General features: G+C 60.4%; 56 protein-coding genes and 1 tRNA gene (2 of these 57 cut by a window edge). 31 read left to right on the plus strand and 26 right to left on the minus strand.

Annotated elements, in window-relative coordinates; translation table 11 throughout:
- The 4 genes from metG to MCB86_RS10150 all read left to right on the plus strand — a co-directional run.
- A protein-coding gene (gene metG, locus MCB86_RS10135; protein WP_045161040.1) for a methionine--tRNA ligase crosses the window boundary here: on the plus strand, positions 1–1,017 show its final stretch. It extends 1,026 nt beyond the left edge of the window; only the last 1,017 of its 2,043 coding nucleotides appear in the window; its start codon lies beyond the left edge, outside the window; its stop codon occupies positions 1,015–1,017.
- Positions 1,018–1,116: 99 nt separating this feature from the next.
- Positions 1,117–1,326 (plus strand): cysteine-rich CWC family protein, encoded by a 210-nt coding sequence (locus tag MCB86_RS10140; protein ID WP_239610793.1) that lies wholly within the window; start codon positions 1,117–1,119, stop codon positions 1,324–1,326.
- Positions 1,326–2,018, plus strand: coding sequence for a pseudouridine synthase (locus MCB86_RS10145; protein ID WP_239610794.1), 693 nt, complete (start codon positions 1,326–1,328; stop codon positions 2,016–2,018). The genes MCB86_RS10140 and MCB86_RS10145 overlap by 1 nt, the downstream gene beginning before the upstream one ends.
- Before the next feature lie 70 nt (positions 2,019–2,088).
- Positions 2,089–2,162: transfer RNA gene (locus tag MCB86_RS10150), tRNA-Gly, on the plus strand.
- Positions 2,163–2,351: 189 nt separating this feature from the next.
- On the opposite strand, the gene MCB86_RS10155 is transcribed toward MCB86_RS10150, so the two are convergent.
- Positions 2,352–3,953, minus strand: coding sequence for an MFS transporter (locus MCB86_RS10155; RefSeq protein WP_239610795.1), 1,602 nt, complete (start codon positions 3,951–3,953; stop codon positions 2,352–2,354).
- Between the two features lie 106 nt (positions 3,954–4,059).
- Between MCB86_RS10155 and MCB86_RS10160 the strand changes: the two genes are divergently transcribed.
- Both MCB86_RS10160 and MCB86_RS10165 read left to right on the plus strand, forming a co-directional pair.
- Positions 4,060–4,851, plus strand: a complete 792-nt coding sequence (locus MCB86_RS10160) for a helix-turn-helix transcriptional regulator (RefSeq protein ID WP_045161036.1) — start codon at positions 4,060–4,062, stop codon at positions 4,849–4,851.
- A 376-nt stretch (positions 4,852–5,227) separates the two neighbouring features.
- Positions 5,228–6,271, plus strand: a complete 1,044-nt coding sequence (locus MCB86_RS10165) for a hypothetical protein (RefSeq protein WP_239610796.1) — start codon at positions 5,228–5,230, stop codon at positions 6,269–6,271.
- Positions 6,272–6,494: 223 nt separating this feature from the next.
- Here MCB86_RS10165 and MCB86_RS10170 read toward each other — a convergent pair whose 3' ends face one another.
- The 3 genes from MCB86_RS10170 to putP (MCB86_RS10180) all read right to left on the minus strand — a co-directional run bounded on the left by MCB86_RS10170 (position 6,495) and on the right by putP (MCB86_RS10180) (position 10,057).
- On the minus strand, positions 6,495–7,901 hold the full coding sequence (locus MCB86_RS10170) for an alpha/beta hydrolase (RefSeq protein ID WP_239610797.1): 1,407 nt from the start codon (positions 7,899–7,901) through the stop codon (positions 6,495–6,497).
- A 335-nt stretch (positions 7,902–8,236) separates the two neighbouring features.
- Positions 8,237–8,389: a hypothetical protein gene (locus tag MCB86_RS10175; RefSeq protein ID WP_230623572.1), complete on the minus strand. Its 153-nt coding sequence runs from the start codon at positions 8,387–8,389 to the stop codon at positions 8,237–8,239.
- Positions 8,390–8,572: 183 nt separating this feature from the next.
- The gene (putP, locus tag MCB86_RS10180) at positions 8,573–10,057 is read right to left on the minus strand and encodes a sodium/proline symporter PutP (RefSeq protein WP_239610798.1); all 1,485 of its coding nucleotides are present in this window, start codon (positions 10,055–10,057) and stop codon (positions 8,573–8,575) included.
- A 386-nt stretch (positions 10,058–10,443) separates the two neighbouring features.
- On the opposite strand from putP (MCB86_RS10180), the gene MCB86_RS10185 reads away from it, so the two are divergent.
- On the plus strand, positions 10,444–10,668 hold the full coding sequence (locus tag MCB86_RS10185; RefSeq protein WP_239610799.1) for a DUF3203 family protein: 225 nt from the start codon (positions 10,444–10,446) through the stop codon (positions 10,666–10,668).
- Between the two features lie 84 nt (positions 10,669–10,752).
- On the opposite strand, the gene putP (MCB86_RS10190) is transcribed toward MCB86_RS10185, so the two are convergent.
- The 3 genes from putP (MCB86_RS10190) to MCB86_RS10200 all read right to left on the minus strand — a co-directional run bounded on the left by putP (MCB86_RS10190) (position 10,753) and on the right by MCB86_RS10200 (position 16,625).
- On the minus strand, positions 10,753–12,237 hold the full coding sequence (gene putP, locus MCB86_RS10190) for a sodium/proline symporter PutP (protein ID WP_239610800.1): 1,485 nt from the start codon (positions 12,235–12,237) through the stop codon (positions 10,753–10,755).
- A 205-nt stretch (positions 12,238–12,442) separates the two neighbouring features.
- The gene (gene putA / locus MCB86_RS10195; protein WP_045161030.1) at positions 12,443–15,604 is read right to left on the minus strand and encodes a bifunctional proline dehydrogenase/L-glutamate gamma-semialdehyde dehydrogenase PutA; all 3,162 of its coding nucleotides are present in this window, start codon (positions 15,602–15,604) and stop codon (positions 12,443–12,445) included.
- A 265-nt stretch (positions 15,605–15,869) separates the two neighbouring features.
- Positions 15,870–16,625, minus strand: coding sequence for an AraC family transcriptional regulator (locus MCB86_RS10200; RefSeq protein WP_045161029.1), 756 nt, complete (start codon positions 16,623–16,625; stop codon positions 15,870–15,872).
- Between the two features lie 141 nt (positions 16,626–16,766).
- On the opposite strand from MCB86_RS10200, the gene lon reads away from it, so the two are divergent.
- The 4 genes from lon to cmoB all read left to right on the plus strand — a co-directional run bounded on the left by lon (position 16,767) and on the right by cmoB (position 21,513).
- Positions 16,767–19,148 (plus strand): endopeptidase La, encoded by a 2,382-nt coding sequence (gene lon / locus MCB86_RS10205; RefSeq protein WP_045161028.1) that lies wholly within the window; start codon positions 16,767–16,769, stop codon positions 19,146–19,148.
- A 160-nt stretch (positions 19,149–19,308) separates the two neighbouring features.
- A complete protein-coding gene (locus tag MCB86_RS10210; RefSeq protein ID WP_045161026.1) occupies positions 19,309–19,704 on the plus strand; it encodes a protease inhibitor I42 family protein in 396 nt (131 codons plus the stop codon).
- Positions 19,705–19,813: 109 nt separating this feature from the next.
- Positions 19,814–20,554 carry a carboxy-S-adenosyl-L-methionine synthase CmoA gene (gene cmoA / locus MCB86_RS10215; protein ID WP_196298640.1) on the plus strand — a complete coding sequence of 247 codons (741 nt, stop codon included), beginning with the start codon at positions 19,814–19,816 and terminating at the stop codon, positions 20,552–20,554.
- Positions 20,551–21,513 (plus strand): tRNA 5-methoxyuridine(34)/uridine 5-oxyacetic acid(34) synthase CmoB, encoded by a 963-nt coding sequence (cmoB, locus tag MCB86_RS10220; RefSeq protein ID WP_239610801.1) that lies wholly within the window; start codon positions 20,551–20,553, stop codon positions 21,511–21,513. The genes cmoA and cmoB overlap by 4 nt, the downstream gene beginning before the upstream one ends.
- A gap of 42 nt (positions 21,514–21,555) precedes the next feature.
- Here cmoB and MCB86_RS10225 read toward each other — a convergent pair whose 3' ends face one another.
- Positions 21,556–21,837 (minus strand): hypothetical protein, encoded by a 282-nt coding sequence (locus MCB86_RS10225; RefSeq protein WP_080890550.1) that lies wholly within the window; start codon positions 21,835–21,837, stop codon positions 21,556–21,558.
- Positions 21,838–21,996: 159 nt separating this feature from the next.
- Between MCB86_RS10225 and MCB86_RS10230 the strand changes: the two genes are divergently transcribed.
- Both MCB86_RS10230 and MCB86_RS10235 read left to right on the plus strand, forming a co-directional pair.
- Complete coding sequence (locus tag MCB86_RS10230; protein WP_239611580.1) at positions 21,997–22,890, plus strand: LysR substrate-binding domain-containing protein; 894 nt, start codon at positions 21,997–21,999, stop codon at positions 22,888–22,890.
- Between the two features lie 41 nt (positions 22,891–22,931).
- Positions 22,932–23,138, plus strand: coding sequence for a DUF2905 domain-containing protein (locus tag MCB86_RS10235; protein WP_239610802.1), 207 nt, complete (start codon positions 22,932–22,934; stop codon positions 23,136–23,138).
- A gap of 32 nt (positions 23,139–23,170) precedes the next feature.
- On the opposite strand, the gene pdxJ is transcribed toward MCB86_RS10235, so the two are convergent.
- The 12 genes from pdxJ to rpoE all read right to left on the minus strand — a co-directional run bounded on the left by pdxJ (position 23,171) and on the right by rpoE (position 33,665).
- Positions 23,171–23,917, minus strand: coding sequence for a pyridoxine 5'-phosphate synthase (pdxJ, locus tag MCB86_RS10240; RefSeq protein ID WP_045161020.1), 747 nt, complete (start codon positions 23,915–23,917; stop codon positions 23,171–23,173).
- Complete coding sequence (gene recO / locus MCB86_RS10245) at positions 23,910–24,602, minus strand: DNA repair protein RecO (RefSeq protein ID WP_045161019.1); 693 nt, start codon at positions 24,600–24,602, stop codon at positions 23,910–23,912. Before recO ends, pdxJ begins: the two co-directional genes overlap by 8 nt.
- 98 nt (positions 24,603–24,700) lie before the next feature.
- A complete protein-coding gene (gene era, locus MCB86_RS10250) occupies positions 24,701–25,612 on the minus strand; it encodes a GTPase Era (RefSeq protein WP_045161018.1) in 912 nt (303 codons plus the stop codon).
- Entirely contained in the window at positions 25,605–26,294 is a 690-nt protein-coding gene (rnc, locus tag MCB86_RS10255; RefSeq protein ID WP_045161017.1) for a ribonuclease III, read from the minus strand. The genes era and rnc overlap by 8 nt, the downstream gene beginning before the upstream one ends.
- The gene (locus MCB86_RS10260) at positions 26,291–26,668 is read right to left on the minus strand and encodes a DUF4845 domain-containing protein (RefSeq protein WP_045161016.1); all 378 of its coding nucleotides are present in this window, start codon (positions 26,666–26,668) and stop codon (positions 26,291–26,293) included. The genes rnc and MCB86_RS10260 overlap by 4 nt, the downstream gene beginning before the upstream one ends.
- Before the next feature lie 86 nt (positions 26,669–26,754).
- Positions 26,755–27,612: a signal peptidase I gene (gene lepB, locus MCB86_RS10265; RefSeq protein ID WP_045161015.1), complete on the minus strand. Its 858-nt coding sequence runs from the start codon at positions 27,610–27,612 to the stop codon at positions 26,755–26,757.
- Between the two features lie 2 nt (positions 27,613–27,614).
- Complete coding sequence (gene lepA / locus MCB86_RS10270) at positions 27,615–29,414, minus strand: translation elongation factor 4 (RefSeq protein ID WP_239610803.1); 1,800 nt, start codon at positions 29,412–29,414, stop codon at positions 27,615–27,617.
- A 192-nt stretch (positions 29,415–29,606) separates the two neighbouring features.
- The gene (locus tag MCB86_RS10275; protein ID WP_045161013.1) at positions 29,607–31,013 is read right to left on the minus strand and encodes a DegQ family serine endoprotease; all 1,407 of its coding nucleotides are present in this window, start codon (positions 31,011–31,013) and stop codon (positions 29,607–29,609) included.
- Entirely contained in the window at positions 30,997–31,503 is a 507-nt protein-coding gene (locus MCB86_RS10280; protein ID WP_045161012.1) for a SoxR reducing system RseC family protein, read from the minus strand. The genes MCB86_RS10275 and MCB86_RS10280 overlap by 17 nt, the downstream gene beginning before the upstream one ends.
- Complete coding sequence (locus tag MCB86_RS10285; RefSeq protein ID WP_239610804.1) at positions 31,500–32,444, minus strand: MucB/RseB C-terminal domain-containing protein; 945 nt, start codon at positions 32,442–32,444, stop codon at positions 31,500–31,502. The genes MCB86_RS10280 and MCB86_RS10285 overlap by 4 nt, the downstream gene beginning before the upstream one ends.
- 8 nt (positions 32,445–32,452) lie before the next feature.
- Positions 32,453–33,052: an RseA family anti-sigma factor gene (locus tag MCB86_RS10290; protein WP_239610805.1), complete on the minus strand. Its 600-nt coding sequence runs from the start codon at positions 33,050–33,052 to the stop codon at positions 32,453–32,455.
- Between the two features lie 31 nt (positions 33,053–33,083).
- Positions 33,084–33,665 (minus strand): RNA polymerase sigma factor RpoE, encoded by a 582-nt coding sequence (gene rpoE / locus MCB86_RS10295; protein ID WP_019342233.1) that lies wholly within the window; start codon positions 33,663–33,665, stop codon positions 33,084–33,086.
- A 352-nt stretch (positions 33,666–34,017) separates the two neighbouring features.
- Between rpoE and nadB the strand changes: the two genes are divergently transcribed.
- The gene (gene nadB, locus MCB86_RS10300; RefSeq protein WP_045161009.1) at positions 34,018–35,631 is read left to right on the plus strand and encodes an L-aspartate oxidase; all 1,614 of its coding nucleotides are present in this window, start codon (positions 34,018–34,020) and stop codon (positions 35,629–35,631) included.
- Here the strand turns inward: nadB and MCB86_RS10305 are convergent.
- Positions 35,600–36,055 carry a protein YgfX gene (locus MCB86_RS10305; RefSeq protein ID WP_045161008.1) on the minus strand — a complete coding sequence of 152 codons (456 nt, stop codon included), beginning with the start codon at positions 36,053–36,055 and terminating at the stop codon, positions 35,600–35,602. The genes nadB and MCB86_RS10305 overlap by 32 nt on opposite strands.
- Positions 36,039–36,293 (minus strand): succinate dehydrogenase assembly factor 2, encoded by a 255-nt coding sequence (locus tag MCB86_RS10310; RefSeq protein WP_045161007.1) that lies wholly within the window; start codon positions 36,291–36,293, stop codon positions 36,039–36,041. The genes MCB86_RS10305 and MCB86_RS10310 overlap by 17 nt, the downstream gene beginning before the upstream one ends.
- Positions 36,294–36,449: 156 nt before the next feature.
- Here MCB86_RS10310 and MCB86_RS10315 point away from each other — a divergent pair, with 156 nt between their 5' ends.
- The 3 genes from MCB86_RS10315 (at position 36,450) to MCB86_RS10325 (ending at position 38,981) form a co-directional block, all read left to right on the plus strand.
- The gene (locus MCB86_RS10315; protein ID WP_239610806.1) at positions 36,450–37,397 is read left to right on the plus strand and encodes a folate-binding protein; all 948 of its coding nucleotides are present in this window, start codon (positions 36,450–36,452) and stop codon (positions 37,395–37,397) included.
- Between the two features lie 38 nt (positions 37,398–37,435).
- Positions 37,436–38,272 carry an HDOD domain-containing protein gene (locus MCB86_RS10320; protein ID WP_239610807.1) on the plus strand — a complete coding sequence of 279 codons (837 nt, stop codon included), beginning with the start codon at positions 37,436–37,438 and terminating at the stop codon, positions 38,270–38,272.
- 190 nt (positions 38,273–38,462) lie between these two features.
- A complete protein-coding gene (locus MCB86_RS10325) occupies positions 38,463–38,981 on the plus strand; it encodes a DUF4142 domain-containing protein (RefSeq protein ID WP_045161004.1) in 519 nt (172 codons plus the stop codon).
- A gap of 39 nt (positions 38,982–39,020) precedes the next feature.
- On the opposite strand, the gene ung is transcribed toward MCB86_RS10325, so the two are convergent.
- Positions 39,021–39,716 (minus strand): uracil-DNA glycosylase, encoded by a 696-nt coding sequence (ung, locus tag MCB86_RS10330; protein WP_239610808.1) that lies wholly within the window; start codon positions 39,714–39,716, stop codon positions 39,021–39,023.
- Positions 39,717–39,963: 247 nt separating this feature from the next.
- Between ung and MCB86_RS10335 the strand changes: the two genes are divergently transcribed.
- The 10 genes from MCB86_RS10335 (at position 39,964) to MCB86_RS10380 (ending at position 50,252) form a co-directional block, all read left to right on the plus strand.
- Positions 39,964–41,208, plus strand: coding sequence for an ABC transporter substrate-binding protein (locus MCB86_RS10335; protein WP_045161002.1), 1,245 nt, complete (start codon positions 39,964–39,966; stop codon positions 41,206–41,208).
- Positions 41,209–41,468: 260 nt separating this feature from the next.
- Entirely contained in the window at positions 41,469–42,290 is an 822-nt protein-coding gene (locus MCB86_RS10340; protein ID WP_239610809.1) for an enoyl-CoA hydratase, read from the plus strand.
- 788 nt (positions 42,291–43,078) lie between these two features.
- Entirely contained in the window at positions 43,079–43,663 is a 585-nt protein-coding gene (rsxA, locus tag MCB86_RS10345) for an electron transport complex subunit RsxA (protein ID WP_045161000.1), read from the plus strand.
- Positions 43,660–44,235, plus strand: a complete 576-nt coding sequence (gene rsxB / locus MCB86_RS10350; RefSeq protein WP_045160999.1) for an electron transport complex subunit RsxB — start codon at positions 43,660–43,662, stop codon at positions 44,233–44,235. The genes rsxA and rsxB overlap by 4 nt, the downstream gene beginning before the upstream one ends.
- Positions 44,232–46,739, plus strand: coding sequence for an electron transport complex subunit RsxC (gene rsxC, locus MCB86_RS10355; RefSeq protein ID WP_239610810.1), 2,508 nt, complete (start codon positions 44,232–44,234; stop codon positions 46,737–46,739). The genes rsxB and rsxC overlap by 4 nt, the downstream gene beginning before the upstream one ends.
- A 55-nt stretch (positions 46,740–46,794) precedes the next feature.
- Entirely contained in the window at positions 46,795–47,823 is a 1,029-nt protein-coding gene (locus tag MCB86_RS10360; protein WP_045160997.1) for an RnfABCDGE type electron transport complex subunit D, read from the plus strand.
- Between the two features lies 1 nt (position 47,824).
- Complete coding sequence (rsxG, locus tag MCB86_RS10365; RefSeq protein ID WP_045160996.1) at positions 47,825–48,595, plus strand: electron transport complex subunit RsxG; 771 nt, start codon at positions 47,825–47,827, stop codon at positions 48,593–48,595.
- On the plus strand, positions 48,592–49,305 hold the full coding sequence (locus MCB86_RS10370) for an electron transport complex subunit E (protein WP_045160995.1): 714 nt from the start codon (positions 48,592–48,594) through the stop codon (positions 49,303–49,305). Before rsxG ends, MCB86_RS10370 begins: the two co-directional genes overlap by 4 nt.
- A gap of 19 nt (positions 49,306–49,324) precedes the next feature.
- Positions 49,325–49,963 carry an endonuclease III gene (nth, locus tag MCB86_RS10375; RefSeq protein WP_045160994.1) on the plus strand — a complete coding sequence of 213 codons (639 nt, stop codon included), beginning with the start codon at positions 49,325–49,327 and terminating at the stop codon, positions 49,961–49,963.
- Between the two features lie 109 nt (positions 49,964–50,072).
- Positions 50,073–50,252 carry a hypothetical protein gene (locus MCB86_RS10380; RefSeq protein ID WP_045160993.1) on the plus strand — a complete coding sequence of 60 codons (180 nt, stop codon included), beginning with the start codon at positions 50,073–50,075 and terminating at the stop codon, positions 50,250–50,252.
- Between the two features lie 45 nt (positions 50,253–50,297).
- Here the strand turns inward: MCB86_RS10380 and gloA are convergent, their stop codons facing one another.
- The 3 genes from gloA to MCB86_RS10395 all read right to left on the minus strand — a co-directional run bounded on the left by gloA (position 50,298) and on the right by MCB86_RS10395 (position 52,975).
- Positions 50,298–50,690: a lactoylglutathione lyase gene (gloA, locus tag MCB86_RS10385; protein ID WP_239610811.1), complete on the minus strand. Its 393-nt coding sequence runs from the start codon at positions 50,688–50,690 to the stop codon at positions 50,298–50,300.
- Between the two features lie 87 nt (positions 50,691–50,777).
- A complete protein-coding gene (locus MCB86_RS10390) occupies positions 50,778–51,995 on the minus strand; it encodes an argininosuccinate synthase (protein WP_045160991.1) in 1,218 nt (405 codons plus the stop codon).
- A gap of 86 nt (positions 51,996–52,081) precedes the next feature.
- On the minus strand, positions 52,082–52,975 hold the full coding sequence (locus tag MCB86_RS10395) for an OmpA family protein (protein ID WP_045160990.1): 894 nt from the start codon (positions 52,973–52,975) through the stop codon (positions 52,082–52,084).
- A 362-nt stretch (positions 52,976–53,337) separates the two neighbouring features.
- On the opposite strand from MCB86_RS10395, the gene MCB86_RS10400 reads away from it, so the two are divergent.
- The 4 genes in view from MCB86_RS10400 to MCB86_RS10415 are tightly spaced (each overlapping or abutting the next) and all read left to right on the plus strand, a layout consistent with a single transcriptional unit that may run on beyond the window.
- Complete coding sequence (locus MCB86_RS10400; protein ID WP_080890557.1) at positions 53,338–53,952, plus strand: paraquat-inducible protein A; 615 nt, start codon at positions 53,338–53,340, stop codon at positions 53,950–53,952.
- Positions 53,949–54,566, plus strand: a complete 618-nt coding sequence (locus tag MCB86_RS10405; protein ID WP_045160989.1) for a paraquat-inducible protein A — start codon at positions 53,949–53,951, stop codon at positions 54,564–54,566. The genes MCB86_RS10400 and MCB86_RS10405 overlap by 4 nt, the downstream gene beginning before the upstream one ends.
- The gene (locus tag MCB86_RS10410; RefSeq protein ID WP_045160988.1) at positions 54,556–56,232 is read left to right on the plus strand and encodes an MlaD family protein; all 1,677 of its coding nucleotides are present in this window, start codon (positions 54,556–54,558) and stop codon (positions 56,230–56,232) included. Before MCB86_RS10405 ends, MCB86_RS10410 begins: the two co-directional genes overlap by 11 nt.
- A protein-coding gene (locus tag MCB86_RS10415) for a PqiC family protein (protein WP_045160987.1) crosses the window boundary here: on the plus strand, positions 56,229–56,708 show its 5' portion. Its footprint extends 135 nt past the window's final position; the window shows 480 of its 615 coding nt (coding positions 1–480); the start codon lies at positions 56,229–56,231; the stop codon falls past the right edge of the window. Before MCB86_RS10410 ends, MCB86_RS10415 begins: the two co-directional genes overlap by 4 nt.

A 56,708-nucleotide genomic window follows, 5' to 3' on the forward strand; every position in this document is an offset into this window, starting at 1 on the left:
CGCACCTACCTCGAACACCTGAACCCCGAGTATCTGCGCTACTACTACGCCGCCAAGCTCGGCCGTGGTGTGGACGATCTCGACCTCAACCTCGAAGACTTCGTGCAGAAGGTCAATTCCGATCTGGTCGGCAAGGTGGTCAACATCGCCAGCCGCTGCGCCGGCTTCGTCCACAAGGGCAACGCGGGACTGCTGGTAGCGGACAACGCCGCTCCCGAACTGACCGATGCCTTCCGCGCGGCCGCCCCGTCGATCGCCGAAGCTTACGAAAGCCGAGACTTCGCCCGAGCGATGCGCGAGATCATGGGCCTAGCCGATCGCGCCAACGCCTGGATTGCCGACAAGGCGCCTTGGGCGCTGAACAAGCAGGAAGGCAAACAGGCTGAAGTCCAGGCGATCTGCGCCACGGGTGTCAATCTGTTCCGCCAGCTGGTGATCTTCCTCAAGCCGGTGCTGCCGAATCTGGCAGCGGACGCCGAGCGTTTCCTCAATGTCGAGCCGCTGACCTGGAACGACCACGCCGAGCTTCTGAGCAACCACCAGCTGAACGCCTTCACGCCACTGCTGACCCGTATCGAGCCCGCGAAAATCGAAGCCATGATCGAATCATCCAAGGAAGACCTCGCCTCCACCGAAGCCGCCGCCCAATCCATAGGCAACGGCGAGCTGGTCAAGGAGCCGCTGGCAGCTGAGATCGCCTTCGACGCCTTTGCGGCAGTCGACCTGCGCATCGCCCTGATAGAGAAATGCGAATTCGTCCAAGGCGCAGACAAGCTGCTGCGCCTGACGCTGGATATCGGCGACGCCAAGCGCAACGTGTTCTCCGGCATCAAGAGCGCCTACCCGGACCCGAGCCAGCTGGAAGGCCGACTGACCCTCTACGTCGCCAACCTCGCGGCGCGCAAAATGAAATTCGGCGTGTCCGAAGGCATGGTGCTCGCAGCGGGCCCAGGCGGCGAAGAAATCTATCTACTCAGCCCGGACAGCGGCGCCAAACCAGGGCAGCGCGTCAAGTAACGAGGTGACAGTGCGGGAGCCGTGCGCAACGCCGGTCTCCCGCTTCGAGCCCCGAATGGCCGCTCCACCATCATGCGCAGCCACTGTCTGGAGGCGGTTATGACTCACACGCTCGATTCCAGTAAATGCCCGGTCTGCGGCGAACCCAATCAATGCAGCCTCAGCAACCCGGCTACCGCAACGCAGCCTTGCTGGTGCTTCAGCGCTGAAATCGCGCCAGAAGCCAGTGAACAGATTCCTGACGACGCGCTGAACAAAGCCTGTATTTGCCAGCGCTGCGCGCGTGGCGAGCTGCCTACAAAATCCTGATGCGCCTCGACCGCTTTCTAGCCAACCTGCCCCACTGCAGCCATCGTCAGGCACGCCTGCTGTTGGCTTCGGGCCGCGCGTCGGTGAATGGCAAGATCATCTGCGATGGCACCCATGAGGTCCGCCTCTTCGACCGCGTCGAACTTGACGGTGAAATATTGCAGGCAGGCAAGCCTGCTCGATTTTTTATGCTGAACAAACCGGTTGGCTGCGTCAGTGCGACATCCGATCCGCAACACCCAACGGTACTGGATTTGTTGCACGAACCCGACAAGGACCAACTGCACATCGCCGGACGGCTAGACTTCAACACCACCGGGCTGCTGATCATCACCAACGATGGGCTCTGGTCGCGCCGCCTAACCCAACCCTCAAGCCAGCTAGGTAAAACTTACCTGGTGGAAACCGAAGACCCCATCGACCCGGCGTGTGTCGATCGCTTTGCGGAAGGCCTCTACTTTCGCTTCGAGAACCTCACGACCCTGCCTGCCAAACTGGAACTACTGGACTCGCATCAGGCACGCCTGACTCTGCGTGAAGGTCGCTACCATCAGGTCAAACGGATGTTCGGCCAATTCAACAACAAGGTCACCGCCCTGCACCGCGAGCGCATGGGGCCACTGACCCTGGATACCGCCCTCACCCCTGGCCGCTACCGAACACTGACCGCCGCCGAGACCGCACAGATCTAACCCACTCACCGAAAAAGCCCTCACGCCCGCTTCATTTCCACACGGCCTTCTGGTACAAAGGCCCCCCTGAGCGGGCGTCGTATAATGGCATTACCTGAGCTTCCCAAGCTCATGACGAGGGTTCGATTCCCTTCGCCCGCTCCAGATAAAAAAGCCCTACTTGCAGAACTTCTTAGTTTGGGGTTTCGCCTGTTCCGAGTGATGTCATCGGTTGACTAGGCGGGGGAGGCAGAAAAATCAATCTACCCTCTTTTTCCTCGCGGTTCTTCAACGGATCGACGGCAGTATCGCGATGCTTGCTACCCGCTCCCGTTACGCAAATAGGCGTGCCTTCTAACTAAACGGGGGGCGATCATTGGATTCTTGGGAGGAAGTGTCAGCGCTCAAGCCGATATGTCGTAAGTTGATTGCCGCCAGCCCAGCCAGCACAGCAATGCTGATGCCGCTGGTCACTGCAGCTACATTGAACCCCATCACGAATGCTGCTTGCGCCTGTTCCAATACACCAGCGGGTAGCTGTTGCGATACCGACTGGGCGCCGGCGAGGCTGTCCGATACCACATGCTGGATATCCTGCGCCATTAACCCGCTGAGCTGGTCGGTCATGCTGTTGCGATAAACAGCGGTCGTCAGGCTACCCAGCGCGGCAATGCCTACCGCCAAGCCAAGCTCCTGCACCGTCTCAGACATAGCCGAGGCAGATCCTGCCTTTTCGGCAGGTGCTGCCCCTACTACCAGATCCGTTCCCAACGCAGCAATGGTGCCCAAGCCAAGGTAGACCAGCGAAAACGATGCCGTTACCAAGGTTACCCCATGGGGCGAATTGTCGAGCTGGGCCAACATCAGATAGCCCACTGCAGATAGGCCCAGCGCTCCCGCTATGACATGGCCTGGCCGAATGCGCCTTGCAAGCAGCGGTGCGGTAATGCCTGCCGCCAGCATGGCGAGAGCGGGCGGCCCCATCCACAGCCCTGCGACTAGCGGTGACAGTCCAGCCACCAGCTGCAGATACTGAGTCACTAGCAACATCGTCCCGCCGACGCCTATCAGGCCAACCAGGAGCACCAATAAGGCCACACTAGTTGCCTTATTGGAGAACAGGCTGAGATCGACGAGCGGACTGGCCAATAGGCGCTGCCGCCGGATGAAAACAAACATGAATATCAGCCCGACCGCGATGCCAAGCGCGGCGCTGGCTCCTATCCCATCCTTGGCGATTTGCTTGATGCCATAGATGATCGGGAGCAAAGCCAGCAGCGACAGCGCGACGCTAGGCAGATCCAGACGCCCTTGTTGCGGAGCGCTGTATTCCGGCAGTAGATACGGGGCGGCTACCAGCAAAAGCCCCACGACCGGCAGCGCGACGAGAAATGCAGCCCCCCACCCGTAGTGTTCAAGCAAGCCGCCACCCAACACGGGCCCAACGGCCATGCCCAGCGCAAACATGGTGGCCCATATCCCTATGGCAAGCGCGCGTTGATGGGGGTGAAGAAACATGTTGCTGATTAGCGCCAGTGTTGATGGCATCAGGGTCGCGCCCGCGACACCTAACACGGCGCGTGCGGCAATTAACATGGAAGCGCTAGTCGAGTAGGCCGCCATTACGGAGGCGACCCCGAAAGCAGTTGCGCCGATCATGAGCAATTTGCGCCGCCCTATGCGATCACCTAGCGTTCCCATCGTGATAAGAAACCCAGCGATCATGAAGCCATAGGCATCGACGATCCAAAGTGTTTGCGCGCTTGTCGGCCGCAGATCAACCGCCAGCGCGGGCAAGGCCAGGTGCAAGAGTGTCATGTCCAGCCCAAGCAACATGGTAGGCAGCGACAGCAACGCCAGCCCAAGCCACTCACGGTTACTCGCGCGGTTTTCAGCGGCTTGGCCATGCGCCTGGAAGGTTTCGGTTTTAAGGGTTGAATCGCCAGATGTATTCAAGTGTGACCTCCCGGTTTGCCCGGCTTGGTTGCGGAAGGTCTCATCTTCGGAGCGATCAAGTGTTAGTACAATTTAAGTAGTTATCCTATTACTGGTGGCAATAGCCATGATCGAGCGAAGCCTCAACCGCACCAAGAACGAGTTGTCCGAATTTCTTACCTGGCACCGCAAGAAACTGACGCCGGCCGACGTTGGCCTGCCCTCACATGGGCGGCGCCGAACGCCGGGCCTACGCCGAGAGGAAGTTGCAGCGAAGGCTGGCGTGGGGCTGACTTGGTATACCTGGTTCGAGCAAGGGCGGGATATTCAGGTATCGGAGAAATTTTTGCTGAGCGTGGCTCACGCGCTAAAGCTCGACGACGCCGAGTGCTGCCACCTGTTTCTTCTGGCCCACAAACGCCCGCCTCCTCCAGAGGCCCATCACTGGTCGTCGGTCACCCCCCTCATCCAACAAATAATGGACGATTTGGCGACAAAACCTGCCTATGTGCTCAACCTGCGCTGGGATGTCATTGCTTGGAATGCAGCGGCCGATGCTTTATTCGATTTCAGTGCTCGGCAGCGCGAGGTCCGCAATATCCTGCGCATGGTGTTTGCCGATCCCGACATGCGACGACGTCTGCCCGCTTGGCGGGATGATGCGCCCAAGCTACTGGCGCAGTTCCGTTATGACTTTGCCGTTGCTCCGCAGGATCCAGCGATGCTGGCGTTAATCGAGGACCTCAATGAACTATCGGCCGACTTTAGGCGTTGGTGGGAGACACACGATAGCGAGGAGGCGCGGCGCGGGATTGGATCGGTCCTGACGGCCAATGCCGAGCGACAGGACTTGCGCCATGAAACGCTGGTGGTGGATGAACACCGGCATCTCAGAATGGTGGTGTATTTCGGCGGATAAGCGCTTCCATTGAATCAAAAGAGAGACGGGACTATTCATTTGCGGTCTTACGCCTCGCAGACTTCATCGCCTACAGGGTCTGGAGCGATGACCTCTGCTTTCGCACAAAGCGAAATTAACCAGACTCTTTTTTCATCGTTTCGATACGGGCGGTGCAGTGCTAACCGACAGTGGATATCCATCGGAACGCAGCTTGAAAGCCGTAGACCCGACCGTGTTCATGCAGAATAAAGTTGCTTATGCCGTGAAGAGCTAATCCCGTTCAGCCATGAAATTGACTCTATTTACCTATACCGAGATATAAACGAACCGACAACACTCCTCTTGCTTCGCCTGTGATGTACGGAGCTCATCCAATGCGAACAGGAGGTTTCCAATGCTTAAAATAACTCCTTTGGCTGCAGCGCTTTTGCTGATAGCGAGCGGCAGCATATTGGCTAGCGAACATGTGGCTGAGATAGAGCAGCACGGCACCGACAACAGCGCAGAGCAGACGCAGAGCGGCATCATGCAGCGCTCCTTTATCTATCAGAATGGTACTCAAAACAGCGCGCTCACCGACCAGTCCGGCACCAGTAGCGAGGGAGGCCAGGCGAGCGTGGAGCAAGTTGGCTCGCTGAACTCAGCCGAGATCTACCAGGTGAATGGAAGCCGGCCGGGTATGGCGAGTGCGGATGTCTATCAAGCCGGGTCGTCCAACCGCGCCACGCTCGAACAGCATGAACACCATGACGAGCTCGCTAGTACCGCGACGATTCATCAGGACGGCAGTGGCAACCAACTCGATGCCATACAGACGTGGGTAGGCAACCAGCTCGATGTGGTTTCCATCGGCCAGGACAACGCGGTTCAAGTGACCCAGTCCGGTTTCAGCACGGCGGACATTCAGCAGACCGGCACGGCAAACCGGGTGCAGCTTGAACAGGTGAGCAACGGCTTCGGTGGCGGTTCCGCGGTGGTCGCACAAGAAGGCACGTCCAACGAGGCAGACATCGAGCAAATCTCCGGCCGTTACCCAGCAGGCGACGTAGCCCTTCAACAGATTGGTGTTGCCAACATAGCGAAGATCGAAGCGGGCGACGGTTACAGCACGCTGGACTATACCCAGCGGGGCACCGGCAACGAGCTTAATGCGCGCTTCGTCGGGCAAGGCTCGAGCATCAGTGGATATTCGGAAGGGAGTTATAACCTGGTCGACATTTCGCAGGTTGGCGACGACAACAGCCTGGATATCGCTCAGGTCGGATCCAACAACCAGATCGATGCCTATCAGGGGTTCCATATGCATGAGGCGCTCATCAGCCAGTCAGGTGATGGCAACCAGGCTTTCCTCAGGCAGGAGACGTTCACGTATGAAAATACCGCCGCCACTATCATTCAGAACGGTAGCGGCAACGTTGCGAGCGTCGTCCAGCAATAACCCACCCGTTATCGAATCGAGGTGCACTCACGCGTTTCAGCTCGGGGTATCGGGCATCGACGAGGAGCCGAAAGCGCTGACATGCAATGCCCGAAACGAGACGGAGCCCCAGCGAGAAGTCACATGAAAGCAACGCAGCGAGCATAAACACAAAGGAATCGCCCCGCTCCAATAGAAAAGCCCTGCACAAGCAGGGCTTTTCTCGTTCAGGACACCTGCGGCATCAGCTACCCGGACAAGCCGGCAGCAATTCGCGTGTCGGAATGCCCTCATTGCGCGTGAATTGGCAACCATATGCAGGATTAGCGACGACGCGCGGGTTGATCACGTCATCTCCGGCCGGCTTGATGCCCTGCTGTTCCCATTGCAACATCGCCGCCATGGCGTCGACCTGTTCCTGATAGCTGAAATCGCAGTGGCTCGGGGCGCGAATGGCACGTTGCACCAGCAGATCGCCGTTGCCGTTGGCTTCAGCGTTGCGGCGATATATCTGTTGATGCTTGAACGGCACATACAGATCGCCCAGGGTATGGATGCTGACCACCGGTACGTTGAACTGGCCGTTCACCACCGGGATCCAGCGCAGGCCGTCTGGGCGGATGCTATTGGCCGGCGGATGGCCAATGACACGGATGATCGAATCGTTGAATTCGCGTTCCTCGCGGGACATCGCCTTGTTCGTATCGAACTGATAGCGGGTGGCAAGGTTGCCGGAGAGCGAATCGGCGAGAATTCCGTCGACCGAACCGTCTCGACCACCGGTACCCAGCACGACGCTTTGCAAGCTGGTGCGGAAGCCTTCGGCGAAGATCGGGCGCTCGCCACCGCTGAGCTCTCGGACGATGCCTTCGAGCTTTTCACCCTGCGATGACGGATCGGTCGGATAGTTGTTCCACAGCGCGCCGATGATCTGCGGCAGCTTGGCCTGGAAATCGGTGGCCGGAAACGTGGTCGGCCCCAGGCCTGCCAGATGCTGGGCGGCCAGGGTGAAGTTCATCAGATACTCGAATTCGTAGACGTCCCCGGTGACGCCGCACATGGGCACCGAACCGCTATACCGCACCGTATTGTTGGCGGTGGCATAGGTCTCTGCCTCGACCGCGGCCGCTGCGACGTGCCCGCCCATGGAATGGCCGGTGATATAGGTCTTGGTCGGCTGCGCCTTGCCGGTCAGGCTGCTGAAGGCCAGCGCCAGAGCGTTGGTGTCCTCAATGCCAGCACGCACATCGTAGTAATTTTTGCTGTAGCTGGATGCAGCCCAGGCATAGCCCTGTTGCAGCAGCCATGGTCGGATCGGCGGCGGCCCCACGGTGAGTTCCGGGCCCGTGCCGCGATAGCCGTGCGCGTACATCACCAACATGCCATTCCAGTTCGGTGGTACTTCGATCTGGTAGGACGAGCCCTGATAGACGCCAGTCCAGCGCTCGCTTGGCAGACCGGGAAAAGGCGCCAGCGGAGATTCGACCGGTACGAAGGTCCGCGAGTCCTGTAGTCGCGAATCGCTGTGTGACAGCGGTGGCTTGATCGGCTTCGTCCGGGCCTGAACATCGACGGCGACTCCGATCGTGCCTACCAACATCAGGCCGGCAACGACGCGCGCGCAAGCTGAAGCCAACTTATCTGGGAGCATGTGAATTTCCTCAATTATTGTTGTTGTTCTATCGATGCGAGCTTTACCGCGATTGTCGGGCGGAAGCACAACGCGCACGTTGACTAACCGTGGCAGAAAGCTTCGACCTGTCAAACACAGCAGATATTCAGGAGGTGACCGGCGAGTTTCATATCGGAAATACGCGGGGTGTCGCCGCGCTTATAGTGGCGAGGACTGGCGCTTAGACGTACCAAGAGGGAATAACGAACGAAGGCGGACTTGCACGGGGCGAATCGGCAGGGCGCCGACAGCAAGGTGATGCGTTGAAGCGGGCCGAGAGGCAATGCGACTCGGCCCGGTGAAGACGCTGCGGTTCAGCAGTTGCCTTTCTTTGCCTGTCCTGGAGGGCAGTGAGTGCCGCCATGGCCGCCACCGTCGCCGATGTCGATACCGACGCCCGGTAGGCGCAGGCTGCAGCCGGTCATCAAGAAAGCCGCCAGCACGACGGCCATTGCGCGAGTCATCATCACGGATTGCGCTTTCATCGGAATACTCCTGAATTTCCTAACGGGGCGCCAATGCCCTGGCGCCTGGCACAGTATCCACCGCTGCGCGAATTAACGACAGGCCATCTTTAGGCTTAATGCCGCGATCAGTTAAAACCCGAGCACGACGGGGTCATCGCCATGGCGATGATCCGAAGAGCCTGCTCAACCTGCACGATATTCCGCGTCTGCCACTTCGAAACGTTGCTGAATGGACGCGGCTGGCTCCTTGTCCATGAGACTCACCACGTAGATGGCAAGGCTCGCGAGGATGAAGCCCGGGATGATTTCGTACAGACCGAGGCCAATGAACTGCTTCCAAACCACCACGGTTATCGCTCCAACCAGCATCCCGACCAACGCGCCGTTGCGGGTCATGCGCTTCCAGACCAGCGAAATCAGCACCACCGGACCGAACGCAGCGCCGAAACCAGCCCAGGCGTAGGACACCAGGCCCAGCACTTTACTGTCCGGGTTCGACGCGATGCCGATGGCGATCAACGCGATCAACAGCACCATGGCACGACCAACCCAAACCAGCTCGGTCTGCGATGCGCCCTTGCGCAGGAAGGCCTTATAGAAGTCTTGCGTCAGGGCGCTGGAGCTGACCAGTAACTGCGCACTGAGCGTGCTCATCACTGCGGCCAGTACGCCAGAAAGGATGATGCCAGCGACCCAGGGATTGAACATCAGTTTGACCAGCTCCATGAACACACGCTCACCATTCTCGGTGACCGCACCCGCCAGCGTCGGGTTGTCCGCGAAATAGGCGATGCCGAGGAAGCCCACGGTAACCGCGCCGGTCAGCGTCAGGATCATCCATGTCATGCCGATGCGGCGGGCGGTGGGGATGGTCTTCACCGAGTCGGCTGCCATGAAACGCACCAGGATGTGCGGCTGGCCAAAATACCCCAGCCCCCAACCCAGCAGGGAGATGATCGCGATGAAGGACAGCCCTTTGAACATGTCGAAATTCGAGGGGTCCTGCGCCGCGATGGTGTTCATCACTGTCCCCATGTCGCCAAGGGCGAAGATGACGAACACCGGCGTGATCAGCAGCGCAAAGATCATCAGCGTCGCCTGCACGGTGTCGGTCCAGCTCACAGCAAGGAAACCGCCAACGAATACATAGAGAATCGTCGCCGCCGCCCCTACCCACAAGGCCACGTTGTAGGACATGCCAAAGGTGGATTCGAACAAACGCGCGCCGGCGACGACGCCTGAGGCGCAGTAGATGGTGAAGAACACTAGAATGACCAGGGCCGAGAAGATCCGTAACAGGCGGCTGGTGTCCTCGAAACGGTGAGAAAAGTAGTCAGGTAGCGTCAGTGCATTATGGTTGTGCTCGGTATGCACACGCAGCCGTCCAGCAACGAACAGCCAGTTCAACCAGGCACCGGCGATCAGGCCGATGGCAATCCAGCTTTCCGACAGGCCGGCAACGAACACAGCGCCCGGCAAGCCCATCAGCAACCAGCCGCTCATGTCCGAAGCCCCCGCCGACAAGGCCGTGACGAAGCTGCCGAGGCTGCGACCGCCCAGGATGTAATCGTCGAAATTTTTGGTGGCGCGATAGGCCGTGAAGCCGATGAGGATCATCGCCGCGATATAGATCACGAAGGTGATCAGGGTCGGAGTGCTCACGTTCATTAGAATGTCCTTGTGCTGCGGAGGAGCCCCGCCTCCACTGACGATACGCAAACGCTAGGTTGCACAGCGCCAGCAACGGATAGCCCGGTAGCTCAAGGATAGCGTCTGCTTGGCGCTTTCGCCCGTGACCGGATGGTTTTGCCGCCTCTTAGCAGGGGCAGCCGCAGGACATAACGACCATATACGTGGCCCAGAAGCCGCCGCAAAAAAGACATTTCCGCCGCCACCCGCATAGGTTTTGCTCAGCGTAATCCTTTCGCCGATCGCACCCGCGCTGCCTCTCCCGGCTCCATGGTTCAGGGCAACGGATCGGCGCTGTAGGGGTCAGACGAATAAGGGTCGCGCACGTCCAGTGCCGCTCCACTCGACATCTCTGGAGGTCCGCCATGTCCGTCACGATCGATACCGCCACCGGCACCTGTTCCACCACAGTCGAAGGTACCACCTACCGCAGCGCCATAATGGACACACGTGTAAGCACTGACCCGAACGCGCGCATGTCCGTCGCGCACATCGGCGGCGCCAACACCCATATCACCGAGGACCAAGCAGAACATCTGATTGCCGCAGGAGCCAAGGACGACCGCGAAAATCTGATCGTTGACGATTGAGCCCAAGGCTCCAACGTAAAAAACCCCGCTGCCAGGGCGCTGGCAGCGGGGCTTTTCGTTTGTCGTTACAACCAGCGATAGCGATCAGTGCCCCTGGTATTCACGCTCAGCGTCTTCGAAGCGCTTGATCATGGTCGTCGAAGCGCGCTGCCCCACCTTGCTGAATACCACGATGGCGATGCTGGCGAGGATGAAGCCCGGAATGATTTCGTAAAGACCGAGACCGATGAACTGCTTCCAGACCACCACGGTGACGGCACCAACGACCATGCCGGCCAGCGCGCCATTGCGCGTCATGTTCTTCCACAGCAGCGAAATCAGTACCACCGGACCAAAAGCGGCACCAAAGCCGGCCCAGGCGTAGGAGACCAGGCCCAGCACCTTGCTGTCCGGGTTGGACGCGATGCCAAGGGCAACGAAGGCGATCAGCAAGACCATTGCGCGGCCGACCCAAACCAGCTCGGTCTGCGAAGCATTCTTGCGCAACATGGCCTTGTAGAAATCCTGCGTCAGCGCACTGGAACTGACCAGCAACTGAGCGCTAAGGGTACTCATCACGGCAGCCAGAACACCCGAAAGGATGATGCCCGCCACCCAGGGGTTGAACAGGATTTTCACCAGTTCCATGAATACACGTTCGCCGTTTTCGGAAACGGGACCGGCCAGTTCCGGATGGCCCGCGAAGTAGGCGATACCGAAGAAGCCCACGGCGACCGCACCGGCGAGGGTCAGGATCATCCAGGCCATACCGATGCGGCGGGCGGTGGGGATGGTCTTCACCGAGTCGGCGGCCATGAAGCGCACAAGGATGTGCGGCTGACCGAAGTAACCCAGGCCCCAGGCCAGCAAGGAAACGATGGCAACGAAGGACAGGCCATTGAACATGTCGAACGCGGCCGGGTTCTGCGTGGCAATGGTATCCATCGCAGCGCCCATGTCGCCCAGCGCCAGGATCACGAATACTGGCGTGATCAGCAGCGCGAAGATCATCAGCGTGGCCTGCACGGTGTCGGTCCAGCTCACGGCGAGGAAGCCGCCGATGAACACGTAGAGGATGGTCGCTGCCGCGCCGATCCAGAGTGCCAGGTCGTACGGCACGCCGAAGCTGCTTTCAAACAGACGGGCGCCGGCGACAACTCCGGAGGCGCAGTAGATGGTGAAGAACACCAGGACGACCAGCGCCGAGAAGATACGCAGCAACCGGCTGTCGTCTTCGAAGCGGTGCGAGAAATAGTCAGGCAGCGTGAGCGCGTTCTTGTTGCGCTCGGTATGCACGCGCAGGCGCCCGGCCACGAACAGCCAGTTCAGCCAGGCACCGGCGATCAAGCCGATGGCGATCCAGCTTTCCGACAAGCCCGCAACGAAAATCGCCCCCGGCAGGCCCATCAGCAGCCAGCCGCTCATGTCCGAAGCGCCGGCCGACAGTGCCGTGACGAAACTTCCCAGGCTACGTCCCCCCAGGATGTAGTCATCGAAGTTCTTGGTGGCACGGTAAGCGACGAAGCCGATTAACAGCATGGCGCCGATGTAGATCACGAACGTGATTAAAGTGGGAGTACTGATGCTCATTTTGTTCCCTCGTTAGTTGTTGTTGATGGGCGCGAGGGTATTCCCGATCCCACCTGGCAGAGGGCGATGGCGGTTCGCGCCATCACCGGGACGGGCTCACCTGAGCCCATCAGTGGCGGAAGAGCGATCCGCCAACTGTTCTGATTGTTCTAGTGAACCGGCGGTCTCTGAACCGAGCCGCCGGACGTTTTAACCGAGTCGACGATCAGTCGTCACCCAGCGACAGCAAGGACGCGTTACCACCAACAGCGGTGGTGTTAGTGGAGGTGGTGCGCTCGTTGACGAAGCGCAGCAGGTAGCTGGGGCCGCCGGCTTTCGGGCCGGTGCCGGACAAACCACAGCCGCCGAACGGCTGCACACCGACCACGGCGCCAACCTGATTGCGATTGACGTAGAGGTTACCGACCCGAGCCAGTGCCTCGATGCGCTCGGCGGTTTCCTCGTTGCGGCTGTGCACGCCGAGCGTCAGGCCGTAACCGGTGGCGTTGATGTCCGCAACGACCTTTTCCAGATCCGCCGCGTCGAAGCGCACCACGTGCAGCACCGGGCCGAATTGCTCCTTCTTCAACTCATGAATCCCACCGATCTCGAACGCCACCGGCGCGACGAAATGCCCGTTCAGGCTCCCCGGAAGCTTGGCTTCGGCGATCAGCTTGCCTTCGGCCTTGAGCTGCTGGATATGTGCCAGCAACCCTTCGCGCGCCTCGGCATCGATCACCGGGCCCAGATCGTTCTCACGCAAGTGAGTCGGGCCGACCTTCAGCTCGGCCATGGCGCCCTTGATCAGCTCGATCACGCGATCGGCGATGTCGCGCTGCACATAGAGTACGCGCAGAGCCGAGCAGCGCTGGCCGGCGCTGGTAAAGGCGGAACCGACCGCATCCTTGACGACCTGCTCAGGCAGCGCGGTGGAGTCGACGATCATCGCGTTCTGGCCGCCGGTTTCGGCGATCAGGGTGGCGATGGCTCCTTCCTTCTCCGCCAGCTGGCGGTTGATGATGCGCGCGGTATCAGTGGAGCCGGTGAAGCACACGCCGACCACACGCGGATCACGGCAGAAGACACCGCCCAAGGTGGCGCCGTCGCCGGGTAGGAAGGCGATGGCATCCTTGGGCAGGCCGGCCTCGAACATAAGCTCCAGCGCACGGGCGGCGATCAGGCTGGTCTGCTCGGCGGGCTTGGCCAGCACGGTGTTACCGGCGACCAGTGCTGCGGTGATCTGACCGAGGTAGATCGCCAGGGGGAAGTTCCAGGGGCTGATGCAGACGAATACGCCGCGGCCTTCGTGGAACAGTTCGTTGCGCTCGCCGGTGGGTCCTTTGAGTTCTTCACGACCGAGTTTCAGGCGAGCCTGCAGGGCGTAGTAACGGCAGAAATCCACGGCCTCGCGGACTTCGTCGATGCCGTCCTGCAAGGTCTTGCCGGCTTCCAACGTGCACATCGCCATCAGCTCGGCGCGGTTGGCTTCGAGCAGGTCACCAAGGCGCTCGAGGACCTGTGCGCGTTGCTCGATCGGTGTGGCGTTCCAACGCGGCCAGAAAGCGGCCAGGCCGTCGACGGCCTGCTTGGCCTGCTCAGCGGTGGCGAACTGGGCGGTGCCCACCTCCTGGCTGAGCTGATACGGGCAGTGCACTTTGTGTGGCGCACCGGTGAGCTTCTGCCCGCCGATCACCGGGGCGGCCTGCCACTGACGGCCGAGGAAGGTCTGGTAGGCGCTGGACAGGTCGTTCCACTGAGTCTGGATGTTCATGTTGATGCCTTGCGAGTTGGTCCGGTTGCCGTACAGCGCCGGTGGAAGCGGGATGCGATGGTTGCCGAGGGTCCTGAACTGCCGCAGCTGGGTCACCGGGTGGTCGATCAGGGTGTCCACCGGCACGCGCGGGTCGACCAGCTGATGAACGAACGACGAGTTGGCGCCGTTTTCCAGCAGGCGCCGCACGAGGTAGGGCAGCAAGTCCTTGTGGGCACCGACCGGGGCGTAGATGCGCACGTTCTTGCGATGCTTTTCGATCACCGTGTCGTACAGTGCGTCGCCCATCCCATGCAAGCGCTGGAACTCGAACTCGCGCGGGACTTTCAGCTCGTCGGCCATCGACAGAATGCAGCTGACGGTGTGCGCGTTGTGGCTGGCGAACTGCGGATAGATCACGCCGCGGGTGTGCTCGGACAGCAAGTAGCGCGCGCAGGCCAGGTAGGAGGTGTCGGTGCCTTCCTTGCGAGTGAATACCGGATAGCCGTTCAAGCCCTGAACCTGACACTGCTTGATCTCGGTGTCCCAGTAAGCACCCTTGACCAGCCGCAGCGGGATGCGCGCGCCCAGCTCCTTACCCAGCAGGGTCAGCCAGACCAGCACCGGCAGGCAGCGCTTGGAGTATGCCTGGATGACCAGGCCGAACTCGCCCCAGCCGGCGATGGCCGGGTCGCGCATCAGTTTTTCGTAAAGCTCCAGCGACAGCTCGAGGCGATCCGCCTCTTCGGCGTCGATGGTGATGCCGACATCCAGGCGGCGCGCCAGGATGGCCAGCTCGCGTACGCTTTCGAACAGTTCAGTGAGCACTCGCTCGCGCTGAGCCACTTCATAGCGTGGATGCAGGGCCGACAGTTTGATCGACACCGACGGACGCGGGCCGGAACCGACTTGCGGCTCGGCACCGACAGTCTCAACAGCCTGACGGTAGTCAGCCATGTACTTGCGTGCATCCTCGGCGGTCAGCGCCGCTTCGCCGAGCATGTCGAAGGAATAGGTGTAGCCCTTCTCCCGCTCGGGGCGGCCGTTCTTCAGCGCCTCGGAGATGCTGCGACCCAGCACGAACTGCTTGCCCATCAGCTTCATCGCCTGGTTCATCGCAGCGCGGATGACTGGCTCGCCGGAGCGCTTGATCAGCCGGCCGATGACATTCTTCGGACGGCCGTCTGCATTTTCCGGATCGACCACCTTGCCGGTCATGACCAGCCCCCAGGCGGCGAAGTTGACCAGCACATTATCGCTCTGGCCGAGATGGCGTTCCCACTCTGCCGCATTGAGCTTGTCGCGAATCAGCGCATCGGCCGTCGCCGAATCCGGCACGCGCAGCAGCGCTTCGGCTAGACACATGAGCATCAGGCCCTCGTGCGTATCCAGGCTGTACTGGCGCAGCAGCGCGTCGAGCGTATCGACGGCGTTGTCCCGGCCGCGCACGTCTTCGATCAGTGCGCGGGCGTTGCGGCGGACAGCCTCGATCCCGGCGTCACCTGGGTCGGCGAGCTGCAGCAGCTCGGTGAGATAGGCTGCCTCGTCAACGCTGTAGTTGGCGCTTATGACGGGGAAGAATTCGGCGGCTTTCAGATTGGCGAAATCGCCCTGCAAGACTTGACCGGCTTTGAACATCGCGCCGCTCCTCTCGTGGAGTGTTGTTGTGTTGAATCAGGGCCAGCGGGTCGCTCGCGCCAGTGATTGCACTGCGATGGCCGCCAAACGGGTAGGGGAATCTACGGCGAGAGGGTTTTGCGTTGTTGCGCAAATCTACGGAACTTTTACAAAAAACTACGGCTTTCTACTCCAGCAAACGAACCGTCATGAAAGTTCGCTAGAGCAGCGCGAAATAATATCTCCGTAAAGCAAAACGCACCGGATCGGTGCGTTTTTCCTCGCTTCAGCTGTCACTGCATCGCAGACGCTTGGGCGTTAACCCGAGATAACGACGGGTCGCTGTGGTCAGCGCACTCTGGCTGGAGAAACCGCACTCCTCGGCAATCCGCACCAGCGGTAGCGGGCTCTCGCGCAGTAGTCGGGCCGCGCGATCGAGGCGGCTCTTGAGCAGGTATTGATGCGGGGTAAGGCCGACGCTGTCCTTGAACTGCGCATGGAAGTGGCTAGGGCTCAAGCAGGCTACCTGTGCCAGCTCGGCAACGGTGATGCGGCGCGCCAGGTTGCTTTCGATATGAGCGTCCAGCCGGGCGATATCCAACGGGCCGGTGGGCTGGCGTGTCGCCTCGCCGAACACCCGCAGGTGCACGGCGCGCAACAGCACTCCACCCAACGCCCGCGCCAGCAGCGGATCGCTGCCGTAGCGGGCCAGCTCGGCACCCGCGTAATTGAGCAGGTTGTGGAAATCGGCATCCAGCACGGGATAACGCGGCGTTTCGAACAGCTGAACCAGCAGCCGCGGATCGTCGGCGCTCAAATCCTGATCGTCGAGATCGATGATCAACATGCGGTTATCGCCCTTGCCGGCGAACTCATGGTCGGCATGGCCCGGCACCAGGCAGGCACGCATGCGACAGACCTCGCCTCCTGAGCCATCCACTTCGAATTCGGCACTGCCCGACAACGACAGGACCAATTGATGGTAGTCGTGCGCGTGTTCGTGGGCCTTGTCATCGAGGCGAAGCAGGCGGGCGTTGAGCATATATCGAGGCACCTGAGTATCGGCGCACTGTACCGGAGCCGCCGTTTTTTTCCCAGCCGGGTCAAACGGGCAAAAGGTCAATAGATTGAAATCATTCCGACGATACCCATCTAACAAGCATCTACTCGAGACAGGTGCCTCATGAACGACGACAGCAATCAGGAATTCGAGCAGAGCATGTCTTCCACTGGGCTGGTCCTGCCCGACCAGGATTTGCCGGACAAGCTCTATATCATCCCGGTGCACAACCGCCCCTTCTTCCCGGCGCAGGTGCTACCAGTGATCGTCAATGAGGATCCTTGGGCGGCAACCCTCGAACTGGTCTCCAAGACACCGCATCAGCGCCTGGCCCTCTTCTATATGGACACCCCAGCACAGGACGCCGCCAGCTTCGACCCGGACAGCCTGCCCGAACACGGCACCATGGTCCGTGTGCACCACGCATCGAAGGAGAGCGGCAAGCTGCAGTTCGTCGCGCAAGGCATGGCCCGCGTGCGGATTCGCGGCTGGCTGCGGCGCAAGCCGCCCTATTTGGTGGAGGTGGAATACCCGCAGAGCGACGAAGACCCCCGCGACGAGGTCAAGGCGTACGGCATGGCCCTGATTAACGCGATCAAGGAACTGCTGCCGCTCAACCCGCTATACAGCGAGGAGTTGAAGAACTACCTCAATCGCTTCAGCCCGAACGCGCCATCGCCGCTGACCGATTTCGCCGCCGCCCTGACCACCGCACCCGGCCTTGAGCTACAGGAGGTGCTCGACACCGTGCCGGTGCTCAAGCGCATGGAAAAGGTCCTGCCGCTGCTGCGCAAGGAGGTCGAAGTCGCCAAGCTGCAGAAGGAGCTGACCGGCGAGGTGAACCGAAAGATCGGCGAGCGCCAACGCGAGTTCTTCCTTAAAGAGCAACTGAAGATCATCCAGCAGGAATTGGGCATTACCAAAGACGACCGCAGCGCCGATGCAGACGAATTCCGTTCGCGCCTGGAAGGAAAAGTGGTGCCGCCTGCCGCGCAGAAGCGTATCGACGATGAGCTGACCAAGCTCTCGGTACTCGAAACCGGCTCGCCGGAATATGCGGTGACCCGTAACTATCTCGACTGGGCTACATCGATGCCCTGGGGCTTGTACAGCGAAGATAAGCTCGACCTCGGACGCGCGCGCAAGATACTCAACGAGCATCACGCCGGCCTCGACGACATCAAGAGCCGCATCATCGAATTTCTCGCCGTCGGCGCATTCCGCGGCGAGATCGCGGGTTCCATCGTGTTGCTGGTCGGCCCGCCGGGCGTGGGCAAGACCAGCATCGGCAAGTCCATTGCCGAATCGCTGGGCCGTCCCTTCTATCGCTTCAGTGTCGGTGGCATGCGCGACGAAGCGGAGATCAAGGGCCACCGACGCACCTATATCGGCGCCCTGCCCGGCAAGCTGGTGCAGGCGCTGAAGGAAGTCGAGGTGATGAATCCGGTAATCATGCTCGATGAGGTGGACAAGCTGGGCAACAGCCATCAGGGCGATCCGGCGTCAGCGCTGCTGGAAACCCTCGATCCGGAGCAGAACGTCGGCTTCCTCGATCATTACCTCGACCTGCGCCTGGACCTGTCCAAGGTATTGTTCGTCTGTACGGCCAACAGCCTCTACTCGATTCCCGGGCCGCTGCTCGACCGCATGGAAATCATTCGGCTATCGGGTTACATCACCGAGGAAAAACTGGCGATCGCCAAACGCCATCTCTGGCCACGGCAGCTCGAGCGTGCCGGCGTACCGAAAAACCGTCTGGCGATCAGCGACAGCGCTCTGCGCAACCTGATCGAAGGCTACGCGCGCGAAGCCGGGGTGCGGCAGCTGGACAAGCAGCTCGGCAAGCTGGTGCGCAAGGCAGTGGTCAAGCTGCTGGAGGAACCGGACAGCAAGATCAAGATCGGCCCAAAGGATATCGAAGGTTACCTGGGCATGGCGTACTGGCACCCCGAACAGCTGCTCCACGGGGTCGGAGTGGTCACCGGCCTCGCCTGGAACAGCATGGGGGGTGCAACCTTGCCGATCGAGGCAACGCGCATCCATACGTTGAACCGCGGCTTCAAGCTCACCGGCAAGCTCGGCGATGTGATGAAGGAGTCGGCTGAGATCGCCTTCAGCTACATCAATTCCCATCTTAAGGAATTCAAAGGCGATCCGGCGTTCTTCGATCAAGCCTTCGTGCATATGCACGTGCCCGAAGGCGCGACGCCGAAGGACGGCCCCAGCGCGGGCATCAGCATGGCCAGCGCGCTGCTGTCGCTGGCCCGTAACCAGGCGCCGAAGAAGGGCGTGGCCATGACCGGCGAACTGACCCTGACCGGCCTCGTGCTGCCCATCGGTGGCCTGCGCGAGAAGGTCATCGCGGCGCGGCGCCTGAAGCTCTACGAACTGATCATTCCAGAGCTCAACCGCGGCGACTTCGAAGAGTTGCCGGACTACCTCAAAGACGGCCTGACGATGCATTTCGCCAAGCGCTTCCAGGATGTCGTCAAGGTACTGTTCTGATCACCCGCCGAGCGGGCCATCGCTGGCCCGCTCGGCACGCCGCATCCGGAACGACATGAACGCCTCGGCAATCGGCATGACACCTTTACGGTCGGCCGTCAGCGTCTTAAGGTTTCATCCGACGCCGAGCGTTTCCATTTTCCTACCGAGTCGGTCGCCCATGCTTCGATCCCTGCCCCGCCTGTTGCCGTTTGCTGTTTTGCTCGCGCTCGCCGGCTGCGCCGGCGCCCCACCCAGCAGCGTCGCGTTGAGCGACGACACGGCTTGCCCTTTGTCTATGCAGCCTGGCCAGACGCTGATTCTTAGCCTGCCCAGCAACCCGGCCAGCGGCTACCGCTGGAGCCTTCGCGAAGTTTCGTCCGAGCAGCTCAAGAGCCTCGGCCCGGAAGTATTCAGTTCACCCAAGAACGACCTGATCGGTGGCGACGGCGTTTCGACCTGGCGCTTCGAGGCCGCCAACAACGGCAGCGGGCGCCTCTACCTCACCTATCAGCGCCCTTGGGAAAACGAGGCGGAACCGGCCGGCCTGTTCGACTGCCGCATCGAGGTGCAGTGATCGGCCACCCGGTCCTCGGTGCGCCGGCTGTCCACTCAGCACCGGCGATCCACCGAGCTTTCCGGTACACTACGGCCCCTGTTTTTCAGCCTGCCCAAACGCCGCCGTGATCCACGACCCTGACCGCTTGTTCGCCCAGCCCCTCGCCCAGCCCCAGGATTTCACCTTCAATGAAGACGTGGCGCGGGTGTTCCCTGACATGATCAAACGCTCGGTGCCGGGCTATCCAACCATCGTCGAGAACATCGGCGTGCTGGCCGCGCAGTTCGCTCAGCCCAATACTCACCTCTACGATCTCGGCTGCTCGTTGGGCGCGGTCACTCAGGCGCTGCGCCGGCACGTGAAGGCGGACAATTGCCGGGTGATCGCCATCGATAACTCCGCGGCCATGGTCGAGCGCTGCCGCGAGTACCTGCACGCTCAGGATTCGATGTTCCAAGAGTTACTGCCGGTGGAGGTAATTGACGCCGATGTCCTCACGCTGCAATACCAACCGGCCTCATTGGTGGCGCTCAACTTCACCCTGCAGTTCATCCCGCGCGAACAGCGACCGGCCCTGCTGAGCAGCATCCACGAAGCACTGGTTCCCGGCGGCGCGTTGATCCTGTCGGAAAAGCTGCGCTTCGAAGACGAGCAGGAGCAGGCGTTGCTGACCGATCTGCACATCGCGTTCAAGCGTGCCAACGGCTACAGCGAACTGGAAATCGCCCAGAAACGCAGCGCTATCGAGAACGTGATGAAGCCCGACAGTCTGGCGACTCACCGCCAGCGCTTGCTGGACGCTGGCTTCTCGAAGGTCGTGCCCTGGTTTCAATGCCTGAATTTCGCCTCCCTGATCGCGCTGCCATGAATTTCGACCTGACTCCTCTCGCCTGGCGTCTGGCCGGCACCCCGCTGGCGGCCTGGGCAAATGGTCTGCAGCAGCAACTCGACGCCAAGCTCGCCATGGGGCATGGCGATTTGCCGCGCTGGCGCCGCGCGGTCGATGCGCTACCAGACATCCAGCCTGACACCGTCGAACTGCGCGATGCCTTCCGGCTGGACGCCGATTGCGACGAGGCAACACGCGCCATCACCCACGATGCACTGTTTGGCCTGTCGCCCTGGCGAAAGGGACCCTTCGATGTATTCGGCGTGCACGTGAATACCGAATGGCGCTCGGACTGGAAGTGGGATCGAGTAGCGCCGCACCTTGACCTTACCGGCAAGCGCATCCTCGACGTCGGCTGCGGCAATGGCTACTACATGTGGCGCATGCTTGGCGCAGGAGCCGACTCGATTGTCGGAATCGACCCGAACTGGCTGTTCTTCTGCCAGTTCCACGCCATGAAGCGCTATCTTGCCGAGCAGCCTGTTTGGCATCTGCCGCTGGCCCTGGAAGAACTGCCGGCGAAGCTCGAAGGCTTCGACACGGTGTTTTCCATGGGCGTGCTTTACCACCGGCGTTCGCCCATCGATCACCTGCTGGACCTCAAGGACTGCCTGCTCAAAGGCGGCGAGCTGGTGCTGGAGACCCTGGTGGTCGAGGGCAACGAACATACAGCGCTGGTTCCTGAAGATCGTTACGCGCAGATGCGCAACGTCTGGTTCCTGCCCTCGGTGGCCGCCTTGGAATGCTGGCTGCGCCGCGCCGGCTTCATTGATGTGCGCTGCGTCGATGTCAGCGTCACCAGCGTCGAGGAGCAGCGCAGCACCGACTGGATGCGCTATCAGTCGCTGCCCGATTTCCTCGATCCGCAGGATCACAGCAAAACCATCGAAGGGCTTCCAGCACCGATGCGCGCCGTGTTGATCGCACGTAAGCCGTAGGTCCGCTCCCGTCTCGTCCGCGCGGAACGAAGCTCACATCCCTTAGCCACCGCGCCGGCAGCGCTGCTCCTGCACCGCTTGTCGAAGCGGCATCTGCAACTTCTCGATCAACCGCGGCCGGCTTAAATCGCGCATGCGCAACTGCCGATCACTGAGCCTGAGCAGGCGCTGGTATAAACGGCGCCTGCGCCAGGCGACGAACCAGTCGATCACCGCTTGCTGAAGCTCGAGTGGCCACATCGCCGGCATATAGAACTCCGGCATCGCCGGCCGAGGCCGGTCGTCGACCCTATCGCACTGTTGCTCTCGTTCAGAATGACGCATCGCATCCTCCTGCCTGTAAGAGGGTGCCGTAGACGCACCCGATGCCTGCCGACCGTCTCGTGATCGACAGAATCAGCTTGAGCGCCCTTGACGATTCAGACAAACGACTACAATAGAACTGTCGGTTCAGAAAAATTGAAGGACAGCCCCATGCCCGGAATGCCGGAAGAGCTCCCCCAATCAGCCATGCCCCTGCTTGAGATCGATGTGTTGCGCACCTTCGTGTCCATTGCCGAAAGTGGCAGTTTCACGCGCGCGGCGGGGCAGATCTTTCGAACCACCTCGGCGGTCAGCATGCAGATAAAACGACTCGAGACCATGCTCGGCTGCGCACTGTTCGTTCGCGAGGCCCGACGCATTGCGCTTACCGCCGAAGGCGAGCGACTGCTGGGTTATGCACGACGGCTGCTCAAGCTTAACGAAGAGACAGTCAGCGCCTTCATCGCCCCGCGGCTGAGCGGACGGGTTCGCTTTGGCACCCCGGCTGATATCGGCACGCACATCCTGCCCGGGCTACTGTCACTGTTCGCCCGAACCCATCCAGGCATCGAAGTGAATGTCTCGGTCGGCCGTAGTGTCGACATGATCCAGCGCATCGATGCCGGCGAACTGGACGTCGCGATCGTCAGTGTTGGAAACCTCGGACAGGACGACTCGCGCGGCGAGGTCATTCACAGCGAGCCCCTGGTCTGGGCCGGCCGCGCCGGAGGTGTCGCGGTCGAGCGCAACCCATTGCCACTGGCCCTTTCGAGCCCTGAATGCGCATGGCGACGACAGGCACTGGACGCACTGGACCGCGCAGGCCGTCCCTATCGCATTGCCTACTCCAGCGAGCAGTGCGCCGGGCAAGAAGCGGCAATGGTCGCCGACCTTGCGGTGGCGCCCTATCCGCTGAGCCTGGTCAGACCGCCACTGAAGCGATTGGAGGAAGGCGACAGCCTGCCAAGCCTTGGTGAATATCAGATCAAGTTGCTTTGCGCCGCTGGCCGCAGCGAGGCGGTGGAGGTGCTGTCCCGGCATGTCATCGCAGCGTTTGCCGCCTATCACCGATAGGCGACGCAACGGGCAAGCAACAGCAAAGAGAGCAGACGACGATGGCGAAATGGTTGATGGCCGCTGGGTTGCTGCTGCTCCTTCTCGGGGCGCTCCTGCACTACGCGCCAGGGTTGCTGAGCTGGTTCGGCAAGCTACCCGGTGACATTCGCATCGAGTCAGAACGCAGCAAGACATTCATTCCGATCACGTCGATGATAATCCTGAGCGTGTTACTGACAATTCTACTGAACCTGTTCAAACGCTAAGGCGACCAGCAGCCAGCAAGTCGCCACGCTGATCAGCCACGAGCGGCCGCAGCAAGGATTAGGTGCTTCATTTCCTTGACGGCCTGTTTGAAACCAACGAACAGCGCATGGGCGACGATGGCGTGGCCGATGTTCAGCTCATTGACGCCCCGAATTGCCGCGATGGCCTCGGCGTTGTGGTAGTGCAGACCATGGCCGGCGTTGACGATCAGCCCGTGGCTCAGGCCGGACTCGACGGCGTCACGGATTCTCGCCAACTCGCAGGCCCGCTCGGCGACGCCGTGCGCATCGGCATAACGCCCGGTATGCAACTCGATAGCCGGCGCCCCAACGCGAGCGGCAGCCTCTATCTGACGTGGATCGGCATCGATGAACAGCGACACCTCCGCTCCGCAGGCAGCCAGGCGATTGACCGCCTCCCGGATGCGTGCTTCCTGCCCCGCCACATCCAGGCCGCCCTCTGTGGTCAGCTCTTGGCGTGTTTCCGGCACCAGGCAAACGTGTTCCGGACGCAATTGCTCGGCGAAGACCAGCATCGCATCGGTAACACCCATCTCGAAATTCATCCGGGTCTGCAGCGCGTCCTTCATCATCAGCACGTCGCGCTCCTGGATGTGCCGACGGTCCTCGCGCAAATGCACCGTGATTCCGTCGGCTCCCGCCTCCTCGGCATCCAGCGCGGCCTTGACCGGATCTGGGTAACGCGTACCACGCGCCTGGCGCAGGGTGGCGACGTGATCGACATTGACACCGAGCAGAATTCGATTGGCTTCAGTCACGCGGGACCTCCTTCATGTTCATGAACAGTTCGCGGCTGACTAGAGGTCGACCGCCGAGATGCGGTGCCAACGCCTGCCGCATCAATCTTTTCGCTGCCGCCAGCGCACCCGGCACCTCCCAGTCGGCTTCGGCCATAGCCAAGAGTTCCGCGCCATTGAATAGACCGGGCTGAAACTCGCCAACCGGTTCCAGACCGGTATCCGGCAGCAACCGATAAAGCCCTGCGCTACTCACGGGATGCCCAGAGATGTCCTGATCAAGATCGAACCCGTAACCCAGCTCGGTCAGCAACCGCCATTCGAATGCGCGCAGAATAGGCTCCAGCGGGCGCTTGGCCGCCAATGCAGGCAGGGTCGCAACGTAGTGCTCGAACATGACGGGATGCGCGTCTTCGGCCGGGAGCAAGCGAATCAGCAACTCGTTGAGATACATACCGCTGAACAACGCATTGCCATCCAACCAGTACGCCAGGCCAGCGCTTTCCAGACGCGCCACGGCTTTCAGTTCGCCACGGCCACGAAACTCGACTTCGAGCGGCACGAAAGGCCTCGCCAATGTGCCAGCCCGGCCGCGCGCGCCGCGAAGCACTGCGCGCAGCCTTCCTTCGGGCGTGAAAAAATCCACCAGCGCGCTGCTCTCGCGGTAGGGTCGACTGTGCAGAACGAAGGCGGATTGAGCGGTCATTGGAAAGCGCCGCAGGCGGGTGATCAACGATGAGCCAATCGCAGCGACTGGCTGCGGCAGGCAATCAGGTAAGACTGCAACCGGAAGCGCTCAGCCCCTCAGCTATAGCCAAGCGAATGCAGCGCCCGCTCATCATCGGACCAGCCGCTCTTCACCTTCACCCAGAGATTGAGCATGACTTTGGAGTCAAACAGCACTTCCATGTCCTTGCGCGCTTCCTGGCCGATGCGTTTGATGCGTTCGCCCTTGTCTCCGATGATGATTTTCTTCTGCCCGTCGCGCTCGACCAGTATCAGCGCATGGATATGCAGCACGTGCCCTTGCTGCTTGAAATCCTCGATCTCAACCGTGATCTGGTAGGGGACTTCGGCACCCAGCTGACGCATGATCTTTTCCCGAACCAGTTCGGCTGCGAGGAAACGGCTGCTGCGATCGGTGATCTGATCTTCTGGAAAGAAGTGGTCGCCTTCAGGCAGATGCGAGGCCACCAGTTTCTCGAACACATCCAGATTCTGCCCGTGCTGGGCGGAAATCGGCACGATCTCGGCTTTCGGCAACTGCTGCGCCAGCCATTCGAAATGGGGCAGCAGTTCACCCTTGTCCTCGACACGATCGGTTTTGTTCACGGCGACGATCACTGGTCCTTCGACATACTGAACGCGTTCGAGCACCAATTGATCTTCATCGGTCCAGCGTGTGCGGTCGACGACGAACACCACGACATCGACATCCTTCAGGGCCGACGACGCCGTGCGATTCATATAGCGATTAAGAGCGGTCTCGCCATTCTTGTGCAAGCCGGGGGTATCGACGTAGACAGCCTGGACGGCGCCTTCGGTCTTGATTCCGAGCATGTTATGGCGCGTGGTCTGTGGCTTGCGCGAAGTGATCGCTAGTTTCTGCCCGAGCACGTGATTGAGCAGCGTCGACTTGCCGACATTGGGACGCCCAACGATCGCAACGTAACCACAGCGGCTTACCGCATCGTCCTGCAGCTGTTCATCACTCATTACCATTCTCCACGCCCAAGGCGATCAATGCCGAGGCAGCGGCAACCTGTTCGGCAATACGCCGGCTGGCACCTTGTCCTTGCGTCTTCTCATTGAGCAGCGACACCTGGCACTCGACGAAGAAGGTTCGGCAATGCGGTTCGCCCTGAATTGCCACCACCTCGTACTTTGGAAGATCGCAAGCACGCGATTGCAGGAACTCCTGCAAGCGGGTTTTCGGGTCCTTGTTGGTGTCGACCAGCGTCAGCCCCTCCAGTTCGTTGGCGAGCCAGGCGAGTACACGATCGCGAGCGGCCTCCATACCGGCGTCCAGGTAGATGGCGCCGATCAGGGCTTCGAGCGTGTCGGCCAGAATGGATTCGCGCCGGAAACCGCCACTCTTCAGCTCACCTGAGCCGAGGCGCAGGTATTCGCCGAGCTCGAAACCTCGAGCAAGCACCGCAAGGGTCTCTCCCTTGACAAGGCGCGCGCGCAAACGTGACAGCTGACCTTCCTTGGCCTGGGGAAAATGACTGAACAGTGCCTCACCGGCAATGAAGTTGAGAATGGCATCGCCAAGAAACTCCAGACGCTCATTGTTGCGTCCGGCATAGCTGCGGTGCGTCAGGGCCAGAAGCATCAGCTCCTGGTCCTTGAATTGATAACCGAGCCTGCGCTCGAGTCGGGCTAACGAAGTGCTCACGGCATCCTTAGGCGATATTCTTTATCGAAGTTCGCCACCAGATCGAGATTACGGATCAGGGGCTCGCGTTTTTCGTAGTCAAGGTGAACCTTGAATTCGTTGTTTTCAATCACGACCTTCAATGCCTCTTCGAGGTTCAGGTCGCGGATGCCATTGACATCCATTCCTTTACGGACGTGGCTATAGAAATCGCGAACGGTGCGGACTTCCAAAGCCGGGTCACTTTCAACCCCTGAGATGATCTTGTCCATGGACATATAGTCGAAGTAATGCGGAAGCATCTTGAATGCAGTACTGGCAAAGAACGCCACCAGTGCGAGCACCATGATCCAGCTCAGCATGGACAGCCCTTTTTGCGAACGAGCGAAACTCATGTCGACCTCTGTCGTACGATACCCACCTATCGGGGCTACTCAATATAGCGAGCCAGGGCCCGGGAACCAGGCCCTGATTCACAGACTCAGTGAATCAGCCCGACCCGTGAAAAATTAGGCAGATTGCTGAATTTCGGATCCGGCCAGCTCATCCATACGGCAAAGGCCTTACCGACGATGTTGCGATCCGGAACCATGCCGGCCAGCTCGGTGGGAATCGCCGGGTCATGCCAGTAGCGACTGTCGTTGGAGTTGTCGCGGTTGTCGCCCATCATGAAATAATGGCCTGCGGGAACGCGCCACTCGCGGTCGGGCTCTACTCGGTAGCGGCCCATCTCCTTGCGAATGATATGTTCGACCTCACCCAACTTTTCCCGGTAAAGCTTGGCACTCCCCAGACTTCCCGGCTCCTCGCCGATCAGCATTTGGGGCACCGGCTTGCCGTTGATGCTTAGCTGCTTGTTGCTGCTGTATCGAATCACATCTCCCGGCAGGCCAATGACTCGCTTGATGTAATTGATATTCGGGTCGCTGGGATAGCGGAACACCATGACATCGCCGCGTTCTGGATCGCTGACATCAATGACTTTGGTGTCGACGACTGGTAGGCGAATGCCATAAGCGAACTTGTTGACCAGAATGAAATCACCCACCTCGAGCGTCGGGATCATAGAGCCTGAAGGGATCTGAAACGGCTCGATAAGAAAAGAACGCAAGACCAGAACGATTGCAAGCACTGGGAAGAATGATTTGCCGTATTCGATCAGCACCGGCTCTTTGTTCAAGGCCTCCAACGTCGACTGATCAGGCTCGCCACCGGTACGCCCTTCATAATTCGCTATCGCTGCCCGCCGGCGTGGCGCAAAGAACACCAAATCGATAAGCGTCAGAAAACCGCATACCGCAACGGCTATCACCAATAACAGCGGGAAATTGATCGACATAATCAGCTATCTACCTTCAACACCGCGAGGAAAGCTTCTTGCGGGATTTCAACATTGCCGACCTGTTTCATGCGTTTCTTGCCGGCTTTCTGCTTTTCAAGAAGCTTGCGCTTGCGGCTCACGTCACCACCGTAGCACTTCGCCAAGACGTTCTTGCGCAAGGCCTTGACGGTGCTCCGCGCAACAATCTGACCACCGATGGCCGCCTGAATCGCCACATCGAACATCTGTCGAGGAATGAGCTCCTTCATTTTCTCGACTAGCATGCGGCCTTTGTAATGAGCATTGTCGCGATGCACGATGAGCGCCAATGCATCGACCTTGTCGCCGTTAATCAGAATGTCCAGACGGGTCAAGTTGGCCGATTGGAAGCATTCGAAGCTGTAATCCAGCGAAGCGTAGCCACGGCTCACCGACTTCAATCGGTCGAAGAAATCGAGGACCACCTCACTCATCGGCAGGTCATAACGTACCTGCACCTGCGATCCGAGGAACTGGAGATCCCGCTGCACGCCACGTTTTTCGATACACAGCGTTATGACGCTACCCAGATGCTCCTGAGGCACCAGGATATTGGCCCTGACGATGGGTTCGCGCATGTCTTCGATCGATGACAGATCCGGCAGTTTTGACGGGCTGTCGACGTAGAGAAGATCGCCATTTTTCAGCGCCAGTTCGTAAACCACAGTAGGCGCAGTGGTAATCAGGTCCAAGTCGTACTCGCGCTCGAGCCGCTCCTGGATGATCTCCATGTGCAGCATGCCGAGGAAGCCGATGCGGAAACCAAAGCCCAACGCGTCAGAACTCTCCGGCTCGTACTGCAGAGCGGCATCGTTCAGGGTGAGTTTCTGCAACGCTTCGCGGAAATCTTCGAAGTCGTCCGAGCTGACCGGAAACAGACCGGCATAGACCTGCGGCTTGACCCGCTTGAAGCCGGGCAGCATTTCGACGTCAGGTGTATTGGACAAAGTCAGCGTGTCACCCACAGGGGCGCCATGGATGTCCTTGATGCCGGCAATGATGAAGCCCACTTCGCCAGCCTTCAGATCAGCTGTGCTGGTGTGTTTTGGATTGAACACGCCGACGCTGTCGACCTGATGGACCTTGCCGGTGGACTTGACCAGGACCTTGTCGCCTTTCTTGATTCGGCCATGGCGTACCCGCACGAGCGAGACGACGCCCAGGTAATTATCGAACCAGGAGTCGATGATCAGCGCTTGCAGCGGCGCGTCGATGTCGCCGGTTGGCGGCGGGATCACCTGCACCAGGCGCTCGAGCACGTCGTCCACACCCATACCGCTCTTGGCGCTGCATGCGACAGCATCGGTCGCATCGATGCCGATGATGTGCTCGATTTCGTCCTTGACCTTGTCGGGGTCCGCCTGCGGCAGATCCATCTTGTTCAGCACTGGCATGACCTCAAGGCCTTGCTCGATCGCTGTATAGCAATTGGCGACGGATTGAGCTTCAACTCCCTGGCCCGCATCTACGACCAGAAGTGCACCCTCGCATGCGGCCAACGAACGACTCACCTCATAGGTGAAATCGACGTGTCCGGGGGTGTCGATGAAGTTCAACTGGTAGGTCTTGCCGTCCCGCGCCTTGTAGTACAGCGTAACGCTGTGCGCCTTGATGGTAATCCCTCGTTCGCGCTCGAGGTCCATCGAGTCGAGGACTTGAGCGTTCATCTCACGCTCGGTCAGGCCACCACACATCTGGATGAAGCGGTCAGCCAGGGTCGACTTGCCATGATCGATGTGCGCGATGATGGAGAAATTGCGGATATGACTCAGGTCACTCACAGCTAAACACTCGAATATGCGCGGGCCGATTGCCCGCTGAAAATAGCCGCAAAGTGTACCTGATAGGTCTATTCAGCGCCACGCCGGACCCCAGCCCCATTTGTACTCGCCGCAGAGGGCCAGTTGAACATCCAGACCGGAACCCGAGCACAAAAAAAAAGCGGCCCGGAGGCCGCTTTCCTTACTGGATCACTACTCGGCGAGCTTGAAGGTAATAAAGCTCGCCCGGCCCTGGCGCAACACGCGCATTGAAACCGACCGGTTCTTCGGTAACTGCTCCGCAACGCGGCCAAACGTCGAGGCAGAATCGATGGCCTGATTGTTCAGATGGGTGATCACGTCACCTGGACGCAAACCGATCATTGCAGCGGGTCCGTTCAAGACCTCGGTAATCACCACTCCCCCTGGCAGATCGAGACTGCGCTTCTGCTCGGCGCTTAGTTCGGACACCTTGACGCCGAGCCTGTTGCTGCTTTTCTCGGCGCGGCCGCTGGCTTCTGCTACCTCTTCTCCTTCGTCCGGCAAGGCGCCGATCTGGATGGTCAGAGTTTCGCGCTCCCCATCACGGACGATGCCCAGCGTCGCCTTGGTGCCTGGTTTGATGGCTCCGATCAGATGCGGCAGGTCAGCCGACATATCGATGGCGCTGCCGTTGACGCTGAGAATTACATCACCCACCCGCAACCCACCTTTGGCTGCAGGGCCGCCGTCCATCACTTGAGCAACCAGCGCACCCGCTGGACGCTCCAGGCCGAAAGATTCCGCCAGATCCCGGTTGACCTCCTGTATCGCCACCCCAAGCCAACCACGGCTGACCTTGCCCTCCGTACGCAATTGATCGGCAACGTCCATGGCGACGTCGATAGGAATGGCAAACGACAATCCCATGAAACCGCCCGATCGAGTGAATATCTGCGAATTGATACCTATCACTTCACCCTGCAGATTGAACAGCGGCCCGCCGGAATTCCCAGGATTGATCGCAACATCGGTTTGTATAAAGGGCACGTAGCTTTCGCTGGGTAGATTACGTCCCGTCGCGCTGACAATTCCGGCCGTTACGGTGTGATCAAAACCAAACGGCGAGCCGATCGCCAACACCCATTCCCCCGCCTTCAACGAGTCCGATTTGCCCAACTTGACCGTAGGCAACCCGGTACCTTCGATTTTCAGCAAAGCGACATCGGTACGAGGATCCGCGCCGACAAGCTCTGCTTTCAATTCACTGCGATCCGGCAAACGGACGATTATCTCGTCGGCATCGGCAACAACGTGATTATTGGTCAGTACATAGCCGTCAGCTGTGATGATGAAGCCCGAACCCAGCGACTGCGCCTCGCGCTGCTGGCCGCCCTCCGGGATGCCCGGCATGCCATGCTCGAAGAACTCTCGAATGATGGGGGGAAGTCCTTCCAGGTCTGGCATGCGCGCGTTCGCACCATGAACAGGAGCGTTCTGCTTGGTGCTGATATTGACTACTGCAGGTGAGGCGTCTTCTACCAAGGGGGTAAAGTCGGGTAGCTGCGCATTGGCCGCCGCGACCTGCCCCAGGCAAAACAACGCAGCGAAGAAGGCAAAGCAGCTATTCCGTGAAGCCATTAAGATCATTCTCCCTTGACGAAAACAAACCAGTCTGACCCTTTCCTGCCGCGCCCACCAGCATCGCGCGCAATACGATCGGCTGAAGCCCCGAGTCGTCTGCTGTTTGCTGACTGCGCTTACGCACGAACAGCCAAGAAACAAAAAAACCGGCAATGCCGGCAAGAATCACGTACGGCTCGTCAACCGAAAGCTTGGAAGCGAGGAACGCCGAGACAAACAATATGATCAGGGGAAAAAGATAAACGAGAACCGCGCCACGCAGCAACGCGCTCTCTCGAACGCCGATTACAACCGAATCACCCACATTCAATTGCAGATCGGACAAGGCTCGTATCAACCCGCGCCGCTCGCGAACGCCAAGCCTATCCATCAGCCCCTGGCCACAACCGTTCTTGGCGGAGCAACCGGAACAGGTACTACTGCGTTGCGTTTCGACCCAGACAGCGCCGGGCTCAACGGCAATCACGCGCCCCGACTCCTCGATCATCGCGCTGCCTGATCGGCCCCGGAGCGCATCGACAACGCGATTCGCTCGGCAGTACCCAGCGGAATCTCGCCGACAACCGTCACCATGACATCGCCACCCGCCGTGGAAATGCGCTTGGATACCGCCACGGTCGGCCCCATCTGATTACGTGCGTCCTCGACGACCGCGCCGTGCAAAGGCTCGAGAAATACTGAAAAGCGGGCAAGCCCATCGCCATACGAGAGCCAGGTTACGGACTCATCGGAAGCAGGACTGGGTCGCACGTCCGAATCGAGAAGTTGGAACCCGTCCGGCAGCCAGTCAGAGCGCCACTTCGGTGTAGTCGACGCTTTTTCCGCAGCCAATGAAACGGGCTTGCACGCCGACCCGGTTTCGACATCGGACGGCCCGATCGAATCTGGCGAAAAATGAGTGAACTGAAAACGCTCGAGCAACTGCCCGTTTTCATCAAGCAACAGGGACTTGAGCGGCAGCGCTGTTTCCCGATCAAGATGCAATTCGAAACCGTAACGGTGCTGATCCTGCGGCCGTATCGACAGTGCAACGGTCGGACGCCCCGCCACGCGAGATTCGCCGATGACCTGCACGTTATACCATTTGAACAACGAATCAGGCTCAAGCGGCTGTTGACGCCAGGGTTTCGTATCCCTGACCTGAGACGCCAGATCTTCGCTTGCGCATTGAATCTGGCCATCCACCAGCGAAACCTCAGCAGGTGGACCGTCCAGTTGCAAGAGTCGCTCGTGTAGTTGCTGGCCTTCTACAAGCTGCCAGACAGCATGACTGGAAAAGCTACCGTTGCGCTCATAAACAAAAGTGCCTTGGTAACTTTGTTTCTTTTCGGCTGCCGCGAGCCTTTGCATCCAGGCATCGGCATCAGCAGCAAAGGCCGGCATCGATAGCCAGCCTCCGAGCACCACACACAGCGGTATTACACGCATGTTGTTCCTTAACGATCTTCCATGCTGGCAGCACGCGCATAGGGCAGTGCACTTTCAGAACCACTACCGAAAGCGGCCTGTTGAGCATGCTGACGGACATACGCCGGTAGCCGCTTTTCATGCCAGCCTTCAGCCGATGCCTGTGCACCCGCCACCTGAGCTTCCGGCGCCCCCGCATCTTCACTGTAGCCTGCCAACACGGCCGGCCCCTGATTGGCCTGCGGTACCGCGATGCTAGGCTGTGCAGCCTGCTGTGCGATTTGCGGACCCGCTACTTCGCTCTGATTGTACAGACGCACACCTGCCAGTACAGCGACTGTAACCGATGCCGCAACGGCGAGGCGACCAACGTTGCGCCAGGCGAAACGCTGCGGCTTGACCGCAGTGATAACCGGCTCGTCGGCCAGCGCAGCTGAAACCGCCGAAGCGATGTCCAGACGAGGCTCGATCAACTCCTTGTGCATCGCGGCACGAGCGATCTGATAACGCGACCACGTCGATCGCATTTCGGCATCGCCGTCTGCGGCGAGCACTCGACGTAATTCCAACTCGTCCGCTTCGTTATCCATCACCGCGGACAGCGATTCATGCAGGGCTTCACGACTCATGGCGGTTCCTCTCTTGGCTGTCGCCGCTGTCTCAGGATTCATGCAACAAGGGTTGCAATGCTTTATCGATGGCTTCCCGCGCCCGGAATATCCGCGAGCGAACAGTACCCACCGGACACTGCATGACGTTTGCAATGTCTTCATAACTAAGACCATCAAATTCACGCAGTGTTAGAGCCGTACGCAAATCTTCTGGAAGTTGTTGAATGGTTCTATGAACCGTGTCTTCTATTTCATCCCTGAGAAGCGCTCGTTCCGGCGATTCAATATCCTTGAGCGCGTGATCGCCCTCATAGAATTCTGCATCTTCGGAACTGACATCGCTGTCGGGCGGCCTTCTTCCACGGGCCACCAAATGGTTCTTTGCCGTATTGATGGCAATGCGGTATAGCCATGTATAAAAGGCGCTATCTCCGCGAAAGTTCGCAAGCGCGCGATAGGCTTTAATGAAGGCTTCCTGCGCAACATCCTGAGCTTCATGAGAATCATGTACGAAGCGAACGATCAACCCAAGAATCTTGTGCTGGTACTTGAGTACCAGTAGGTCAAAAGCCCGCTTATCTCCCCGTTGCACTCGCTCGACCAACTGCTGGTCCTGCTCCTGGGTTAGCATAAACACTCCTCCATGACCTGGAAGGGGTGCTGCGCTCGCCTGTGAGCTGACCTGCCAGAATAGACCCGGGCTTTACACAAAAGTTCTCCCCCTTCAAGCAAGCTGTCCTGCAACACACCTGTCGGCATTGGCGAGCAACGCCTCGAAGCGGATCGCTTCGATGACGCTCTCCTGATATCCACAGCAAGGCCCAACCGCCCACCGATCGATGGCCAGCCGGCCTGCATCCACAACTGTCTATAGAGACGGGCCTGCAAGAAAAGTTCCAAGGCTTCAACCACCTAAACGCGGGCCGCTATATTGCCGGGGGATGCGCCTATATACTAGGGGCCGCCTCAACGTGAGATCCAAAATGAGCCGACATTATCAATACGACGTTCTAGTCATAGGCAGCGGCGCCGCAGGCTTGACCCTGGCGCTCAATCTGCCCGCCACGCTACGCGTCGCGGTATTGAGCAAAGGCGATCTGGCCAATGGCTCTACCTATTGGGCTCAAGGTGGCGTCGCGGCAGTGCTCGACACGACCGACACGGTCGAGTCCCATGTCGCCGACACACTCGTTGCAGGTGGCGGACTGTGCAAAGAGGACGCCGTACGCTTTACCGTTGAACACAGCCGCGAAGCCATCCACTGGCTGATCGAGCAAGGCGTGCCCTTCACTAGAGACGAAGCCGACCGGGAAGACGGTAGCTTCGAATACCACCTCACGCGCGAGGGCGGCCATAGCCATCGGCGCATCATCCACGCCGCGGACGCCACCGGGGCCGCGATTTTCAATACTCTGCTTATGCGTACCCAGGACAGGGACAACATCGACCTGCTGCACCAGCGCGTCGCCGTCGACCTGATTACCGAGCGCAAGCTAGGCCTGAGCGGCAAACGTTGCTTAGGCGCCTACGTGCTGGACCGTGCAACCGGTGAAGTGGATACCTTTCAGGCAAAATTCGTCGTTCTGGCTACGGGCGGTGCGGCGAAGGTATACCTCTATACCAGCAACCCTGACGGCGCATGCGGTGACGGCATCGCGATGGCCTGGCGTGCTGGATGCCGAGTCGGCAACCTGGAGTTCAATCAGTTTCACCCAACATGCCTATACCATCCAAAGGCCAAGAGCTTCCTGATCACCGAAGCCTTGCGCGGCGAAGGCGCAGTACTCAAGCTGCCCAACGGCGAACGATTCATGCCGCGCTTCGATGAGCGCGCCGAGCTGGCACCGCGTGACATCGTAGCCCGCGCAATCGACCACGAGATGAAGCGGCTAGGCGTCGATTGCGTCTATCTGGACATCAGCCACAAGCCTACGGAATTCATCAAGGCACACTTCCCGACCGTCTACGAGCGCTGCCTGGAATTTGGCATCGACATTACTCGCGAGCCGATTCCGGTGGTCCCGGCAGCGCATTACACCTGCGGTGGCGTTGTAGTCAATCAGGCTGGCCGAACCGACGTTCCCGGCCTTTACGCCATTGGCGAAACCAGCTTTACCGGCTTGCACGGTGCCAACCGCATGGCCAGCAACTCACTGCTTGAGTGTTTCGTCTATGCACAGTCCGCCGCACAGGACATGCTCCGCGAGCTGCCAACGATCGAGACGCCGCACGTCCTTCCTACCTGGGATGCGAGTCAGGTCACCGATTCGGACGAAGACGTCATCATCGCGCACAACTGGGACGAGCTGCGGCGTTTCATGTGGGATTACGTCGGCATCGTCCGGACCAACAAGCGCCTGGTACGGGCACAGCACCGAGTGCGCCTGCTGCTGGGGGAAATCGACGAGTTCTATAGCAATTACAAGGTCAGCCGTGACCTGATTGAGTTGCGCAACCTGGCAATGGTGGCGGAACTGATGATCCGCTCGGCGATGCAGCGCAAGGAGAGCCGCGGCCTGCACTTCACCCTGGACTATCCCGAGCAGCTTCCGCAAGCGAAGGACACTATCCTGGCGCCGCCCACCTTCGACGACTGAACTTCAGCCTGAGCCGCAGACGTCTGTGCAGATCGGCCGACATCGCCCCGCGGGGAATGCAGAGGCCACGAGCGAACCTGTCGCCCGGCAGCTTGAAGCGCAAGATCACCGCCGACGGCAGCGCAAGGCTGTCGGGTCGTAACTGAATGGACTGCCAACCGTCACGCCGGTTCCAGAGCGACCAGCCCAGCTGATCATGCCGTAAACCGAGCCAGGACGAGCTGCGGGAAAGCGTGATATGCGACGGTATGGCCCAGACGGCGTGCAACAGGCAGATCAGCAGACCGAGCACCTGGAGCCAAAGCGGAACGGGCAGCACCAGCAGGACGGCGGCCGCCAGCAAAAGTATCGCCACATAGAGCGTCAGCAACAGGCCAGACGCCTGCCAGCGACACTCGAAGATTTGATTACTTGGGTTGGACACGATCGAGGATCATGCGAACCATGTAACGCAGATCTTCGTCGTCCGGCTCCGCGCGCTCCATGAACCAGCCAAACATGTCCTGATCCTCACAGCTCAACAACTTGCGGTAGCGCCGCTGATCCTCCTCATTCAACTGCGGATAGACCTCTTTGACGAACGGCACCAGCAGGACGTCCAGTTCGAGCATGCCGCGGCGGCTCTGCCAAAACAGGCGATTGAGTTCGGATTGTTCGACCATGCAAATGCTCCTGAGTTGAAGCCCGGCATTATAGCGACTGGCGCAACGGGTCGGCACATCATTAGCAATCACGGCACGGAGCGGCAACTGGCGCACGCTGTGTTTTGCCGACGTCCTGCTATGATGCCGGTCCGGATTTCTTCACGGCGACTCGTCATGACCGACACTGCTTTTTTTTGCGTCCTGTCGCACGAAGGCGTCCTGGCTGTACGCGGCCCGGACGCGAGCAAGTTCCTGCAGGGGCAACTGACCTGCAACTTGAATTACCTTGACGCCCATCACTCGAGCCTCGGTGCGCGCTGCACGCCCAAAGGCCGGATGCAGTCGAGCTTCCGCATCTTGCCGGAAGGCGACGGCTACCTGCTGGCGATGGACCGCGAGTTGGTTCCAACTCAGCGCGCCGATCTGGCCAAATACGCCGCGTTTTCAAAATCCAAGCTGTATGACGAAAGCACTGAATGGGTTCGCTTCGGGCTTAGCGGGGGCGACGGTGCGCTGTTCAGTCTTGGCCTGGATCTCTCGCAAACAGCTAATCAGGTGATTGCCGAGCACGGGCTGATCGCCGTCCGCCTCTCCGATGGGCGCGCCGAACTCTGGACCCGCGCGGTAGATGCCGAAACCACACGCCTAAGGTTGACCGCTCAGCTCCCCGAAGCATCGATCGAGCGCTGGCTGCTGGCGCAGATCCGCGCCGGTGTCGGCCAGGTCGTAGCCGGCACCCGCGAGCTGTTCATTCCGCAAATGATCAATCTGCAGGCGCTAGGCGGAGTCAGCTTCAAGAAGGGTTGCTATACCGGTCAGGAGATCGTGGCGCGGATGCAGTACCTCGGCAAACTAAAGCGTCGTCTGTACCGGCTTGCCGCTGAAAGTGCCGAAGCCGAAGTGCCGGCTCCGGGGCTCGAACTGTATTCTCCGGTGCATGGTTCCAGCGTGGGCGAGGTGGTCCTGGCAGCAGCCGCAGAAGGTACGCTGGAGTTACTCGCGGTCTTGCAGGAAGACGCGGCGGCTGACGGCCGGGTATTCCTTGGCTCGCCGGACGGTCTTCCGCTGACCCTGCTCGATTTGCCATATACGCTAGACGCAGACCGAGAAATCCAGCGCTAGCCCGTCACGCCAACACAGAATCATCAATAAGGAACGACATGAGTACTCTTGCCGATAAGGTCCAGCAGGAACTGATGCAGGCGATCGAAAACGACGAGCTGGTCCTGCCGACCCTCCCGGAAGTAGCCCTGCGAGTCCGCGAGGCCGCGGAAGATCCGGATGTGAGTATCCCGACGCTGGCCAAGGTGATCGGCAACGACACCGCCCTCACCGCGCGCATCATCAAGGTGGTCAACAGCCCCCTGCTGCGCACCAACAGGGAAATCAACGACCTGCAGATGGCGATCAGCCGTCTCGGCATCAATTACACGTCGAACCTGGCGACCGGCCTGGCGATGGAGCAGATGTTCCAGGCCACCACCGACGTGGTGGACCGCAAGATGCGCGAGGTATGGAACAAAAGCACCGAGATCGCTGCCATCAGTCACGTGCTATGCCGCAACTTCACACGTCTGCCGGCTGATCAGGCGACATTGGCAGGCCTGGTACACCTGATAGGAATTCTGCCCATCCTCACCTATGCGGAGGAGCACAGCGCCCTGCTCAGCGACTCAATAAGCCTCAACCACGTCATCGACCGGATCCATCCCGTCGTCGGCGAGAGGATTTTGCGCGCATGGGAGTTTCCTGATGCGATCGCGGCGGTTCCGGGCCCACATCTGAATTTCTCTCGTGTGTCCGACAAGGTGGATTACGTCGACATCGTTCAAGTGGCGACCCTGCAAAGCTACATCGGCACCTCGCACCCCTTCACGCAGCTCGACTGGAACCAGATTCCTGCGTTCGCCAAGCTGGGACTTGATCCCAACACCCTGCTGCAGGAAGACGAAGATCTATCCGCCGCGATGGACGCTGCGATGAGCATGCTGCAATAGCTGTCTTCGGGTGCCACTCGGCACCCGCCTCCTGACCCTGCTCGATCTCCTATGACCGCTCGCCGGAGTGCGAGGAACCGCTCCTTCTAGCCTCAGGTCACAAAATAGACGGCGCTCTTGCCGCATCTCGCAGGTGCCCGCGGCCACGCCGCGGTCCACCCGCTTGTCAGGTAGAGGAAGGAGAACAACGATGACCCGCACGACCAAAGCTTTCTTTTCGGGAACCGCAGCCATGCTGTTCGGTGTAGCAGCCAATTTCGCCTTGGCAGCGGAGGGCGAGAATTTCGTCGATGAAGCGTCCGCGAAAGGGTTAGCGGAAATCGAAACTGCCAAATTGGCACTCGATAAAGGCACGGCCGAAGACGTCAAGACCTTTGCGCAGAAAATGATCGACGACCATACAAAGTCGAATCAGAAGCTCGCAGAGCTTGCCGGCCAGCATGATGATCTCGAGATTTCCGACGAAGCGACGCTCATGGACAAGGCCAAGGCGATGATCCTGAAACTGCGTGATGGCGAGAACTTCGACAAGGCCTATGCCAATAACCAAGTAGCGGCCCACGAGCAGACCATTGAGCTGTATCGCGAATACGTGAAGAGTGGTGAGAACGCCGAGCTGAAACAATACGCCGAGTCGACGCTGAAAGAACTGGAGCAGCATCTGCAGCATGCGCAGGAACTGGCATCCGCGCACGGCAGCAAAGAATAGGCTACAGCTATCTTTGGCGCCGCGGTCGCGGCGCCAATCTTACAGGTCGGCCGGGAGCTTCCAGTCGATCGGCGACAACCCCTGCTGCTGGAGAAATTGGTTGGCCCGGCTGAAGTGACCGTTGCCAATGAATCCCCGGTGAGCCGACAGCGGCGAAGGATGAACCGATTTGAGCAGTAGGTGCTTGGTCGGGTCGATCAGTTTCGCCTTGCTTTGGGCATGTGCGCCCCAGAGCATGAAGACCACACTTGAACGGCACTCGCTGACGACTTCGATGATTCTATCGGTCAGACGTTGCCAACCCATCTTCGCGTGTGACCCCGCCATGCCCTGCTCCACCGTCAGCGAGGTGTTGAGCATCAGCACGCCTTGATCCGCCCAGTGCTGCAGATGGCCATGGCGGGGAATGTCCAGATTCAAGTCGCGCTTGAGTTCCTTGAAGATGTTCTGCAACGATGGGGGTGGCGCCACTCCGGGCTGTACCGAGAAGCACAAGCCATGCGCCTGGCCGGGACCGTGATAAGGATCCTGCCCCAAAATGACGACCCGCACCTGTTCCAGCGGGGTCGAGTTCAAGGCATTGAAGATCAATGGGCCCGGCGGGGAGATGATTTTCCCTGCCGCCTTCTCGCGACGCAGAAACGCGCCCAACTCCTTCATGTACGGCTGTTCGAATTCACTCTGTAAAGCCGCCTTCCAGCTGTCTTCGAGTTTGACGCGATCACCCTGAGTCATGGCGCTGCCCTATCTGCCGAGGCGCTGAACCCTAAGGAAAGGGATCCGGAGAGTCAATGCCCGCACTCCGCCGCACCCCTGGCAGCGCATATTTTGCAAGGTTGCGGCCAGCCACGCCGTGGAAATGCCGCTCACCGCACAATTGGCTAACCGACCGCAGGTATACGACCAATGAAAGCGTGACGGCCCCTGGTGATGCGCAGTAAAAAAGGCTCTCGCCAACAACAACTACAATAAGGATCCTGCAATGAAACGGACGACCCTCCTAGCCTTGGGGTTGGGTTTCTGCCTGACTGCCGAAGCTGCCGAGCCGATCACCCTCGGCCTCAATTACCCGCGAACCGGCAGTTATAAAGAAGAAGGCCTCTCGCAAATGCGCGGCGCTCTGCTGGCGATCGACGAGATCAACGCCAAGGGAGGCGTGCTGGGTCGGCCACTGAAGCTTTCCAGCCGCAACTCGGCGTCGCGACCGGAGAAGGCCGTGGCAAACGTCGACAAACTGGCCGACGAAGGCGCTGCCATGCTGTTCGGCGGCGCCTCGAGCGCGGTCGCGATTGCCGCTGGCAAGCGCGCCAAGGAGCGCGGTCTGCTCTACTTCGGCACACTCACCTATTCCAACGACACGACAGGCAAGGATGCCCATCGTTACCTGTTCCGTGAATGCAACAGCGCCTGGATGAGCGCGCAGGTGCTGGGGCAGTATCTGAACAAAAACCTGCCGAACAAGCGCTACTTCTACATCACTTCCGACTACACCTGGGGCCATACCAGCGAAAGCTCTCTGCGCCAGGCGACCAACACTCAGAACAGCAACCAGCACCCCGGTATTAAAACTGCGTTTCCCGGCGCGCGCCTCTCTGACTACCGTGAGGCCCTAACCCAGGTTGCCAAGAGCGACGCTGAAGTGCTTGTGCTGGTGCTATTCGGCGAAGATCTGGTTCGAGCAATGCGAATTGCCGACGAACTCGGCCTGAACAAAAGGATGCAGGTCGCCGTCCCCAACCTGACGCTGAGCATGGTCGAAACCGCAGGTCCCGACATTATGCGCGGCGTCCTGGGCACCGAGCCGTGGACCTGGCGCGTACCGGAGCTGGAAGGCTCGGTAGCGGGCCAGCAGTTCGTCGAACGATACGATGAGCGTTACCAGACCCACCCTTCCAGCTCGGCCGCTTCGGCCTACAGCATCGTCTATCAATGGGCCGATGCGGCGACGCGCGCGCGCAGTCTCGACAGCGAGCGGATCATCGCAGCACTCGAAGGCCATCGTTACAGCCTGCTCAAGGGCGAGCAGCAATGGCGTGCCTTCGATCATCAGAATGTGCAGACGGTGTACGCAGTGAAGGTCAAGCCCCGCGAGGAGGTACTCAAAGACCGCTTCAAGCAGGATTACTTCGAGATTGTCCACCGCCTGACCGGAGAGCAGGCTGCGCCATCCCTCGCCGAATGGCAGGCCGAGCGCCGCGCCGGTGGCCAAGCGCTGGCACTGCAATAAACGCGGGAGGAGCGGCACGGGTCGACCCAGGCCGCTCCAGACGCATCGAATCAACACCCGGCCCCGGAAGCATCGTCCGCCCCCGCGATAGCATCCCGCCCTCCCATACGACGCCCCGCCCTGGCGGGAGTGATCGCGCCTAGACTTGTCTTACAGGCAGCCTGTTCTGTCACGACGACCGTCCTGCAACACACGGGCTATTCGCGCATCTGATGCAGACGAGGCGCACGCAACGAATCCCGACGAGGATGACCATCATCATGAGCACGACCGCAGTTGAACCTTACAAGTCCGGAGTCTTCGACCTGACCCACAAGCTGACCGTGGAAAAGCATGGCCATACCGCACTGATCACCATCAACCATCCGCCGGCCAACACCTGGGATCGCGACTCACTGATCGGCCTCAAGCAGGTGGTCGAACATCTGAACCATGATGACGAAGTTTACGCACTGGTCATCAGCGGTCAGGGTGAAAAGTTCTTCAGCGCCGGTGCAGATCTCAAGCTCTTCGCCGACGGTGACCGCACCCGGGCGCGCGAGATGGCGAAGCGCTTCGGCGATGCCTTCGAAGCCCTACGCGAGTTTCGCGGGGTATCGATAGCGGCCATCAATGGCTTCGCGCTCGGCGGCGGCCTCGAATGTGCATTGGCCTGCGATATCCGCATTGCCGAACAACAGGCTCAGCTCGGCTTGCCGGAAGCTTCGGTCGGCTTGCTGCCCTGCGCCGGCGGCACACAAGCGCTCGCCTGGCTAGTGGGCGAAGGCTGGGCCAAGCGAATGATCCTCTGTGGTGAGCGGGTAACGGCGGATACGGCTCTGCGTATCGGTCTGGTGGAACAAGTCGTAGAACCTGGCGAAGCGCGCGGTTATGCATTGCTGCTGGCCTCTCGTGTTGCGCGTCAGAGCCCAGTTGCAGTACGCACGATCAAACCGCTGATCGATTCGATGCGTAGCCGCGGGCCCGTTAGCCTCGCGGCCGCCGAGCGGGAGGCCTTCGTCGATCTGTTCGATGCCGAGGATACCCTTGAAGGGGTCAACGCCTTCCTGGAGAAGCGCGATCCGCGCTGGAGAAATCGCTGAAGACTGAAGCGTAGAGGCGATTGCCAAGGGCCGAAGGTGGGGCCGAGCGCCGCAGACCGACGCTATCCAGTCTGCCCTCGCTCGCCCCATGCCCGGTGTGCTGACCCCGGAAACACTCAGCGGTAATGGCGATCGTTGAAGCCACGCCGCTGGTGCCGATAATCGCGTCCATCGCGGACCAGGGGCGGTCGACCAAAATTCTGCGGACGGTCCTGGCGTAAGCGGTGGGGATGGTCAAATCCTGACCTGCGTCCATTGTCCCAACGCTGAAACTGGCGAATCTCACCCCGGCGCCCATGGTTCCAGCGGTGCCGATCAGACCCACGGTGCCTATCGTAATACTGCGGAGGAAGCTGCCCTTGATAGCGCGGCGGCAGATTCTGCGGATATTGCCGGTAGTGAGAGTATGGACTGCGAGGATCGTACTGGTACGAACGGCTTTCGACTCGATAGCTGCCGCCGTCCGGCTGGTAGAACCACACGCCACCCCGCGAATCAGCACACACATGGGTGCCGAATCCCAGTCCGAGCAATAGGACCGCCATTCGAATATTCATTGAACACCTCCAGCAGCCGCTCCATCTGAAAGCTGCGACCTCACCCTATCAGACCACAGCAAATGGCAGGCTGATATCCGAGCGGACGGCTGGTGCATTTCCATATGTGTCACCGAGCCGCAGCATGAGCAGAAGCCGCCGACCGTCGCGGCCTTGTATGGCTACCACCGGTTCCCCGATAATGGCGGCCTTTTAGCCTCGGCTCATGCAGAGCGCCACAGGAACCCCGCGATGACCGAACTCGCCCTGATCATGGTTAGCGCCATCCTGGTCAACAATTTCGTGCTGGTGCAGTTCCTCGGTCTGTGCCCGTTTATGGGTGTTTCGAAGAAAATCGAAACCGCCATCGGCCTCTCGCTGGCTACGACCTTCGTCCTGACCCTGGCAGCAATGTGCAGCTACATCATTCAGCAGTACGTGTTGAAACCGCTGGACCTCGAATTCTTACGCACCATCAGTTTTATCCTGGTGATCGCCGTCGTAGTGCAGTTCACCGAAATGGTGGTGAACAAGACTAGTCCACTGCTGTACCGAGTTCTGGGGATTTTCCTGCCGTTGATCACCACCAACTGCATCGTGCTCGGTGTCGCCCTGCTCAACGCCAACAAAACCGAGTTCACCTTCATTACCGCCACGGCTAACGGTTTTGCCGCCGGTCTGGGCTTCTCGCTGGTATTGGTGCTGTTTGCCGCCATGCGTGAGCGCATCGCCATTGCCGACGTTCCAAGGTCTTTCCAGGGCGCTGCCATCGGCATGATCACCGCCGGATTGATGTCGCTGGCGTTCATGGGCTTCAGTGGGTTGATCAAGCTATGAGTCTGGTTGTGATTGCCGTTCTCTCGCTCCTGGCGCTGTGTCTGGTGTGCGGCGCGATCCTCGGTTTTGCCGCGGTGCGTTTTCGCGTGGAAGGCGACCCGATCGCCGAACAGATCAATGCGCTACTGCCACAGACGCAGTGCGGCCAATGCGGCTACCCAGGCTGCAAACCCTACGCCGAGGCGATTGCCGGCGGCGACAAAATCAACAAGTGCCCGCCGGGCGGCGAATCGACCATCCAGGCCCTGGCCGATCTGCTCGATGTCGAGCCAGAACCGCTGGACGCCGTCGAGGGTGAAGTCCCGCCCCGCGTCGCCTATATCCGCGAAGCCGAGTGCATCGGCTGCACAAAGTGCATCCAGGCCTGCCCGGTCGACGCCATTGTCGGCGCGGCGAAGCAGATGCACACGGTCATCGTTTCCGAGTGCACCGGCTGCGATCTGTGCGTTGAGCCCTGTCCCGTGGACTGTATCGACATGATCGAAGTTGGCAGCAACCTGCAGAGCTGGAAGTGGGATCAACCGCTGATGCCGGGCCAACTGATCGCCAGTGACCGGGGGCAGGCCGCATGACTTCGCTGAACGCCTGGGATATCCATGGCGGCATTCACCCGCCGGAGCGTAAAGACCTGTCCAACCGGACGCCGATCCAGCAAGCGCCGCTGCCCACTCGATTGGTGGTGCCGCTTGCCCAGCATCTTGGCGCACCGGCCGAGCCTTGCGTCATTCTGGGCGAACGAGTGCTCAAGGGACAGAAAATTGCCGAGGCCACGGGCTTCGTCAGCGCGCCGGTACATGCACCCACCTCAGGCACCATCAGCTTCATCGGCCCTCAGCCCTACCCGCACGTGTCGGGCATGCCCAGCGCTGCCATCGTCATCGACAGTGACGGGCAGGACGAGTGGATCGAACTGGAGCCGAAAACGGCCTACCAGGCCATGCAACCTCGCGACCTGCTGGAGCTGATTCGACAGGCAGGCATCAGCGGCCTCGGTGGCGCGGGCTTTCCCACTGGCGTCAAGCTGACAACCCCTCCCGGTCAGCAGATCCGCACGCTGATCATCAACGGGACCGAATGCGAGCCCTATATCACCGCCGACGACCTGCTGATGCGCGAGAAAGCCGCGCAACTGGTCGCTGGCATCGAGATCCTTGCGCACCTGATCCGGCCGGAGCAGGTACTGATCGGCATTGAAGACAACAAGCCCGAAGCCATCGAAGCCGTGCGCACGGCGATCGGTGAGCGCAACTATGTCGTAAAGGTGTTTCCGACCAAATACCCCTCCGGTGGCGAGAAGCAGTTAATTCAGATTCTGACTGGCGAAGAGGTCCCCAGCGGCGGCCTGCCGGCGGACATCGGCATGCTTTGCCAGAACGTCGGGACCTGTGTGGCCGTTCATGATGCGGTGCTGCTGGGCAAGCCACTCATTTCGCGTATCACCACGCTGACCGGTGAGGCGCTGGCACGGCCGATGAACGTCGAGGTGTTGATCGGAACACCGGTCGCGGAGCTGCTGGCCTTCGCAGGTCTCGAACAGAACAGGCTCAACCGTTTGATCATGGGTGGGCCGATGATGGGCTTCACTCTGCCCTCGATGGATGTCCCGCTGATCAAGACCACCAACTGTCTGCTTGCCAGTACATTGGAGGAGTTGCCGCCCCCGCCTCCGGCGCTGCCGTGCATTCGCTGCGGCGAGTGTGCGGAGGCTTGCCCAGCCAGCCTGTTGCCGCAACAGCTGCATTTCTTCGCGCTGGGCCAGGAGCATGAACAGCTCAAGGCGTATAACCTGTTCGACTGCATTGAGTGCGGCGCCTGCGCCTATGTCTGCCCGTCGAGCATCCCGCTGGTGCAGTACTACCGCGCCGCCAAGGGCGAAATTCGCACACTGGAGCAGAAACAGCAAAAGGCCGAGCACTCCAAACAGCGCTTCGAACTGCGCCAGGACCGCCTACGACGCGCCGAAGAGCAGAAGGAAGCCGACCGCAAGGCACGCGCTGAGCGGGCCGCCCGAGCCAAGGCCGCTCAGGCCGACGCCAGCGCGACCGCCAGTCAAGACGATCCAGTGGCCCGCGTTCAGGCGACCAAAGCCGGGCTGTCCGATGAGCAGAAGAAGCTCAAAATCGAAGCGAGCATGGCCCAGGTTGCCCTGAAGAAGGCCGAGAAGCAGTTCGCCGCTCATGCGACGCCGGAGCTTGAATCCCAGGTCACCGAATTGCGCCAGGCCGCAGCTGCCGCGCAAAAGGCACTGGACGACGCAATCGCCACCGCCGCACCGTTGCCGGTAGCACCACCTACCGATGAGGCCGCAAAAAAAGCCAAGATCGAAGCAGCCATGCTCCGCGCGCAGATTCGCAAGCTGGAGAAACTCGAAACGCTGGACACAGACCAACAAAGCGAACTGAGCAAGCTTCAGAGCCAACTGGCCACGGCCGAGCAGGCCATAGCCGCCGCGCAGCAGAGCGCACCTGCCGCCGCCCCGGCCAAGCCGGCCGACGACGAGGCCCTGAAGAAGGCCAAGATCGAAGCGGCCATGCTGCGGGCACAGATTCGCAAGCTGGAAAAACTCGAAACGTTGGATACGGACCAGCAGGCGGAACTGAGCAAACTCCAGGGCCAACTGACCGACGCCGAACGGACGCTCGCCTCCGCGCAGCAGAGCGCAGGTGTTGCCGCCCCGGCCAAGCCTGCTGGCGACGAGCCCCTGAAGAAAGCCAAGATCGAACTGGCGATGAAGCGAGCCGAGCTGAAAAAGGCCGAAAAGCAAGGCACCGAAGAGGCCGAACTGAGCAAGCTCCGTGATGGCTTGGCCAGCGCCGAGCAAGCGCTGCATGACGCCGAAGAAAATTCAGGAAAGCCCGCACCAGAATTGGTTCGTACCGAAAAACGTCCGGTGGACGAGCAGGCTCGCGCGCTAAAGACCGACGTTGCCTTCGCCCGTGCCGACCTACGTAAGCTGGAGCGTGACGAGGCCAGCGAAGCCAGCGCAATCGAGGCCGCCAAGCTTCGGCTGAGCGAAGCGGAACGCAAGCTGCAGGAATACACCGATTCTATAGGAGTGGACACGCCCCTGGCGTGACCATCCTGGGTGGCGCGACATCAACCGCCCTAATCAGCATTCGACCGGAGAGCCAATGGCCCTGCCCCGCATCACTTCACCGCACACCAAGGGTAACAACCGCACCCAACGGGTCATGTTGCTGGTGCTGGCCGCCACGCTGCCCGGCGCAATTGTACTGACCTGGCTGTATGGCGCCGGCACATTGATCAACCTGGTCTGGGCCAGCGCCGTCGCGCTTGGTTGTGAGGCGCTGATCCTCAAGCTTCGGCAACGCCCGGTGCCATTCTTCCTGCGCGACGGTAGCGCGCTGGTCACCGCCGTGCTGCTGGCTCTGGCGCTCCCCCCCTATTCGCCCTGGTGGCTGACCCTGATTGCCACGGGTAGCGCCATCGCTTTTGGCAAACAGCTCTACGGCGGACTGGGGCAGAATCCTTTCAACCCGGCGATGATTGGCTACGTAGTGGTGCTGGTTTCCTTCCCCGTGGAAATGACCACCTGGCCAGTGCCGCACAGCGTCGGCCTGGGTGCCGGACTACAGCAGATCCTCGGCATCGCTTCGCTACCCGATGGCTGGTCCCAGGCCACTGCCCTCGACGTGCTCAAGGTCAACAAGAGCCTGACGGTCGAGGAACTCTGGGCGAACCCGGCCTTCGGCCATTTCGGCGGAATCGGTTCGGAAGTGGTCAATCTGGCATTCCTGGCTGGCGGCCTGTTCCTTCTGCACAAGCGCCTGTTCAGCTGGCATGCGCCGGTGGGCATGCTCGCCGCGCTCACGCTGATGAGCCTGCTGTTCTGGAACGGTTCGGGCTCCGACAGCCACGGCTCGCCGCTGTTTCATCTGCTCAGCGGCGCCACCATGCTTGGCGCATTCTTCATCGTGACGGATCCGGTGAGCGGCGCCACCAGCAATCAAGGCAGGCTGATCTTCGGTGCCGGGGTAGGCATTCTGGTCTATGTCATCCGCGCCTGGGGCGGTTATCCGGATGCCGTGGCATTCGCCGTGCTGCTGATGAACCTGGCCGCCCCCACCATCGACTATTACACCCGCCCGCGCACCTACGGCCACCGCAAGGCCGAGCGCGGTTTCAAGGTGGGCGAATGATATGATTGTTCCTGAACTCAGCCGCTCAATGTTCAAGAACAGCCTGGTTCTGGGCCTGTTCGCCGTGGTGACGGTAGGTGCCGTGACCTTGCTGCAGCAATTCACTGCCGAGCGCATCCAGGCGTCCGAACGTGCCGCGCAGCTAAGTGCCTTGAACGAAATTCTGCCCCGCGACAGCTACGATAACCAGCTGCTCGACAGCAGCATCGAGGTGCACGATCCACTGCTCGGCACCCGCAAGCCGCTGGCGGCCTATATCGCCCGCAAGGACGGCAAGCCCAGTGCGGTGATTCTCCAAGCCATCGCGCCTGATGGCTACAGCGGTGCGATACAGCTGCTCGTCGGCGTACGCGCGGATGGACGAGTGGCCGGCGTACGGGTGGTCGGTCATCGCGAAACACCCGGCCTAGGCGACAAGATCGAACTGGCCAAGAGTTCCTGGATCCGCAGCTTCGACGGCCGTTCACTGACCGACCCAGACGAGTCCGGTTGGGCCGTGAAGAAGGACCGTGGCGCGTTCGACCAGTTCGCCGGCGCTACCATCACGCCGCGCGCAGTGGTCGGCGCAGTGCATCGGGCCTTGCAGTACTTCGACGCGCACAAGGCCGAGCTGCTCAATGCCAGCGGTAACCCAATTACACCGGAGCAGGCCTTGGAGGACATGGCAGAACCCGCCGATGTCACCACCCATTCGCGCGCCGGCGCCGCCGCAACCCGTGACGCGTTGCCGACCGAGAGTCCGCAGCCCGAACAGAAGGGCCAGACACCATGAGCAATCCCAGCTATCGCGAACTGAGCATCAACGGCCTGTGGAAAAACAACCCCGCGCTAGTCCAACTGCTAGGCCTCTGTCCATTGCTCGGGGTGAGCAATTCAGTGGTCAATGCCCTGGGGCTGGGCCTTGCCACCGCACTCGTACTGATCTGCTCGAACATCGGCGTGTCGCTGGTGCGCGGTGTGGTCAACACAGCCGTTCGCCTGCCGGCGTTCGTGATGATCATCGCGGCGCTGACGACTTGCATCGAGCTACTGATGCAGGCCTACACCTACGAGCTGTATCAGATTCTCGGTATCTTTATCCCGCTGATCACCACCAATTGCGTGATCCTTGGCCGCGCCGATGGTTTCGCGGCCAAACACAATCCACTCATCGCAGCCTTCGATGGGCTCGTCATGGGTCTGGGTTTCGCCCTGGTGCTGGTGGTGCTGGGTGGCTTGCGCGAACTGTTCGGGACGGGCGCGTTATTCGCCAACATGCATCTGCTGTTCGGCCCGATCGCCGCCGACTGGCAGCTCACCCTTTTCAGTGACTACAAGGGCTTTCTACTGGCGATCCTGCCGCCCGGCGCGTTCATCGTGCTCGGCCTGCTGATCGCTCTGAAGAACCGCATCGACCTGCAACTGGCCGAGCGGGCCAAGGCCCAGCAGCCGGCAGAACCAGTACAGAGCCGTCGCGTTCGCGTCACAGGGGCGATCGAATGAAGACCGTAGGCTTTGCCCGATGAATGCCACGAAACGCCGGGAAATCTTTCGTCGCTTCCACGAAGACAACCCCGAGCCGAAAACCGAGTTGGCCTACAGCACGCCCTTCGAACTGCTGATCGCAGTGATCCTGTCGGCTCAAGCCACGGACGTCGGCGTCAACAAGGCAACGGCCAAGCTCTACCCTGTTGCCAATACACCGGAAGCCATATACGCGCTGGGTTACGACGGTCTGTGTAGCTATATCAAGACCATCGGCCTGTATCCGAGCAAGGCGAAGAACGTGCTCGAGACCTGTCGCATCCTCATCGAGAAACATGGCAGCCAGGTGCCGGACAATCGCGAGGACCTCGAAGCCCTGCCTGGCGTAGGCCGCAAGACGGCTAATGTCGTGCTCAACACCGCCTTTCGCCAGTTCACCATGGCAGTGGACACACATATCTTCCGCGTCGCCAACCGCACCAACATCGCCCCAGGTAAGAATGTGCTGGAGGTCGAGCGCCGGTTGGTCAAGTTCGTCCCGAAAGAGTATCTGCTCGATGCCCATCACTGGCTTATCCTGCACGGGCGCTACGTCTGCAAGGCCCGCAAGCCGCAATGTGGCAGTTGCCGCATCGAAGATCTTTGCGAGTACAAGCATAAGACCTCGGACGATTGATCAGTCAGGTAGAAAAGCTATCGCCTGATTGAAAAAATCTTTTTTACGGCCTTCTCTTTTGCCGCTATAAGGTGCGCCAACAGCGCGCCTTAGCCGTGGAGTAAGCCAAGTGTCCGAGAAAGAAGAGATCCAGATTGAAGATGACTTCGTCGCTGATGACGAAGACGATACTGCAGAGGCTCCGGTCGAAGTGGCCAAGACCAACCTGACCAAGCGCCGGATTATCGACAACCTGCTTGAAGAGCGCCGTCTGCAGAAGCAACTCAATGACTTCGACTTCGATCTCTGAAGTGAAAAAGCCCCGCGATTCGGGGCTTTTCTTTTGCCGGCCAGATCAATCGCGGCGCGATGGGGACAACAGTTCGACCTTATAGCCGTCCGGGTCCTCGATAAACGCGAGGATGCTGCTGCCGTGCAGCATCGGTCCAGGTTCGCGGGTGACCCTGCCGCCGCGGCTGCGGATATCCTCGCAAGCCTTGTAGACGTCTTCCACTTCCAACGCGATATGGCCGTAACCATTGCCTAGATCGTACTGGTCGACGCCCCAGTTATGGGTCAGCTCCAGCACACTGTTATGCGCTTCATCGCCGTAGCCGACGAAAGCGAGCGTGAACTTCCCTTCTGGGTAATCCTTGCGGCGTAGCAGTGTCATGCCCAGCACTTCGGTGTAGAAGGCGATGGATCGCTCCATGTCACCGACTCGCAGCATGGTATGCAGCAGTCTCATGGTCTTGTCTCCTCAGCAAGGCGTCTAAAGGTGCAGAAAGCATAACCCCGGCTCGTGGCCGGGGTCATGGTCAGGCATGGGCAGTCGTTAGAACTGCGTCCGGCCCTTGTTCGCAGCGATGCGCATGCGCAGCGCGTTGAGCTTGATAAAGCCACCGGCATCGGCCTGGTCATAGGCGCCAGCGTCGTCCTCGAAGGTGGCGATGTTGGCGTCGAACAGCGAATCGTCCGATTTGCGGCCGGTGACGATGACGTTGCCCTTATAGAGCTTCAGACGCACCACACCGTTCACATTGATCTGGGAGGCGTCGATCATCTGCTGCAGCATGCTGCGCTCCGGGCTCCACCAGTAGCCGTTGTAGATCAGGCTGGCGTACTTGGGCATCAGCTCGTCTTTCAGGTGAGCGACTTCACGGTCGAGGGTGATCGACTCGATAGCGCGGTGCCCCTTGAGCATGATGGTGCCACCGGGAGTCTCGTAACAGCCACGCGACTTCATGCCGACGTAGCGGTTCTCGACGATGTCCAGGCGCCCGATGCCGTTCTCGCCACCGACCTTGTTCAGGTAGGTCAGTACCTCGGCCGGGGTCATGTCCTTGCCGTCGATAGCGACGATGTCGCCCTTGCGATAGGTCAGCTCGATATAGGTCGGGGTGTCCGGCGCGGTTTCCGGGGAGCGGGTCCAGCGCCACATGTCTTCTTCGTGCTCGGTCCAGGTGTCTTCCAGCACGCCACCTTCATAGGAGATGTGCAGCAGGTTGGCATCCATGGAGTACGGTGACTTCTTCTTGCCGTGGCGCTCGATCGGAATCTCGTGCGTGGCGGCGTAGTCCATCAGCTTCTCGCGCGAGAGCAGATCCCATTCACGCCAGGGTGCAATGACCTTGACACCCGGTTTGAGCGCGTAGGCGCCCAGCTCGAAGCGCACCTGATCGTTACCCTTGCCGGTGGCACCATGGGAGATGGCATCGGCGCCGGTTTCGTTGGCGATCTCGATCAGACGCTTGGCGATCAGTGGGCGGGCAATGGACGTACCCAGCAGGTACTCGCCTTCGTAAACGGTGTTGGCGCGGAACATCGGGAAGACGAAATCGCGAACGAATTCTTCGCGCAGGTCGTCGATGTAGATTTCCTCGACACCCATGGCCTTGGCCTTGGCACGCGCTGGCTCGACTTCCTCGCCCTGGCCGAGGTCAGCGGTAAAGGTCACCACTTCGCAGTTATAGGTGTCTTGCAGCCACTTGAGGATCACCGAGGTGTCCAGGCCACCGGAATACGCCAGGACTACCTTCTTTACGTCGGCCATTGCCATCCACTCCCGGGATTGTAAGGAAAGCGGGGATTCTACTGGTCGCGACGTTTGTTTTACAGGGGCGTGAGCGTCGCTCGGCATCAGGACGACGGAGCGTTGCCTTCGGCAGCGGCTGTGGTGGTCGCAGGACCACGCTCCAAGCGCAGGGTCACCCGCCGGTTCTTGGCTCGGTTAGCCGCGCTGCTATTGGAAACCAACGGATAGCGCTCACCATGAAAACGTAGCGTGATCTGTTCCTTTGGCACACCATTGGCGATCAGATATTCCTCGACCGCCAACGCCCGGCGACGGGACAGGTCGCGGTTGGTCAGGCGATTACCGCTGTTGTCAGAGTGACCGTCGAGCTGGACTCGATTGACGCTCGGATCGGCCTTGAGAAACTGCAGGATGATGTCGAGCTTGGCCTGCCCCAGGGCATCGAGCGCGACGTCACCGGTGGGAAACCCGACCTGCGAATGGCGGATCTGTTCGAAATTGACCGGCAACAGCTTCGCCGTACAGGCGCGGAAATCCTCGTAGGCCTTGCCGAAACGTGCGGGCAGCAACCGCACCTCCAGCGCTTCACCGCCCTGCCGTGTGTAGTGACGCACCACTGGACTCCGCCCTTCGAGCAGCCCGCTGAGCAGACGGCCGGCCTGTAGCTGCGAACTGTTGAATGGGATTTCGCCACCCGCTACAGCAACAACGCCCAGATTGATATCGCTCCGTTCTGGCTGCCAGGGGGCAGCGGCCGCGAGCAGCGTCGCCGAGCCGTTGCCCAACCAGCGCTCAGGTGACTGCAAACGGAACGTTGGTTGCTCTCCCGCTCGCCGCACGAATTCCCCTGCGCCGAAACCGGCCACCGGCTGCGTCAGACGGCACTCGAACTGATCGCCTTCCACCTGCCACTGCGCCCGCTCCAGACGTGTCTGGAACGTGAGAGCATCGGCCGGTTGGGCCAGCAGGCAGGCAAGAATTAGAAGGCGCAAGCGCACGATGGGCTCCAGGAGCGAAAGTAGTGTCTTAGTCTCTTGGGTATCGGTCGTACTCACGGAAACTTGAAGTAGACGAGGCGAAGCCTACGTTTGGCGCTGGCGATAGAACCAACGTTCGGTGACACTATTCCCGCCAGCGCTTAGGAAGTGTTGCTGACCAAATCAGGCAAACTCCATTGGCTGGAGCAACGGCGCAGCCAGCAGCCGCGCCATGATACCGAGCCGCAAACGAGCGTCTGGGCAAAGCCTGCGTGTCGTTTTCTGTCGATTCTTCCCATCGAGTGGATGCCTTGAAGCAAGACAGCCTGCCACCCCGACAAACAGCCGAATCGCCCGACCCGCTTTCGGTGTCACATCTGGACATCCTGGGCGGAACGCCGCTGATCATCTGCGAGCACTGCGATTCGGTGTATCAGCGCCCTGCATTGGCGCGCCGCCAGACGGCCCACTGCGTGCGCTGTGGCGCACTGCTGGAGCGGGCCAGATTCCTGAACGCCGATCAGTTGCTGGCGCTGACATTGGCTGCCGCCATCCTGTTTCTATTCGCCAACACGTTTCCCATCATGCAGATAGGCCTGCAGGGCCTCAGCAACGAGGCGACGTTATGGGGGACCGTCGAGGCATTGGCGCAAGGGCGGATCACGCCCATCGCGCTGGTCGCTGGCCTGAGCATCATCTTCGCGCCGGCTTTGCAGATCATTCTGCTGACCTGGGTCCTGGTGTATGCGCGCAGCGGCCAAATCGCGCCGGGTTTTAGCGCCTGCATGCGGGCGCTGGAACATCTTCGCCCCTGGAGCATGCTCGAAGTGTGTTTGCTCGGCATTCTGGTCGCCATCATCAAGCTCGGCGACATGGCCGATGTGCATCCGGGGATCGGACTCTGGGCCACGGCCGTCCTGACCATTCTGATCCTGCTGATCGCGGGCCGCGATGTGCGCGACGGTCTGTGGGACGAACTGGGCGTACCGGGACGATGATACGGCCGCCCTACGCTTGTGAGCTGGGCCTGCAGCTTTGCCACGACTGCGGCCTGGCATGTCGCCTGGAAGATCTCGAGTGTCCGCGCTGCGAGGCCCCGCTGCATCGGCGCAAACCGAATAGCCTGGCGCGCACCTGGGCATTGCTCATTGCAGCATTGGTTCTGTATGTCCCGGCCAACATGCTGCCGGTGATGTACACCGACATGTTCGGCAGCGGCAGCGAAAACACCATTCTCAGCGGCGTGGTGGAATTCTGGAAAGACGGCTCGTGGGATATAGCCCTGCTGATTTTCATCGCCAGCGTCGGGGTGCCTTGCATGAAATTCTTCGTCCTCGGCATGTTGTTGATCAGCACCCAACGCCGTAGCCGCTGGGCCATGCGCGAACGCGCACGGCTGTACCGTTTCATCGAAACCATCGGCTACTGGTCGATGCTGGACGTGCTGGTGGTCGCGCTGGTGGCGGCATTGGTGCAGTTCCGCGCCCTGGGCACCATCGAGCCGCGCCTGGGTATTCTGTTCTTCGGGCTGGTCGTGGTGCTGACGATGATGGCCTCGATGAGCTTCGATCCGCGATTGATCTGGGACGCAGAGAAAAACGATGTCAGATAACCCTCACTCTCCTGAATTGTCAGCCGGCTCCCCCGAGATCAGGCACCGGCGTGTCCGTGTCTCGCTGGTCTGGCTGGTTCCCATCGTCGCCGCGCTGGTGGGATTTTCCATGGTCATGCAGAACTGGCTTTCAGCCGGACCGCAGATAAGCGTGAGTTTCGAGACGGCGGAAGGGCTCGAGGCCAACAAGACACAGGTCAAGTACAAGAACGTGGTCATAGGTCAGGTCACCGCGATCGCGCTCAGTGAGGATCAAACCCGCGTCATCGCCACCGTGCAGCTGGATCAGAACGCCGAGCCATTCACCCGCGAAGACACCAAGTTCTGGGTCGTGCGTCCGCGCATCGGGGCCAGCGGCGTGTCCGGCGTCGATACCCTGCTTTCCGGCGCCTTCATCGGGGCCGATGCCGGTCGCGCGGAAGAAACCCGGCGCGAATTCATCGGCCTGGAAGCCCCGCCGCCGGTGACCTTCGGCGCCAAAGGCAAGCAGTTCACGCTGCACACCGATGACCTGGGTTCGCTCGGCATCGGCTCGCCGCTGTATTACCGTCGCATTCAGGTCGGCCAAGTGATCTCGTTCAAGCTTGCCGACGACGGCAAGGGCGTTCAGGTTCAGGTCTTCGTCAATGCCCCCTACGATCAGTTCGTCACCGACGACACCCGCTTCTGGAATGCCAGCGGCGTCGACGTGTCCATCGCTGCGGATGGCCTTCGAGTCAATACCGAGTCACTGTCGGCCATACTCGCCGGCGGCATCGCTTTTCGCGCGCCCAACTACAGCCCGGACGCGAAGCCAGCCACGCAAGACAGCGAGTTCTCGCTGTTTGCCGATGTTCGCCAGGCGATGGCACCCGCTGACGGTCAGCCGCGCTACATTCAGATGCGTTTCGGTCAGCCCCTACGCGGCCTGAAAGTCGATGCGCCGGTGGAGTTTCTCGGCGTGCCGGTCGGTCGCGTGGTATCGGTCAAGCTCGACTACGACGAAAAGAGCAAAACCTTTCCCGTAGTAGTCGGTGCGGTGATCTTTCCCAATCGCTTGGGCGCTGCGCACGACAAGCTGACCAAGACCCTGGGCGGCAATACCGAAGAGCACACCGCTCGTCTCATGCAGATATTCGTCGAGCGCGGGCTGAGGGCGCAGGCACGAACAGGCAATCTGCTTACCGGCCAGCTGTACATCTCGCTGGACTTCGACCAGCGGGCGCCGAAGGTCGCCTTCGACCAGAATGCCCGCCCAATGGTCATTCCCACCATCGCCGGCAGCTTCGACAAGCTGCAGGAACAACTGCAGGCCATGGTCGACAAACTCAGCAAGCTGCCCATCGAGTCCCTGGCCGATAACCTGAATGGCAGTCTCGGTGAGTTGCGACAGACCCTGAAGCAGGTCAACGGTGATGTCCTTCCCCAGCTCCAGCGAACATTGGAGCGATCGGAACAAACCCTGCAGAACGCCAACCAAACGCTGGCCGAGGGTTCGCCGCAGCGTCAGCAACTGGGCGACACGCTCGAAGAAGTCCAGCGTGCGGTACGCTCCGTACGGGCACTTTCCGACTATCTCGGACGCCACCCGGAATCGCTGATCCGCGGTCGCAGCAGTGACGAAACACCGGCCAACTACAAGGGCCAAGCCACTTCCCGCGAACTGAATTCGGAGCACCAGCCATGACCCCGCGTCCCTCTCTCCTCATGCTCGTCGGCGCATTGATCCTGGGCGCCTGCAGCTCGGTGCCGACGCGCTACCACACGCTCATTGCCACCCAGCCGCAGACGACCGGCACCGTCGAGCCGGTCGCGTTCCAGTTGCAGGTGCTGCCCGTGCGAATTCCCGTGCAAGTCGACCAGCCGAGCCTGGTGGTGCGCGAAAGCGATGGCCGCTTAGCGATTCTCGAGAACGCGCTCTGGGCCTCGCCGCCTGCCGATGAGTTCCATGATGCATTGGCGATCGAGCTGGAACACCGCCTCGGCGTACGCGACCTGGCGGGTCTGCCGGGACGGGCGGGAGCACCGGTGATGAGCCTGCGTACCGATGTTCGTCGTTTCGACTCGCTGCCCGGCGTGCATGCCGCACTGGACGTTGTATGGAGTCTGGAGCTGAGCGAACGCGGCGGGAGCAGCCGGACACTGACCTGCGCCAGCGTGATC

Source organism: Pseudomonas sp. KSR10 (assembly GCF_022355455.1).
GTDB lineage: Bacteria > Pseudomonadota > Gammaproteobacteria > Pseudomonadales > Pseudomonadaceae > Stutzerimonas > Stutzerimonas stutzeri_E.

Bases quoted from the DNA above. Each gene is read 5' to 3' on its own strand.
- MCB86_RS10140 (WP_239610793.1), top strand. From the start codon at position 1,117: ATGACTCACACGCTCGATTCCAGTAAATGCCCGGTCTGCGGCGAACCC.
- MCB86_RS10145 (WP_239610794.1), top strand. From the start codon at position 1,326: ATGCGCCTCGACCGCTTTCTAGCCAACCTGCCCCACTGCAGCCATCGT.
- MCB86_RS10160 (WP_045161036.1), top strand. From the start codon at position 4,060: ATGATCGAGCGAAGCCTCAACCGCACCAAGAACGAGTTGTCCGAATTT.
- MCB86_RS10165 (WP_239610796.1), top strand. From the start codon at position 5,228: ATGCTTAAAATAACTCCTTTGGCTGCAGCGCTTTTGCTGATAGCGAGC.
- MCB86_RS10170 (WP_239610797.1), bottom strand. From the start codon at position 7,901: ATGCTCCCAGATAAGTTGGCTTCAGCTTGCGCGCGCGTCGTTGCCGGC.
- MCB86_RS10175 (WP_230623572.1), bottom strand. From the start codon at position 8,389: ATGATGACTCGCGCAATGGCCGTCGTGCTGGCGGCTTTCTTGATGACC.
- putP (WP_239610798.1), bottom strand. From the start codon at position 10,057: ATGAACGTGAGCACTCCGACCCTGATCACCTTCGTGATCTATATCGCG.
- MCB86_RS10185 (WP_239610799.1), top strand. From the start codon at position 10,444: ATGTCCGTCACGATCGATACCGCCACCGGCACCTGTTCCACCACAGTC.
- putP (WP_239610800.1), bottom strand. From the start codon at position 12,237: ATGAGCATCAGTACTCCCACTTTAATCACGTTCGTGATCTACATCGGC.
- putA (WP_045161030.1), bottom strand. From the start codon at position 15,604: ATGTTCAAAGCCGGTCAAGTCTTGCAGGGCGATTTCGCCAATCTGAAA.
- MCB86_RS10200 (WP_045161029.1), bottom strand. From the start codon at position 16,625: ATGCTCAACGCCCGCCTGCTTCGCCTCGATGACAAGGCCCACGAACAC.
- lon (WP_045161028.1), top strand. From the start codon at position 16,767: ATGAACGACGACAGCAATCAGGAATTCGAGCAGAGCATGTCTTCCACT.
- MCB86_RS10210 (WP_045161026.1), top strand. From the start codon at position 19,309: ATGCTTCGATCCCTGCCCCGCCTGTTGCCGTTTGCTGTTTTGCTCGCG.
- cmoB (WP_239610801.1), top strand. From the start codon at position 20,551: ATGAATTTCGACCTGACTCCTCTCGCCTGGCGTCTGGCCGGCACCCCG.
- MCB86_RS10225 (WP_080890550.1), bottom strand. From the start codon at position 21,837: ATGCGTCATTCTGAACGAGAGCAACAGTGCGATAGGGTCGACGACCGG.
- MCB86_RS10230 (WP_239611580.1), top strand. From the start codon at position 21,997: ATGCCGGAAGAGCTCCCCCAATCAGCCATGCCCCTGCTTGAGATCGAT.
- MCB86_RS10235 (WP_239610802.1), top strand. From the start codon at position 22,932: ATGGCGAAATGGTTGATGGCCGCTGGGTTGCTGCTGCTCCTTCTCGGG.
- recO (WP_045161019.1), bottom strand. From the start codon at position 24,602: ATGACCGCTCAATCCGCCTTCGTTCTGCACAGTCGACCCTACCGCGAG.
- era (WP_045161018.1), bottom strand. From the start codon at position 25,612: ATGAGTGATGAACAGCTGCAGGACGATGCGGTAAGCCGCTGTGGTTAC.
- MCB86_RS10260 (WP_045161016.1), bottom strand. From the start codon at position 26,668: ATGAGTTTCGCTCGTTCGCAAAAAGGGCTGTCCATGCTGAGCTGGATC.
- lepB (WP_045161015.1), bottom strand. From the start codon at position 27,612: ATGTCGATCAATTTCCCGCTGTTATTGGTGATAGCCGTTGCGGTATGC.
- MCB86_RS10275 (WP_045161013.1), bottom strand. From the start codon at position 31,013: ATGGCTTCACGGAATAGCTGCTTTGCCTTCTTCGCTGCGTTGTTTTGC.
- MCB86_RS10280 (WP_045161012.1), bottom strand. From the start codon at position 31,503: ATGATCGAGGAGTCGGGGCGCGTGATTGCCGTTGAGCCCGGCGCTGTC.
- MCB86_RS10285 (WP_239610804.1), bottom strand. From the start codon at position 32,444: ATGCGTGTAATACCGCTGTGTGTGGTGCTCGGAGGCTGGCTATCGATG.
- MCB86_RS10290 (WP_239610805.1), bottom strand. From the start codon at position 33,052: ATGAGTCGTGAAGCCCTGCATGAATCGCTGTCCGCGGTGATGGATAAC.
- rpoE (WP_019342233.1), bottom strand. From the start codon at position 33,665: ATGCTAACCCAGGAGCAGGACCAGCAGTTGGTCGAGCGAGTGCAACGG.
- nadB (WP_045161009.1), top strand. From the start codon at position 34,018: ATGAGCCGACATTATCAATACGACGTTCTAGTCATAGGCAGCGGCGCC.
- MCB86_RS10310 (WP_045161007.1), bottom strand. From the start codon at position 36,293: ATGGTCGAACAATCCGAACTCAATCGCCTGTTTTGGCAGAGCCGCCGC.
- MCB86_RS10315 (WP_239610806.1), top strand. From the start codon at position 36,450: ATGACCGACACTGCTTTTTTTTGCGTCCTGTCGCACGAAGGCGTCCTG.
- MCB86_RS10320 (WP_239610807.1), top strand. From the start codon at position 37,436: ATGAGTACTCTTGCCGATAAGGTCCAGCAGGAACTGATGCAGGCGATC.
- MCB86_RS10325 (WP_045161004.1), top strand. From the start codon at position 38,463: ATGACCCGCACGACCAAAGCTTTCTTTTCGGGAACCGCAGCCATGCTG.
- ung (WP_239610808.1), bottom strand. From the start codon at position 39,716: ATGACTCAGGGTGATCGCGTCAAACTCGAAGACAGCTGGAAGGCGGCT.
- MCB86_RS10335 (WP_045161002.1), top strand. From the start codon at position 39,964: ATGAAACGGACGACCCTCCTAGCCTTGGGGTTGGGTTTCTGCCTGACT.
- MCB86_RS10340 (WP_239610809.1), top strand. From the start codon at position 41,469: ATGAGCACGACCGCAGTTGAACCTTACAAGTCCGGAGTCTTCGACCTG.
- rsxA (WP_045161000.1), top strand. From the start codon at position 43,079: ATGACCGAACTCGCCCTGATCATGGTTAGCGCCATCCTGGTCAACAAT.
- rsxB (WP_045160999.1), top strand. From the start codon at position 43,660: ATGAGTCTGGTTGTGATTGCCGTTCTCTCGCTCCTGGCGCTGTGTCTG.
- rsxC (WP_239610810.1), top strand. From the start codon at position 44,232: ATGACTTCGCTGAACGCCTGGGATATCCATGGCGGCATTCACCCGCCG.
- MCB86_RS10360 (WP_045160997.1), top strand. From the start codon at position 46,795: ATGGCCCTGCCCCGCATCACTTCACCGCACACCAAGGGTAACAACCGC.
- rsxG (WP_045160996.1), top strand. From the start codon at position 47,825: ATGATTGTTCCTGAACTCAGCCGCTCAATGTTCAAGAACAGCCTGGTT.
- MCB86_RS10370 (WP_045160995.1), top strand. From the start codon at position 48,592: ATGAGCAATCCCAGCTATCGCGAACTGAGCATCAACGGCCTGTGGAAA.
- nth (WP_045160994.1), top strand. From the start codon at position 49,325: ATGAATGCCACGAAACGCCGGGAAATCTTTCGTCGCTTCCACGAAGAC.
- gloA (WP_239610811.1), bottom strand. From the start codon at position 50,690: ATGAGACTGCTGCATACCATGCTGCGAGTCGGTGACATGGAGCGATCC.
- MCB86_RS10390 (WP_045160991.1), bottom strand. From the start codon at position 51,995: ATGGCCGACGTAAAGAAGGTAGTCCTGGCGTATTCCGGTGGCCTGGAC.
- MCB86_RS10405 (WP_045160989.1), top strand. From the start codon at position 53,949: ATGATACGGCCGCCCTACGCTTGTGAGCTGGGCCTGCAGCTTTGCCAC.
- MCB86_RS10410 (WP_045160988.1), top strand. From the start codon at position 54,556: ATGTCAGATAACCCTCACTCTCCTGAATTGTCAGCCGGCTCCCCCGAG.